Origin of the sequence: Bartonella sp. AP9QHHD (genome assembly GCF_042195625.1) — a bacterium.
Classification (GTDB): Bacteria; Pseudomonadota; Alphaproteobacteria; order Rhizobiales; family Rhizobiaceae; genus Bartonella.
The window spans coordinates 1-57,671 of sequence record NZ_JBHIOP010000090.1 but is presented as its reverse complement, the minus strand read 5'-3'; the positions used below and the strand labels follow the sequence as shown (position 1 = coordinate 57,671).

General features: G+C 36.5%; 46 protein-coding genes, 2 tRNA genes and 2 pseudogenes (1 of these 50 running past the window's edge). 34 read left to right on the top strand and 16 right to left on the bottom strand.

Translation table 11 applies throughout. The features are described from left to right. Positions 1 to 680 carry the 3' end of an ATP-dependent Clp protease ATP-binding subunit ClpA gene (gene clpA / locus ACFIK4_RS08060; protein ID WP_375675713.1) on the top strand. Its footprint begins 1,648 nt before the window's first position, so the window shows 680 of its 2,328 coding nt (coding positions 1,649-2,328); its start codon lies beyond the left edge, outside the window; its stop codon occupies positions 678 to 680. A gap of 28 nt (positions 681 to 708) precedes the next feature. Here the strand turns inward: clpA and ACFIK4_RS08055 are convergent, their stop codons facing one another. Both ACFIK4_RS08055 and ACFIK4_RS08050 read right to left on the bottom strand, forming a co-directional pair. Continuing rightward, positions 709 to 1,131 carry an HIT family protein gene (locus tag ACFIK4_RS08055; protein ID WP_375607220.1) on the bottom strand — a complete coding sequence of 141 codons (423 nt, stop codon included), beginning with the start codon at positions 1,129 to 1,131 and terminating at the stop codon, positions 709 to 711. Between the two features lie 134 nt (positions 1,132 to 1,265). After that, positions 1,266 to 1,727, bottom strand: a complete 462-nt coding sequence (locus ACFIK4_RS08050; protein ID WP_375607219.1) for a RidA family protein — start codon at positions 1,725 to 1,727, stop codon at positions 1,266 to 1,268. A gap of 145 nt (positions 1,728 to 1,872) precedes the next feature. On the opposite strand from ACFIK4_RS08050, the gene ACFIK4_RS08045 reads away from it, so the two are divergent. The 13 genes and pseudogenes from ACFIK4_RS08045 to lpxB all read left to right on the top strand — a co-directional run bounded on the left by ACFIK4_RS08045 (position 1,873) and on the right by lpxB (position 15,959). Continuing rightward, positions 1,873 to 2,709 (top strand): cell envelope integrity EipB family protein, encoded by an 837-nt coding sequence (locus ACFIK4_RS08045; RefSeq protein ID WP_375620783.1) that lies wholly within the window; start codon positions 1,873 to 1,875, stop codon positions 2,707 to 2,709. Between the two features lie 167 nt (positions 2,710 to 2,876). Next, positions 2,877 to 3,656 (top strand): 30S ribosomal protein S2, encoded by a 780-nt coding sequence (rpsB, locus tag ACFIK4_RS08040; RefSeq protein WP_273788135.1) that lies wholly within the window; start codon positions 2,877 to 2,879, stop codon positions 3,654 to 3,656. Positions 3,657 to 3,758: 102 nt separating this feature from the next. Then, the gene (tsf, locus tag ACFIK4_RS08035) at positions 3,759 to 4,682 is read left to right on the top strand and encodes a translation elongation factor Ts (protein WP_375612122.1); all 924 of its coding nucleotides are present in this window, start codon (positions 3,759 to 3,761) and stop codon (positions 4,680 to 4,682) included. 156 nt (positions 4,683 to 4,838) lie between these two features. Next, positions 4,839 to 5,558, top strand: coding sequence for a UMP kinase (gene pyrH, locus ACFIK4_RS08030; protein ID WP_273790666.1), 720 nt, complete (start codon positions 4,839 to 4,841; stop codon positions 5,556 to 5,558). A 37-nt stretch (positions 5,559 to 5,595) separates the two neighbouring features. Then, positions 5,596 to 6,156, top strand: a complete 561-nt coding sequence (frr, locus tag ACFIK4_RS08025) for a ribosome recycling factor (protein ID WP_273723405.1) — start codon at positions 5,596 to 5,598, stop codon at positions 6,154 to 6,156. A 731-nt stretch (positions 6,157 to 6,887) separates the two neighbouring features. Then, positions 6,888 to 7,703 carry a phosphatidate cytidylyltransferase gene (locus ACFIK4_RS08020; RefSeq protein ID WP_375613469.1) on the top strand — a complete coding sequence of 272 codons (816 nt, stop codon included), beginning with the start codon at positions 6,888 to 6,890 and terminating at the stop codon, positions 7,701 to 7,703. 15 nt (positions 7,704 to 7,718) lie between these two features. Continuing rightward, positions 7,719 to 8,867: an RIP metalloprotease gene (locus ACFIK4_RS08015; RefSeq protein ID WP_375613470.1), complete on the top strand. Its 1,149-nt coding sequence runs from the start codon at positions 7,719 to 7,721 to the stop codon at positions 8,865 to 8,867. A 202-nt stretch (positions 8,868 to 9,069) separates the two neighbouring features. After that, positions 9,070 to 11,466, top strand: coding sequence for an outer membrane protein assembly factor BamA (gene bamA / locus ACFIK4_RS08010; protein ID WP_375613471.1), 2,397 nt, complete (start codon positions 9,070 to 9,072; stop codon positions 11,464 to 11,466). Positions 11,467 to 11,531: 65 nt separating this feature from the next. After that, entirely contained in the window at positions 11,532 to 12,578 is a 1,047-nt protein-coding gene (lpxD, locus tag ACFIK4_RS08005; protein ID WP_375612127.1) for a UDP-3-O-(3-hydroxymyristoyl)glucosamine N-acyltransferase, read from the top strand. A 1-nt stretch (position 12,579) separates the two neighbouring features. Continuing rightward, positions 12,580 to 13,047, top strand: a complete 468-nt coding sequence (fabZ, locus tag ACFIK4_RS08000) for a 3-hydroxyacyl-ACP dehydratase FabZ (RefSeq protein WP_375629629.1) — start codon at positions 12,580 to 12,582, stop codon at positions 13,045 to 13,047. 24 nt (positions 13,048 to 13,071) lie between these two features. Further along, positions 13,072 to 13,896: an acyl-ACP--UDP-N-acetylglucosamine O-acyltransferase gene (gene lpxA / locus ACFIK4_RS07995; RefSeq protein WP_375609506.1), complete on the top strand. Its 825-nt coding sequence runs from the start codon at positions 13,072 to 13,074 to the stop codon at positions 13,894 to 13,896. 2 nt (positions 13,897 to 13,898) lie between these two features. Next, on the top strand, positions 13,899 to 14,771 hold the full coding sequence (locus tag ACFIK4_RS07990; protein WP_375675708.1) for an LpxI family protein: 873 nt from the start codon (positions 13,899 to 13,901) through the stop codon (positions 14,769 to 14,771). Then, positions 14,764 to 15,959, top strand: a pseudogene (lpxB, locus tag ACFIK4_RS07985) (lipid-A-disaccharide synthase). Before ACFIK4_RS07990 ends, lpxB begins: the two are co-directional and overlap by 8 nt. Positions 15,960 to 15,979: 20 nt before the next feature. Here the strand turns inward: lpxB and ACFIK4_RS07980 are convergent. The 7 genes from ACFIK4_RS07980 to gltX (ACFIK4_RS07950) all read right to left on the bottom strand — a co-directional run bounded on the left by ACFIK4_RS07980 (position 15,980) and on the right by gltX (ACFIK4_RS07950) (position 24,003). Next, a complete protein-coding gene (locus tag ACFIK4_RS07980; RefSeq protein ID WP_375612131.1) occupies positions 15,980 to 16,753 on the bottom strand; it encodes an amino acid ABC transporter ATP-binding protein in 774 nt (257 codons plus the stop codon). A 79-nt stretch (positions 16,754 to 16,832) separates the two neighbouring features. Beyond that, entirely contained in the window at positions 16,833 to 17,540 is a 708-nt protein-coding gene (locus ACFIK4_RS07975) for an ABC transporter permease (RefSeq protein ID WP_375612132.1), read from the bottom strand. Continuing rightward, the gene (locus ACFIK4_RS07970) at positions 17,537 to 18,259 is read right to left on the bottom strand and encodes an ABC transporter permease (protein WP_375612133.1); all 723 of its coding nucleotides are present in this window, start codon (positions 18,257 to 18,259) and stop codon (positions 17,537 to 17,539) included. The genes ACFIK4_RS07975 and ACFIK4_RS07970 overlap by 4 nt, the downstream gene beginning before the upstream one ends. 79 nt (positions 18,260 to 18,338) lie before the next feature. After that, on the bottom strand, positions 18,339 to 19,091 hold the full coding sequence (locus ACFIK4_RS07965) for a transporter substrate-binding domain-containing protein (RefSeq protein WP_375612134.1): 753 nt from the start codon (positions 19,089 to 19,091) through the stop codon (positions 18,339 to 18,341). A gap of 464 nt (positions 19,092 to 19,555) precedes the next feature. Beyond that, positions 19,556 to 20,308: a transporter substrate-binding domain-containing protein gene (locus tag ACFIK4_RS07960; RefSeq protein ID WP_375612135.1), complete on the bottom strand. Its 753-nt coding sequence runs from the start codon at positions 20,306 to 20,308 to the stop codon at positions 19,556 to 19,558. 707 nt (positions 20,309 to 21,015) lie between these two features. Beyond that, the gene (gene gltA / locus ACFIK4_RS07955; RefSeq protein ID WP_375675704.1) at positions 21,016 to 22,311 is read right to left on the bottom strand and encodes a citrate synthase; all 1,296 of its coding nucleotides are present in this window, start codon (positions 22,309 to 22,311) and stop codon (positions 21,016 to 21,018) included. 261 nt (positions 22,312 to 22,572) lie between these two features. Then, positions 22,573 to 24,003: a glutamate--tRNA ligase gene (gene gltX, locus ACFIK4_RS07950; RefSeq protein ID WP_375613476.1), complete on the bottom strand. Its 1,431-nt coding sequence runs from the start codon at positions 24,001 to 24,003 to the stop codon at positions 22,573 to 22,575. A gap of 111 nt (positions 24,004 to 24,114) precedes the next feature. Here gltX (ACFIK4_RS07950) and ACFIK4_RS07945 point away from each other — a divergent pair, with 111 nt between their 5' ends. From ACFIK4_RS07945 to gltX (ACFIK4_RS07915), 7 genes are all read left to right on the top strand, one after another. After that, positions 24,115 to 26,373, top strand: coding sequence for a ComEC/Rec2 family competence protein (locus tag ACFIK4_RS07945; protein ID WP_375613477.1), 2,259 nt, complete (start codon positions 24,115 to 24,117; stop codon positions 26,371 to 26,373). Positions 26,374 to 26,855: 482 nt separating this feature from the next. Continuing rightward, positions 26,856 to 27,560: a ribose-5-phosphate isomerase RpiA gene (gene rpiA / locus ACFIK4_RS07940; RefSeq protein WP_375613478.1), complete on the top strand. Its 705-nt coding sequence runs from the start codon at positions 26,856 to 26,858 to the stop codon at positions 27,558 to 27,560. A 106-nt stretch (positions 27,561 to 27,666) separates the two neighbouring features. After that, on the top strand, positions 27,667 to 28,236 hold the full coding sequence (locus ACFIK4_RS07935; RefSeq protein ID WP_375612140.1) for a DUF2059 domain-containing protein: 570 nt from the start codon (positions 27,667 to 27,669) through the stop codon (positions 28,234 to 28,236). A 203-nt stretch (positions 28,237 to 28,439) separates the two neighbouring features. Continuing rightward, positions 28,440 to 29,831 carry a glutathione-disulfide reductase gene (gene gor / locus ACFIK4_RS07930; RefSeq protein WP_375620794.1) on the top strand — a complete coding sequence of 464 codons (1,392 nt, stop codon included), beginning with the start codon at positions 28,440 to 28,442 and terminating at the stop codon, positions 29,829 to 29,831. Between the two features lie 68 nt (positions 29,832 to 29,899). Beyond that, entirely contained in the window at positions 29,900 to 31,279 is a 1,380-nt protein-coding gene (locus ACFIK4_RS07925) for a class II 3-deoxy-7-phosphoheptulonate synthase (protein ID WP_375620795.1), read from the top strand. A 119-nt stretch (positions 31,280 to 31,398) separates the two neighbouring features. Further along, positions 31,399 to 33,060, top strand: coding sequence for an NAD+ synthase (locus ACFIK4_RS07920; RefSeq protein WP_375638425.1), 1,662 nt, complete (start codon positions 31,399 to 31,401; stop codon positions 33,058 to 33,060). Positions 33,061 to 33,070: 10 nt separating this feature from the next. Continuing rightward, entirely contained in the window at positions 33,071 to 34,444 is a 1,374-nt protein-coding gene (gene gltX / locus ACFIK4_RS07915) for a glutamate--tRNA ligase (RefSeq protein ID WP_273790689.1), read from the top strand. A 59-nt stretch (positions 34,445 to 34,503) separates the two neighbouring features. Here the strand turns inward: gltX (ACFIK4_RS07915) and ACFIK4_RS07910 are convergent, their stop codons facing one another. After that, on the bottom strand, positions 34,504 to 35,907 hold the full coding sequence (locus ACFIK4_RS07910) for a DEAD/DEAH box helicase (RefSeq protein WP_375620798.1): 1,404 nt from the start codon (positions 35,905 to 35,907) through the stop codon (positions 34,504 to 34,506). A 145-nt stretch (positions 35,908 to 36,052) separates the two neighbouring features. Then, complete coding sequence (locus tag ACFIK4_RS07905) at positions 36,053 to 36,826, bottom strand: NAD kinase (protein WP_375612145.1); 774 nt, start codon at positions 36,824 to 36,826, stop codon at positions 36,053 to 36,055. A 263-nt stretch (positions 36,827 to 37,089) separates the two neighbouring features. On the opposite strand from ACFIK4_RS07905, the gene ACFIK4_RS07900 reads away from it, so the two are divergent. From ACFIK4_RS07900 to ACFIK4_RS10175, 7 genes are all read left to right on the top strand, one after another. Beyond that, a tRNA-Arg gene (locus tag ACFIK4_RS07900) sits at positions 37,090 to 37,166 on the top strand. 530 nt (positions 37,167 to 37,696) lie between these two features. After that, entirely contained in the window at positions 37,697 to 37,864 is a 168-nt protein-coding gene (locus ACFIK4_RS07895; protein ID WP_375629647.1) for a hypothetical protein, read from the top strand. Positions 37,865 to 37,980: 116 nt separating this feature from the next. Beyond that, positions 37,981 to 38,121 (top strand): YbfB/YjiJ family MFS transporter, encoded by a 141-nt coding sequence (locus ACFIK4_RS07890; RefSeq protein ID WP_375630051.1) that lies wholly within the window; start codon positions 37,981 to 37,983, stop codon positions 38,119 to 38,121. Between the two features lie 130 nt (positions 38,122 to 38,251). Next, positions 38,252 to 38,551 carry a hypothetical protein gene (locus ACFIK4_RS07885; protein ID WP_375629649.1) on the top strand — a complete coding sequence of 100 codons (300 nt, stop codon included), beginning with the start codon at positions 38,252 to 38,254 and terminating at the stop codon, positions 38,549 to 38,551. Positions 38,552 to 38,579: 28 nt separating this feature from the next. Continuing rightward, the gene (locus ACFIK4_RS07880; RefSeq protein ID WP_375629652.1) at positions 38,580 to 38,726 is read left to right on the top strand and encodes a hypothetical protein; all 147 of its coding nucleotides are present in this window, start codon (positions 38,580 to 38,582) and stop codon (positions 38,724 to 38,726) included. A 1,728-nt stretch (positions 38,727 to 40,454) separates the two neighbouring features. Further along, complete coding sequence (locus ACFIK4_RS07875) at positions 40,455 to 40,586, top strand: hypothetical protein (protein WP_375638427.1); 132 nt, start codon at positions 40,455 to 40,457, stop codon at positions 40,584 to 40,586. A gap of 316 nt (positions 40,587 to 40,902) precedes the next feature. Beyond that, complete coding sequence (locus tag ACFIK4_RS10175; RefSeq protein WP_404977256.1) at positions 40,903 to 41,013, top strand: hypothetical protein; 111 nt, start codon at positions 40,903 to 40,905, stop codon at positions 41,011 to 41,013. Between the two features lie 621 nt (positions 41,014 to 41,634). Here ACFIK4_RS10175 and ACFIK4_RS07865 read toward each other — a convergent pair. Continuing rightward, positions 41,635 to 43,203, bottom strand: coding sequence for a TerC family protein (locus ACFIK4_RS07865; protein WP_375612149.1), 1,569 nt, complete (start codon positions 43,201 to 43,203; stop codon positions 41,635 to 41,637). Positions 43,204 to 43,639: 436 nt separating this feature from the next. Here ACFIK4_RS07865 and ACFIK4_RS07860 point away from each other — a divergent pair. Continuing rightward, a tRNA-Lys gene (locus ACFIK4_RS07860) sits at positions 43,640 to 43,715 on the top strand. Positions 43,716 to 44,816: 1,101 nt separating this feature from the next. Here the strand turns inward: ACFIK4_RS07860 and ACFIK4_RS07855 are convergent. The 4 genes from ACFIK4_RS07855 to ACFIK4_RS07840 form a co-directional block, all read right to left on the bottom strand. After that, a complete protein-coding gene (locus ACFIK4_RS07855) occupies positions 44,817 to 45,770 on the bottom strand; it encodes a YbhN family protein (RefSeq protein ID WP_375613484.1) in 954 nt (317 codons plus the stop codon). 15 nt (positions 45,771 to 45,785) lie between these two features. Then, complete coding sequence (gene ybaL, locus ACFIK4_RS07850; RefSeq protein ID WP_375613485.1) at positions 45,786 to 47,537, bottom strand: YbaL family putative K(+) efflux transporter; 1,752 nt, start codon at positions 47,535 to 47,537, stop codon at positions 45,786 to 45,788. 99 nt (positions 47,538 to 47,636) lie between these two features. Then, on the bottom strand, positions 47,637 to 50,150 hold the full coding sequence (gene secD / locus ACFIK4_RS07845) for a protein translocase subunit SecD (RefSeq protein WP_375675697.1): 2,514 nt from the start codon (positions 50,148 to 50,150) through the stop codon (positions 47,637 to 47,639). Between the two features lie 91 nt (positions 50,151 to 50,241). Continuing rightward, positions 50,242 to 50,619 carry a hypothetical protein gene (locus tag ACFIK4_RS07840; protein WP_375613487.1) on the bottom strand — a complete coding sequence of 126 codons (378 nt, stop codon included), beginning with the start codon at positions 50,617 to 50,619 and terminating at the stop codon, positions 50,242 to 50,244. Between the two features lie 180 nt (positions 50,620 to 50,799). On the opposite strand from ACFIK4_RS07840, the gene ACFIK4_RS07835 reads away from it, so the two are divergent. The 5 genes and pseudogenes from ACFIK4_RS07835 to ACFIK4_RS07815 all read left to right on the top strand — a co-directional run bounded on the left by ACFIK4_RS07835 (position 50,800) and on the right by ACFIK4_RS07815 (position 57,468). After that, positions 50,800 to 53,175 carry a mechanosensitive ion channel domain-containing protein gene (locus ACFIK4_RS07835; RefSeq protein WP_375675694.1) on the top strand — a complete coding sequence of 792 codons (2,376 nt, stop codon included), beginning with the start codon at positions 50,800 to 50,802 and terminating at the stop codon, positions 53,173 to 53,175. Continuing rightward, entirely contained in the window at positions 53,169 to 53,441 is a 273-nt protein-coding gene (locus ACFIK4_RS07830; RefSeq protein WP_375675692.1) for a hypothetical protein, read from the top strand. Before ACFIK4_RS07835 ends, ACFIK4_RS07830 begins: the two co-directional genes overlap by 7 nt. 558 nt (positions 53,442 to 53,999) lie before the next feature. After that, positions 54,000 to 54,947 carry an outer membrane protein gene (locus ACFIK4_RS07825; protein WP_375629670.1) on the top strand — a complete coding sequence of 316 codons (948 nt, stop codon included), beginning with the start codon at positions 54,000 to 54,002 and terminating at the stop codon, positions 54,945 to 54,947. Positions 54,948 to 55,516: 569 nt separating this feature from the next. Next, a pseudogene (locus ACFIK4_RS07820) lies at positions 55,517 to 56,606 on the top strand (tyrosine-type recombinase/integrase). A gap of 271 nt (positions 56,607 to 56,877) precedes the next feature. After that, positions 56,878 to 57,468, top strand: coding sequence for an antA/AntB antirepressor family protein (locus ACFIK4_RS07815; protein WP_375675690.1), 591 nt, complete (start codon positions 56,878 to 56,880; stop codon positions 57,466 to 57,468). Positions 57,469 to 57,671: the final 203 nt, after the last annotated feature.

Here is a 57,671-nt window from a genome sequence, read left to right as displayed (position 1 = left end):
AAGGAGGTCTCCTTACAGATGCCGTTGATCAGAAACCTCACGCAGTTCTATTGCTAGATGAGATTGAGAAAGCGCATCCAGAGTTATTTAATATTTTATTGCAGGTAATGGATTATGGTAGATTAACAGACCATAATGGTAAGAAAATTGATTTCCGCAATGTTATTTTGATTATGACAACCAATGCTGGTGCTTCAGATATGGCAAAATCAGCTATTGGATTTGGGAAAGTACATCGTGATGGTGAGGATATAGAAGCAATCAATCGGTTATTTACACCAGAATTTCGTAATCGGTTAGATGCAATTATTCCGTTTGCACCTTTATCTCATTTAATCATCAATCAGATAGTGCAAAAATTTATTTTTCAGCTTGAAGCACAATTAGCTGATCGGGGAATTTGTTTTGAATTAAGCCCTTCTGCAACTTTATGGCTTTCTAATAAAGGATATGATTCTCAGATGGGAGCACGCCCATTAGGGCGTGTTATACAAGAATATATTAAAAAGCCATTAGCTGATGAAATTTTATTTGGAAAGTTACGCAATGGTGGTACCGTTCGCGTATTGACACAAAAATCAAATGGTAAAAAAGAAAGCTTACAGTTAGAAATTTCATCTTCCGATATATCTGTAAGTTCAAAGAAAAGTAAAATGGAAAACTTTACAAAAAACGTGTAGGAAAAAAGCACAACAACTTAAGAGTGTGTTATAAAGCTGCACGAATTTTTTTTGCATTCTCTTCAAGTATTTCTGGAGGCGTTACCATATCATTATGAGGGGTAAGCTCTATTCCCTCCATACGTGGTATAATATGAAAATGAAGGTGATAGACGGTTTGTTGACTAGCTGCTTCATTAAATTGCATGACAGTTATGCCATCTGCTTGAAAGGCTTTTTTGACAGCATTTGCAATTTTTTGAACAGCTTTAATAACAGGAAATAATGTTTCAGGATCTGCATCAAGTAAGTTTCTAGAGCCTTTTTTAGGAATGACCAGCGTATGACCTGGTGCCTGTGGCATGATATCCATAAATCCAATAACATCATCATCTTCGTAGACCCGAACAGAAGGGATTTCATTGCGAATCAATTTAGCAAAAATATTGTTATTGTCATAAGCTTGTTTCATACAAATATTTCCTTTTATCGTAAGTTTAAGATTCTAATTTAAAAACGAAAAAATGCAAGGTTTATCAGAGTGTAAGACAAAGAAGTATTTTGACTTCAGTTATATTTAGGATAATGCACTGTCTTAATGAAGGTTTAGATTTCTATGATGGCTTCAACTTCTACAGGAACATCCATAGGAAGAGAGGCAACACCAATAGCAGAACGGGCGTGTTTTCCAATTTCACCAAGGATATTGACGAATAAATTAGAAGCTCCATTGGCAACAAAAGGAATATCGGTAAAATGAGAATCTACAGCCACAAAAACAGTAATTTTGACCACACGTTTTATTTTATTTAAGTCACCCAGAGTTGCCTTGAGTTGCGCGAGAATATTGAGAGCGCAAGCTTCAGATGCTTTTTGGGCTTGTTCGGTATTCACAGTTGCACCAACTTTACCGATGGCTATTGGTTTTCCATTAATAAGAGGGAGTTGTCCAGAAATAAAGAGTTGATTGCCACTTTGTGAAGTGGTGATGTAATTGGCAAGGGGGGAGATTACTTCAGGAAGAGTGATTCCGAATTTTTCTAAGTTTTTTTCAATCATATTGGTCATAATTTTAACTCCATAGCTGCTTTATAATATATTCATTGCATAATCTATTTTTTGATTTAAGAAAATGTGTGGTTAATTGAGAAATTAGCCTTTTTTGCCTTATTGTATGATGTTATGCAACGGGGATAAAGTTCGGAAGTTGGGAATGATTAGATCATTATTTATAATAATTTTATATATTGTTTTTTTATGTACTGCGAGAGCTGAAGAGCCCATTTTTATTGTGCCTCATCGAGCAATTTATGATTTTCATCTCGATAGTGTTTCTCATGAAATGACAATTTCTGCGATGTCAGGACGAATGGTTTACGAGCTCACTGGTTCGGCATGCCAGGGCTATAGCACACGTTTTCGTTTTATTAGCCGTGTTCACATTGAAGATATGCCAGTACGTTTGACGGATCAACAGACGACGAGTTATGAAACAGGAGACAGCCGTACATTTCGTTTTAATATTACAGATCAAGAGGGAGAAGAGGTTGTGCATCGTGCCGAGGGGGTTGCGGAGCGTACGCAAGATGGTATCACAGTTACCTTAAAAAAGCCAAAGGAAAAAGAGTATAAGCTTGCAATGGCTGAATTTCCAATGATGCAACTAAAAAATATTATCCGCCATGCAAAAGCAGGAGATCATTTTTACAATGTTACTGTATTTGATGGGACAAATAAAGCAGATAAAGTTATAAAAGAAAGTATCGTCATAGGGGAAAAGAAGACGCTTTTATCTGATAGCGAAACGGAAAAAGTAAGAAAATTGGATGAAGAAGAATATTGGCCTGTTACAATTTCTTATTTTGATGATGGAGAAAATAAAGATGGTTTGCCGGTTTATCGTAGCAGTTTTCTCTTACATGAGAATGGTGTCATGCGTGATCTTCATATAGATTATGGAACTTTTTCAGTGCGTGCAAAATTGAACAGTCTCGAATTCTTGGAACTTGGAAAAGATCTTAATCAATGTGAAAATGCAAATATTAAATGATTAAAGAAAATAACTTGAAAAAGAATCAAATATTAGTATGTTTGCGCTATTCCACACGCGGAGTCTGGGTGTTTGCAAATGATCTGTGAGAAACTTCTAGCAAGCATCCGCCGGTAGCAGGTCTTCCTGCTTTTTCCGCGGAGGTTGAACCGGAAAGGATAAGATTTATGGCACTACCCGATTTTACTATGCACCAGCTTTTAGAAGCCGGTGTGCATTTTGGTCACCAGACTCATCGCTGGAATCCCAAAATGACTCCCTATATTTATGGCCAGCGTAATAATATCCATATTATTGACCTTGCTCAGACCGTTCCACTTTTACACCAAGCACTTAAACTTGTTTCAGATACTGTAGCGCGTGGTGGTCGTATTCTCTTTGTTGGTACGAAACGGCAAGCATCTGACATTATCGCAGATGCGGCGAATCGTTCCGCTCAGTATTACGTTAATGCACGTTGGCTTGGCGGCATGCTCACAAACTGGAAAACGATTTCCAATTCGATCCATCGTTTGCGGAAGCTTGACAAAATTCTTGCTGCTGAAGCGCAAGGCTTTACTAAAAAGGAACGTTTAAATCTTGAACGTGATCGTGAAAAGCTTAATCGTGCGCTTGGTGGTATTAAAGATATGGGTTCTGTTCCAGATCTTATCTTTGTTATCGATACGAATAAAGAAAATATTGCACTCCAAGAAGCAAAGCGTTTAGGTATTCCAGTGATTGCTATTATTGATACCAATTGTGATCCCGATGACGTAACACATCCAATACCAGGTAATGACGATGCTTCACGTGCAATTTCTCTTTATTGCGATCTTTTTGCCCGTGCTGCTCTTGATGGTATTGCACGCCAGCAAGGAGCAATGGGTATCGATTTAGGAGCTCAAGTTGATGCACCTGTGGAGCCTATTTTGGAAGAAAATGCAGTTTCAGAAGTTTCTGAATAATATAAAATGCCTAATTAAGGTACTTTTATTGTCTAAAGAAGAAGTTATAGGCGTGCAGAGGGATTTTGCACGCTTTCACTGTTATAAAATAAAGAGGCAAATATGAGCATTACTGCTGCACAAGTAAAAGAACTTCGAGAACTATCTGGCGCTGGTATGATGGACTGTAAAGCCGCCCTAGCAGAGACCAATGGTGATATGGAAGCTGCTGTTGATTGGCTTCGTAAAAAAGGAATAGCTAAAGCAGATAAAAAGGCTGGTCGTACAGCAGCTGAGGGATTAATCGGAGTCGTATCAAAAGATTCACATGCAGTTTTGGTTGAGATTAATTCTGAAACAGATTTTGTTGCGCGCAATGATGGATTCCAAGACATCGTGCGTAAAGTAGCAACTGCTGCCTTAGATACGCTAGGGGATGTTGAATCTGTTTCTGTTTCTCTTTATCCAGGTTCTGAGAAGACTGTAGAGCTTACGATTAAAGATGCAATTGGTACAATTGGCGAAAATATGACATTTCGTCGTTCCGCTAAATTGTCTGTTGAGAATGGTGTTGTTGCGACTTATATACACAATAGTGTGGCTGATGGGCTTGGAAAACTTGGTGTTTTGGTTGCGATTGAAACAACAGGAAATAAAGAGGCTGCTCTTGCTTTTGGTCGGCAGGTCGCGATGCATATTGCGGCAACCAATCCATTAGCACTTACAGCACAAGATGTTGATGCTGCTGCTGTTGAGCGAGAAAAAGAAATTTTTTCAGATCAAGCACGTCAGTCTGGAAAACCTGAAAATATCATTGAAAAAATGGTAGAAGGACGTATGCGTAAGTTTTTTGAAGAGGTTGTTTTGCTTTCTCAAGCTTTTGTTATGAATCCTGATATAACTGTTGAGGCCGCTTTAAAGGATGCTGAGAAATCAATTGGTGCTCCAGCAAAAATTACAGGCTTTATTCGTTTTGCATTAGGTGAAGGTGTGGAAAAAGAGGAGTCTGATTTTGCTGCAGAGGTTGCTGCTGCTGTAAAAGGCTAGTTATTGCAAACTCTTGAACAGAGATTTAAAGTCATATCGTTGGTTGTAGAATCTCTGAGGGGAACAATATAATTGTTGAGAGGGCGTCACGTGAAAAAAGTGGTGCCCTTCGTGGTGTCAAAAGCGAAAATAAATGTGCTTTTGGGGAGATTATGAATGGCATTAGCACTTCCGTATAAACGTATTCTTTTAAAGGCTTCTGGTGAAGCTCTTATGGGAGGGCAGAATTTTGGCATTGATGTTTCTGTTGTAGACCGTATTGCCGCTGATATTGCAGAAGTGCGCACAATGGGGATAGAAGTTGCGGTTGTTATCGGTGGGGGAAATATTTTTCGTGGCGTTGCTGTTGCTTCGCATGGTGGGGACCGAGTGACAGGTGATCATATGGGAATGCTTGCAACTGCTATTAACTCTTTAGCATTGCGAACATCTTTGACAAAATTAGGGGTTGAAACTGTTGTACTCTCTGCGATTGCTATGCCACAAATTTGTGAAAGCTTCTCGCAACGTAAAGCAATAGCTTATATGAATCAGGGAAAAGTTGTTATTTTTGCAGGTGGTACAGGAAATCCATTTTTTACCACTGATTCTGCTGCTACTTTACGTGCAGCAGAAATTGGTGCGGATGTCCTTCTTAAAGGAACACAAGTTGATGGTATTTATTCAGCAGATCCAAAAATAGACCCTACGGCTAAGCGTTTTGACCAATTAACACATGTTGAAGTTTTGCAATGGGGATTATCTGTTATGGATTCAACGGCGGTCACTTTAGCACGTGAGAACAATGTACCGATTATTGTGTATTCCATTCATGAAAAAGGCGGTTTGGCTAAGGTCTTGAATGGAACAGGACGCTTTACAATAGTATCGGAATAAGGGTAAGCTTCAAAGGACAATTGAAGGAGACAGAAATATGAATGTTACATCAATTATGGATGATCTGAAACGTCGCATGGATGGTGCCATTACGGCTTTTAAACATGAATTAGGTGGTTTGCGGACTGGACGTGCATCGGCCAGTTTATTAGAACCGTTGACCGTTGAATCTTATGGTTCTGTTGTGCATATAAATCAGGTTGCTAATATTTCTGTTCCCGAACCTCGGATGCTTTCTGTTTCTGTATGGGATAAAACGATGGTCGGAGCTGTAGAGCGCGCTATTCGCGATTCTGGTCTTGGTTTAAATCCCATAACTGATGGTACGAATCTACGTATTCCTTTGCCTGAATTGAATGAAGAGCGCCGTAAAGAACTTGTAAAAATTGCGCATCACTATGCAGAGCAAGCGCGTGTTGCTACACGTCATGTTCGTCGGGATGGTCTGGACAATTTGAAAAAGTTAGAAAAAAATGGTGAAATTGGACAAGATGAAGCCCATAGTTTGTCTGAAAAAGTTCAAAAACTCACGGATGAAACTATTGCTGATATTGATAAAATTTTAGCCGTAAAAGAATCTGAAATTATGCACGTTTAAGACGATTTTGTCACTAGAAAAAGGATATTTACTCCCAGCCTGTAAATTGTTTCTAGGGATAATTGTGGGGAGTGGTGTGCTCTGTGGTAGCAAGGTGTGATGCAGGAAGGTGTTCTATCATTTTGATATGGGAGAGACTGATTTGAAAGGGCAGATGTTTTAATTTTTTAGTCTGCGTGATAAATCATGCCCTTTGCTGGGAGACACTATTTAACAGCATGGTGCGGGTTTTTAGTTGAGCACGTCTTTGTTAAAATGCATAATGAAAGCATTATTAGAAATTATTCAAATATTCTAAGATGAAGGTTGAGGAAAGAATATAATGCAAAAAAACAAGTCTAACCTTTCTCTTATTTCTCATTATAAAACATGTGAGTATAATTGATCAAGCAGATGTTATGTGGCGTAATTCATTTTTTAATGACGAATAGTTGATAGAAAAGTGTTTTTATACGAAACCTATATTAGTTAATTTGTATGGGGCAGAGGTAACTGCTTTTTCATTTTATATTGAGAAAATATTAAAAAAATATTTTATAATTTTGACGGAGATTTTTGAAGCTGTTTTCATTGATTATTAGTTTCATAAGCGCTATCTTAGTAGACTGAATTATTTATGATAAATTATAAGAGAAATTATACAGGTATGAGATAAAAATACTGCGTAGGGGAGTTTTTCTTGCGTTAATTTTAGAGCTTGTATTTTCTATTTTTATTGTTTGGATGTTGTTTTGTCTAATTTGGTTTATCGTATTCTGACAGCTTTTGTTTTTGGCATTATTGCGTTGTATCTAACATGGTTGGGAGGAAACTTCTTTTTTTTATTTGTATGGTGTATTGGCGGTTTTGTTCTTTATGAGTGGATGAGTATTACTAAAGAGAAATGGTGTATTTTACAAAAAATATTAGCAAGTATCTTTTATTTAATCTTTGGCTTTTTTTTAGTATTGAGTGTATCTGCTTCATTGATTTTTTGTGTTTTAATCGTTTTAGCTACAGTGTTAGCTATTATATCTATAAAAAAGAGTGGTTGGGTTTTTTGTGGTTTTTTATATGCATCTTTTCCTGTTGTTGCTTTATGCTTTCTACGGGATCATGAAATGTTGGGGTTCCAAGTTGTTATTTTCTTATTTACGATAGTGTGGGGAACAGATATCGGTGGTTATTTTATCGGACGTGCATTAGGGGGCCCTAAATTAGCACCACAATTTTCTCCTAATAAAACATGGTCAGGAGCACTTGGTGGTACATTTGTCGGAGTTTTCGGTGGTATATGGGTTGCTTTTGGATTTTTTGATATAAATTTAGCCAGTTTTTTTGTGCCACTCCTTACACTTGTTTTGTCAATTGTTTCACAATTGAGTGATTTAGGGCAATCATGGCTCAAAAGACGGTTTTCTGTTAAAGATTCTAGTTCTTTATTGCCTGGACATGGTGGTTTTATGGATCGTATAGATGGATTGGTAGGGGCAGCTTTTCTTCTTTATTTAATTGGTTCATTTATGTCTGATATGGATGCGCCTTTTAATCTTTTTAGTATGATCTAATTGGGAGAAGATAGTTTGGAACTTTTAAATCATATCGTCACTATGGGTGATTTTCTTTTAAGAAGTTTGAGTATTCTTTTCATCATTATGATTATCATTTTTGTGCACGAATTTGGGCACTATCTCATTGGTCGGTGGTGTGGTATTAAGGCGTTAATTTTTTCGCTTGGATTTGGACCAGAAATAGCGAGTTATACAGATAAGCATGGCACGAAGTGGCGTTTAGCACTTATCCCCTTAGGAGGTTATGTAAAATTTGTTGGGGATGAGGAAAAAATCGATACGGAATCATCCCAATCATCTCTGATTGTCGATGGTTCATTTGCTAGTGCGCATGCTTGGAAAAAAGCAGCAACTGTTTTTGCCGGTCCTTTCTTCAATGCCCTTTTTACTGTTGTTATTCTAACATTTTTTTTCTTTATCTATGGTCGTGTAGCCATTGAGCCCGTTGTTGGTTCTTTGGTAAAAGATAGCCCTGCTCTTCAATCCGGTTTGGAATTAGGTGATCGTTTTGTTGAAATGGATGGACGACGGGTTGAAAGCTTTGAAGATTTGATGAATTATGTAGCTTTTCACGGAAGAGAACCCATAGAGTTTAAAATAGAACGCATGGGGCGAGTCTTTACAACGATGATTACCCCGAAAGTCGTTGAGCGAGATGATGGATTTGGTAATCGAACACGAAGTGCTATGATAGGTGTAGGTGTTCCTGTTGATTTAAATAATCCTGCACGTTTAGATCCAACTTATATAAAACATATTCGCTATGGTTTTGTAACAGCTGTAAGAAAAGCGTCAGACCGTACTGTGTTTATCGCCACTCAAACCGTTCTTTTTATGAGTCGTTTAATAGGAGGCAAAGAGGATCGTTGTCGGCTAAGTGGACCTTCTAAAACCGTTAAAATTGCTTGGAAAGTGAGCGAGACAGGTTTTATCTCTTTGTTGAATTTGGCAGCTTTTCTTTCAATAAGTGTTGGGCTTATTAACCTTTTTCCGATTCTACCGCTTGACGGTGGGCATCTTTTATTGCATGTCATTGAGGTCATTACTGGGAGGAAAATATCTGCTAAAATTCAGGGAATCGTTTTTCGTTTAGGTTTTTCCATTCTTCTCCTTTTTATGATCTTTGTCTTTTTTAATGATTATTTTTGTTGGTTTAGCTAATTAAATTATGGAAAACGCTTTATAAATTAAGTAATAATAGCAAAAACAAATTGAAGGTTGTTTACCATGTCTACAAAATGTTGTGGCGTTGTACATTATAATGAGTAATTAAGGAATGAAAAGTCTCGCTGTAAAAAGGTTGTTATGGCAGTTAGCTTTTAAGGCATCATGTCCAAGGAACGAGAGTAAGGTAAAAAAGCCAATGACTACGAATTCAAAGTTTTTAAATGCAGCATCTGTATTGGTGTTAAAGATGGGGATGTTTGCCCCAGCAACGGTTTTTATGTCAATTGCTGCGGTCGGAGAAATACAAGCGTCTGTAGTCCGCTCTATTGAGGTTCGTGGGAATAAGTTTGTAAGTTCTCAGGCGATTCGAGACAATATGGGGATTAAGGTTGGGCAAGGTGTTTCCAGTGGTGATGTTGATAGTGCTGTGAAGAACCTTTTCGAATTGGGTTTATTTTATGATGTTAAAATAAATCCGGTGGGTGATAAATTGGTTGTATTCGTAAAAGAATATGAGGTTGTCAATCAAATATTGTTTCAAGGAAATAAATCTTTTAAAGACCCAGATCTTAAGCGGTTTATTTCTTTAAAACCGAATGAGCCTTTTAATTCTGCTAAGCTTTCTGCTGATATAAATACAATTCGTGAGGCTTATAAAACTCTTGGTCGTAATAATATCACTGTTAACGTTCAAACGATTAACCTTGGAAAAGGGCGGGTTAATGTGGTATTTAATGTCGTTGAAGGGAAAAAAACAAAGATTGGTGATATCACTTTTAAGGGAAATAATGTCTTTGGAAGTCGTCGTTTGCGTGATGTGATTTCAACAAAAACTTCAGGAATTTTTTCGAAGTTGTTGGGAGGTGATGTTTACAGTGAAGAGCGCCTCGCTGTTGATGAAGAAGCTTTACGTCGCTTTTATTATAACCGTGGTTATGCAGATTTTCGTGTAGTCTCTTCTAAAGCAACTTTTGATGCAGCAAGCAATACGTATAAAATTTCTTTCGTTCTTGATGAGGGTGCGCTCTATAAAATTAGCGATATTCAGGTTGAAAGTGATGTTGATGGAATTGACGTTCAATCTGTGAAAAGGATGCTTAAAACCCAGCCAGGTAATGTTTATAGTGCAGAAGATATTGAACAGTCTGTTGCAACTATTAATAACAAAGTTGCTGATTCGGGATATGCTTTTGCTAAAGTTGAACCGCGGGGAAATCGTAATTTAGCAAATCATACAATTTCAATTTTATATAATATTGAACGGGGTACACGTGCTTATATTCAACGTATTGATATACGTGGCAATGAGAAAACGCGTGATTACGTCATTCGCCGTGAGATTGATTTAAACGAAGGAGATGCTTACAATCAAACTTTATTACAGCGGGCAAAACGTCGTCTAGAAAGTTTAGGTTTCTTCAAAGCCGTTAATATTTCAATGGTTCCTACAGATCAATCTGACCAAGTTGTTTTGGTAATAGATGTCGTTGAAGCTTCAACAGGAGATCTTTCTCTTTCTGGAGGGTATACAACAGGGGGAACAAGTCCTGGTATGTCACTTGAAGTTTCTGTTACTGAACGTAATCTTGGGGGACGTGGTCAATATGTTCGTTTAGGATTAGGTGCGGGGCAAGAAAAATCTCGTAATTATAATTTATCATTTGTTGATCCTTATTTCTTAGGGTATCGTTTATCTGCTGGTGTTGATGTTTTTCGTAGTACTTATCGTGCTGATAAAGCCTATGATGTACGGCAGACAGGTGGATCGCTGCGGTTTTCGTTACCTATTAATAATCAATTATCTGCTAATGTAGCTTATTCTTATGTGCAGGAAGAATATGATTTTGGCGGAGAGTATGATTTTGACAAAGAGAGTGATATAATAGAATTATATGGGAAATATTCTGGTGCGATTGTTCAAGCTGCAAAACACAGCCCTTGGAAACGTTCATCAATTAGTTATGGTTTCACCTATAATACGATTGATGATATGAGATCCCCCCATGATGGGTGGTACGTGCATCTGCTTCAGGAATATGCAGGGCTTGGTGGGAGTGCAAAGTTCTTGAAGACCACGGGTAAGGCGATGATGTACAAGACTCTTTCTGACCAGAAGGATATCGTTGGTTTGCTTTCCTTTGGGGGTGGTTATATCCACGGAATGGGCCGAGATGGTGTTCGTATTTTCGATATGTTTAAAGTAAATTCTGATATGATTCGAGGGTTCAAATATAATGGAATAGGTCCGCGTCAGGTTTCCAGTAAGGGTGAGGTTTATTTCTTGGGGGGAACGACATATATGAATGCGACTGCTGAAGTACAGTTCCCTATCCCTGTCGTGCCTGAAGGATTTGGGTTGCGCGGTGCTTTATTTGCGGATATTGCCACGCTTTATGGCAATAATTATAAAGCCGTTTTTAAGGGTGAACCGTCTGTTACCAATACCAAAAGTGCTTGGCGTTCATCTGCAGGTGTGAGTTTGATGTGGGATTCTCCGTTTGGTCCTTTGCGTTTTGATTATGCTTGGCCAATAACGAAGCAGGAAGGTGATCGTTTGCAACAATTGAACTTTGGTATTTCTACGAAGTTCTGATTTGAGCGATTTTAAGAAGGAAAAACTTGAAGAGAATAGCTTAAGCTGGGAGAGAAAGTGTTTTGATGGCGGATACATTTTTTTTTACGCCGTCCCGACGATTGACAGTTGCAAATGCTGCTGAGTTGACGGGTGCAAAGCTTCTTAATCCAGAGTTTTCTCATAAAGTTATCAATACTCTTTCTTCACTTGAGAGTGCTGTGGAAGGTTCGCTTGTTTTTGTAGAGCATCGGAAGTTTTCTGATGCTTTACTGGACAGTTCTGCTGTTGCTGTTTTGTGTACGAATGAGATTGTTTTTAAAGTTCCCGAAACTATGGCAATTTTGGTGACATCCACACCACAGCGTGACTTTGCTCAGATTGGTCGTATTTTGTTTCCAGATTCTGTCAAGCCAATGCCTTGGTTGGGGCAGAAGGGGATTTCATCGCATGCGCATATTCATCCAACGGCTAAGTTGGCACATGATGTGTGTATTGAAGCGGGAGCTGTTATTGGTAAAAATGTTGAGATTGGTGCAGGAACTCTTATTTCATCCACAGCTGTTATCGGTGAAAATTGCCGTATTGGATGTGACTGCTATATTGCTCCTAAGGTAACAGTTCAGTGTTCTATAATAGGTGATAAGGTTCAGCTTTATCCTGGTGTTTGCATTGGGCAAGATGGTTTTGGTTATGTTGGGGGCGTTTCTGGAATCGAGAAAATTCCACAGCTTGGTCGCGTTATTATTGAGGATGGTGTAGAAGTTGGTGCGAACACGACAATTGATCGTGGAACATTTCAAGATACTGTTATTGGTGAAGGAAGCAAGATTGATAATCTTGTACAAATTGCCCACAATGTCAAAATTGGACGCTATTGTCTTATTGCCGCTCAATGTGGCATTGCGGGAAGTACATCTATAGGGGATATGTCTCAGCTTGGCGGAAGTGTGGGAGTAGCGGATCACATCATAATAGGTAAATCTGTTCAGATTGCTGCTCGTAGTGGTGTTATGAATGACATTCCGGATGGCGAAAAATGGGGAGGTAGTCCAGCGCGACCATTTAAACAATGGTTTCGTGAAGTAGCGGCATTGCGCAGTATGGGAAAAGTTAAAAAGGAGAAACGCTGATATGATCAGCAGTGAAAAAACTAAAAACTTAGAGGCTGTCGATATTGAAAAACTATTATCAATATTACCGCACCGTTATCCATTTTTATTAATTGATCGTATCGTTGATATTGATGGTGAACAAGAAGCGATTGGTATTAAAAATATAACGATTAACGAGCCACATTTTATGGGACATTTTCCCTCAAAGCCTGTTATGCCTGGAGTTTTGATTTTAGAAGCTATGGCACAAACGGCAGGAGCAATAGCACTTTTAAATTTAGGCAATAAGCAAACAAATTTAGTTTACCTTATGACGGTTGATAATGCGAAATTTCGTAAGCCGGTTATGCCTGGTGATCAGCTCAAGATTCATGTTCAGCTTTTGAAAAAAAGATCTGGTATGAGACGTTTTTCATGTGTTGCAAAAGTAGAAGATGTCCGCGTCGCTGAAGCAGAAATTGCTGCGATGATTGTTGAAAAAGAATAAACGATATTTGATGGGGATTTAAAAATGTCCGGTACGAAAATCCATCCAACTGCTCTTGTGGAGAAGGGAGCGCAGCTTGGTGAGAATGTACGCGTTGGACCATTTTGCCATATTAGTTCAGAGGCTGTTATTGGTGATGAATGTAGTTTGACAAGTCATGTTGTAATAATGGGAAAGACAACGTTAGGAGCCAAGAGTAAAGTATTTTCTCATGCCGTTTTGGGGGCAGATCCGCAAAATAATAAACATAAAGGAGGGGCTACAACTCTTTTTATTGGTAAGAATTGTACGATTCGTGAAGGTGTAACAATGCATAGGGGGTCCGATTCGAGTGTAGGAATGACAGTTGTTGGTGATAATTGCCAATTTTTTTGTTATGCGCATATCGCTCACGATTGTTATGTAGGCAATCATGTAACATTTGCCAATAACGCAATGATTGCTGGTCATGTTACTATTGGTGATTATGTGATTATTGGTGGTGGTGCTGCTGTTCATCAATTTGTTCGTGTTGGACATCATGCATTTATCGGCGGCGTATCTGCACTGGTTGGTGATCTGATACCTTATGGAACAGCTGTTGGTGTGCAGGCAAAACTTGCTGGACTCAATATTATTGGCATGAAGCGTGCAGGACTTGAGCGTCAAGATATTCATGCACTCCGTCATGCGGTTGCTATGCTTTTTGATCATAGCAAACCATTTAAAGAGCGTGTCAGTGATGTTGCTTCTTTCTATTCTTCTTCTCAGTCTGTTTCTGAAGTTGTTAATTTTATTAAAGAAGAAGGAAAGCGTTTTTATTGCACACCAAAATTTGAAGGTGTTAGAATAAAAGAACATAAGGATTAAAAATGCCTATTTGGGGAGCCAGAAGTTTTCTTTCCGGCCGTACTGCTATTATAGCAGGAAATGGTGTTCTACCGATTACTGTTGCGCAGACTCTTGAGAAGAATGGAGAAAATCCTTTTCTTGTACTTTTGCATGGTGAGGCAGATTCTGTTCTTTATCGCTATGAGCATTGCGAGCTATCAATTGTAGAGTTAGCACGACTCGTTAAAATTTTAAAAGAGGCTGGTGTATATAATGTTGTTTTGGCAGGTGGTGTGAAAAAGCGTCCACTTCTTAAACAATTGCGACTGGACTGGACAACATTTTTAGCTCTTCCTAAGTTAATCGGAGCTTTGAAGAGGGGAGATGATGCGTTATTAAAAGCTTTTATACAGGTTATTGAAGCACACGGTTTTTGTGTTATTGGTGCTCACGAAATAGTCCCAGATCTTTTAGCTCCCATAGAATTTAATTTAACAGTACGGCGCGCTACTCCAAAAGAGAAAAAAGATATTTTTTTAGCAGTAGAAGCAGCAAAGCTTTTAGGTCAATTAGATATCGGGCAAGCCGTTGTCGTTGTCCAAGGAAGGGTGGTTGCTCTAGAGGGCGCTGAGGGAACTGATAATATGTTGTGGCGTATTTGTGAAATGCGAGAAAGAGGGCAAATTCCCCTTAAAGGTGGCATTCTTGTAAAATGCGCAAAACCACAACAGGATAATCGCGTTGATTTGCCATCAATTGGGCCCGCGACAATAATGAATATTGCAAAGAGTGGTTTATCTGGTGTTGCGGTGGAGGCAAATAGAAGTCTAATATTATCAGTGAAAACAACAATAGAAAAAGCCAACAAATATTCTTTATTTATAGAGACATTTGAAAAGTTTGGTCATGAATAATTGTTTCTTAAAGATTGCAGTGGTTTCAGGTGAGGAATCTGGTGATTTACTTGGGGCCGATCTAATTTCTTGTTTATCACAACAGATAGGATGCAATATTCATTTGATTGGTGTTGGGGGGAGCCATTTAAAGGCATTAGGCTTAAAAAGCTTTTTTGATTCCCATGATATTGCTTTAATAGGTTTAAAGGAGGTGTTGAAAAAACTACCATTGTTGTTGCTACATATTCGCAATTTATCCAAATTTATTGCACAAGAACAACCTGATTGTTTAATTATTATTGATAGTCCTGATTTCACGCATCGTATTGCAAAAAAGGTACGTGCTTTAGCGCCTTCTATTCCTATCATTAAATATATTGCACCAACCGTTTGGGCATGGAGGCCAGAGCGTGCAAAAGCTATGTGTGGATTTGTTGATCATGTTTTAGCGGTTTTTCCTTTTGAAGAAAAGATTATGCAAGATTTGGGAGGCCCTGCCACGACTTATGTTGGACATCGTCTTTTGACATATCCTCCCCTTTTGAGAGTTCAGTCAGAAAAAAAAGCCAATTAGAACAAAGAAATTTGATCGATACACAAACATTATCGCCTACATTAGTTATTTTGCCAGGATCACGCAATTCAGAAATTCGTTCCTTAATGCCTATTTTTCGAGAAACAGTAGAGATTCTTGTACAACGTATTCCTCATTTACGTATTATTTTACCAACCTTACCTCATTTGGTAGATAGAATCCGGGACTTTGTGCAGGGCTGGAAAAGCAAGATAGAAATTGTAGTTGGTGAAGATGAAAAATGGCGTGCTTTTGCACAAGCAAATGTTGCTCTTGCTGCACATGGAACTGTTTCACTTGAATTAGCCTTAGCAAAAGTTCCTATGGTTCTTTGCTATAAACTTGATTTCTTTTCTAAATTATTTATTTTTCCTAAAATGATGTTATGGAGTGCTGCTCTTCCAAATATTATTGCTGATAAGCCTATTGTTTCGGAATATTTGAATGAATTAATCCGTCCTGGCATGTTAGCAAGACAGGTAGAACAACTTTTGGCTAATCCTTTATTGCGACAGGCACAACTTGATTCCTTTGAGATGGTAGAACAGAAAATGAAAACTGAAGTACCATCGGGGGTTGTTGGCGCACAAACAATTATCACTCTTTTAAAAAGCAGGAATAAAATTGTATAAATAAAGCAATATTTTAATGATTAATATTTAATTTTAGCAAGAAAATTACAAGCACGTTGGCTTTTAGGATTGGTAAAAAATTCTTCAGAGGCTGCATCTTCAACAATTTTTCCATTTTCTAGAAAGAGTATTCTTTCTGAGACTTTACGTGCGAAGCCCATTTCATGGGTAACACAAAGCATTGTGATCCCTGTATCGGCTAATCGAGCCATCACTTCCAAAACTTCTCCCACACTTTCTGGATCAAGAGCAGAGGTTGGTTCATCAAAAAGCATGACTTCGGGTTCCATACAAAGTGCACGGGCAATCGCAACACGTTGTTGTTGCCCACCAGAAAGTTGTAAAGGATATTTTTCACAGTGTTTTTCAATACCAACATGCGTTAAGTAACGAATTGCCCGTTCTTGTGCTTGTTGTTTGGAAAGCCCTTGAACGGTCATAGGTGCTAAAATACAATTTTGTATAACGCTCATGTGGGGAAATAAATTAAAGTTCTGAAAGACCATTCCTATCTTACGAAGAACATTTTTTTGCTGTTGTATAGGTGCAGTATGGATATCAACGTTATGGATACAGATTGAACCTTTTTGTGCTTGTTCTAATTGATTAATACAACGAATTAACGTTGATTTTCCTGATCCGGATGGTCCACAAATAACGATATGTTCACCAGCTTGAACATTAAAGTTGATATCATGTAGGACCTGAAAGTTTCCATACCATTTATTTAGATTTTGGATAGAGATCACAGGGTTTTTACTGGGAGAGATCGATTTATTATTTTTCAAATTCATCTTATTTTATTCTTTCATTGATGAAGAACTTGATTAATTCAACATTTTGGTTTGGTAAAGTTTTTTATGATCATTTTATTTACCGTAAATATCGAGTGAGGCGCTGCTCGATAAAAACAATAAAACGATGAATGAGTTCAACGATAAAGAGATAGATAAGAGCAGCCCAAACGTAAACTTGAAAATCGAAAGTCCGTGAATAAGCGAGTTTAGCAACCCCCATTAAATCATAAACAGTAATAAGTGAGGCAACAGCACTGGATTTAATCATTAAAATCAACTCATTTCCTAGGGGGCGTAATGCTACAATCATTGCTTGTGGAAGAATAACTCTAAAAAATGTGACAGAGTTGCTTAAACCTAAAGCTTTTGATGCTTCGCGTTGTCCAGTTGTTACGGATAGAAAACTTCCTTTAAAGATCTCAGATTGATAGGCAGCAGAATTGAGTGTAAAAATAAAAAGACAACAATACCACGCGTTTTGAAAAAACCACCATAGCCCCACTTGTTGCCAAAAACTGTTCATTGAACCAAGCCCATAATAAAAAAGAAAGAGTTGAGCTAATAAAGGAGAGCCACGGAAAAAATAGACATAAGCATTTGCAAAATATTGTAAAAATGTATTCTCTGATAGACGTGCAAAAGCGATAATCATACCAAGAAAAAGGCCTAGAGAACAAGAAATAGAAACAAGTTCAACAGTAACAATAAAGCCATTAATAAATTTGGGTCCATAATGACTTAAAAGATCAGGATTAAAAAGAAAATAAAGCCACTCAGGAATCATTGACTTAGCACCTTTTTATAGCCTATTTGAGTGTATGTTTCCAAATGGCGTAAGATTGCAGTAAAAACCGCTGAAAATAACAAATAGAGTAAGCATGCTACAAAATAAAATAGCATGGGTTTATTGGTAGCAGCGACAGCTAGATTCGTTTGTCGCATGAGGTCAACAAGCGCGATGGTAGAAACAAGGGATGTATCTTTCAGTAAAGTAAGCCAATTATTAGAAAGTCCTGGCAAGGCATTTCGGATGAGCTGAGGGAAGACAATACGAAAAAATGTGGTTGACCGTGAAAGTCCTAAAGCTTTAGCTGCTTCATATTGACCTTTATCAAAAATATTAAATGCTCCAAGCCAAACTTCACAAGAAAAAGCTGCAAGAACCATACTAAGGGCAAGAACACCAGCAACAAAAGCATTGATACTGAACATGATTTCAAAACTAAAATAGTCAAATAAATTTTGAATAAGGCTTTGTAATCCGTAGTAAACTAAAAACAAAGTTAAAAGCTCTGGCAGCCCACGAAATATCGTTGAAAAAAGGCGTGCCATAGCTTTGGCCATCTTAATATTGGATCGAATCATCACTGCATTGAGAAGCCCTAGAGGAAATCCTAGAAGTCCACAACATAATGCCAATGACAAAGTCATTCCTGCACTGGAAAGTATAACTGCTCCCCATCCACCATTGCTAAATGATAGCAATGCTAAATTTTCAATCATTCTTGTATTCCTCATGAAAGAGTTAGATAATATTTTTTAGCAATAACCAACGGGTTTCATTAAAATATCATATTGATATTTAATAAACATCACTTGTAAAATATTTTCTCATAATTTTTTCATAAGTTCCATCCAAACGGATTTCTTTTATAGCTTCATTGAACTTATTTTTAAGATCATTATTATTTTGACGGACTGCAATTGCAACAGGAAATCTTGTTTCTTCTAGAGTTCCCAAGAGGAGACAACAATCTTTTCCTTCATTTTTAAGCCAATTTAATGCTTGTAATTTATCAACAATGATCACATCAAGTCGATGATTTAAAAGATCACGATTCACTTCTATTGTGGAAGGATAGAGTTTTATTTTCACCTCTTCAGAGGCAAAATGATCTTCTGCATAGAAAGCTTGTGTTGTATTTGATTGCACACCAAGATTTTTACCTCTAAAGTCTTTTGTCGAGATTTCTTTAATTCCCGAAGCTTTGGTAACAATAACAGCCAGTGCTGTATCGTAGTAAGGATCTGTAAAGTCAATTTTTTGTAAACGCTCTTGTGTGAGAGAGAGGGAAGCAATGATAGCATCATATTTTTTTGCAATAAGTCCAGGGATCATTCCCTCGAAGTCTTGTGTAACAATAGTACACTCAACATTCATTTTTTTACAAAGTGCATAAGATATATCAATATCAAGTCCCTGCAATTTATTATTTGAGTCAATATAACTGAAGGGAGGATAGGTGCCTTCACTCGCAATTTTTAATGTTTTCGCATCAGCCAATTGGGTGAATAGTGCGGCGCTTATTATAAGAGCTCCTGCTAATAGTTTCATGATGTTCTCCTATTGGATAAGCGGGCAATATGAAATCATTATGTTTTTATAATCTGTAAGCTTTTTGGGAGCAATTCAAAAATTTATTGATGTTTATTTTAGATCATTATGTTGGGCATTATTGATAAAAAAAGAATAAATATCTTATTGCTTGTATGATAGCTTAATTTTCACGAAATGATTGATTTGAATCATTTCATGAGTAAAAACTGAGGATTTTTCTTGAAAATAAGGCTATTAAATTTGAACATAAAAAAATTAGATTTTGATACGGTAAAAATACAACCTTATTGTTGTCATTAGATTCTACAAAATGTTTAGATCTCAAGGAGCAATTAAAAGTTATTTTGATAAATGTAAATTTTCTTATAAAAATGCCGAATTTCCAATTATACCTGCATGTTCAATAAAGAGTTAAAGATACCCCTTAAATATACAGATTGAGTTTTAATTCATAGTACTATCTAATTGATATCGAAAGTAAAATATTTTCTCATAATTTTCTCATAGGTTCCATCGGCGCGGATTTCTTCTATTGCTTTATTAAAACTGTTTTTAAGATCATTATTATTTTGACGGAGTGCAATTGCAATAGGAAAATTTGTTTCTTCTAGAGTTCCCAAGAGGAGACAGCAGTCTTTTCCTTCATTTTCAAGCCAATTTAATGCTTTTAATTTATCAAAGATGATGATATCAAGCCGATGGCTTAAAAGATCACGATTAACTTCTGTTGCTGTAGGATAAAGTTTGATATTAACTCCTTCAGAGGCATAATGATCTTCCGCATATGCAGCTTGTGTTGTATTTGATTGTACACCAAGGTTTTTACCTCTAAAGGCTTGTGTTGAGATTTCTTTAATTTCCGAATTTTTGGTAACGATAACAGCGAGTGCTGTGTTGTAGTAAGGATCTGTAAAATCAATTTTTTGTAAGCGCTCTTTTGTAGGAGAAAGGGAAGAAACGATAGCATCATATTTTTTGGCAAGAAGACCGGGAATCATCCCCTCAAAGTCTTGTGTGACAATAGTACATTCAACATTCATTTTTTTACAAAGCGCATAAGATATATCAATATCAAACCCTTGCAGTTTGTTATTTGAGTCAATATAACTAAATGGCGGATAAGAAGCATCGCTTGCAATTTTCAGCGTTTGAGAATTGGCCGATAGGGTAAACAGTGTCGCGCTTATTATAAGAGCTCCTGCTAATAATTTCATTATGTTCTCCTATTAGATAAGCTGGCAAATATGAAACCATCATGAATTTTTATAATCTGTAAGCTCTTTTGGAGCAATGTAAAAAATTTATCTATGTTCATTTTGCTATCATTATGCTGAATATCATTATCAAAAAAATAATTTCTTTTTATCAAGTATGGGAATAAAAAATACAGGAAAGAAAGTCACCTCTTATTGATTATAGGGTAATTTTTAATAATTTTATTTAAAAATCAATAATTTATCTTTAAAAGAAAAACTATCAACTTAAATACAAAGAAAATTTCAGCTTTTAACAGAACAAAATGTAAAAGTGTTTTTATTCTAATTAGAGAAGCACTTAATGTAAGCTTTTTGCAATTTTATCTGAAGAAGATAGAAAGAAAAATTCTGACATTGCTAGATTTTAATATGTAATAAGGCTTTTAAACATGGGGGAATGATAGGGAATACATTTCCATTAAAGATAATGAGGATTATAAGGTAAAATTTTCAATTTCTTTTTGCTAAATATTTGGCTAATTTGCAGAAGAGTATTCTCAATTTCTTTACAGAGCTAAAACTTAGAATTTTTTAGTAAATTTTTATGATGATGTTATCTCTGTAGAAAGAGTTTTAAAATCACGTTTTATAAAAATTTTTAAAGGATGTTTTTTGATTACTCTCAATAAAGCTTCAGTAAATTGAAGCTTTATTGATTTCTTTTTTTAATTTGCACGTTCATCTATAGGAACATAGTCACGCATAGCATAGCCTGTGTAGAGTTGTCGAGGACGACCAATTTTTTGTGCAGGGTCTTCAATCATTTCTTTCCATTGTGCCACCCACCCGACACTGCGCGCCAATGCAAAAAGGACAGTAAACATTTCAGTTGGAAAACCTAGAGCTTTTAATGTAATGCCGGAATAGAAATCAACATTGGGATAAAGCTTTTTCTCAATAAAATATTCATCACTTAAGGCAATTCTTTCAAGCTCTATTGCAATATCAAGAAGAGGGTCATCTTGAATGTTGAGTTCTTTTAAAACTTTATGACAGGTTTTTTGCATGATTTTTGCACGTGGATCATAATTTTTATAGACACGGTGCCCAAAGCCCATAAGGCGGAAAGGATCATTTTTATCTTTTGCACGTGCAATAAATTCAGGAATTCTTTTAATAGAACCTATTTCTTGTAGCATTTTTAGGCATGCTTCATTGGCACCACCATGTGCTGGTCCCCAAAGGCATGCAACACCTGCTGCAATACAGGCAAACGGATTAGCACCTGAGGATCCAGCAAGACGTACCGTAGATGTAGAAGCATTTTGTTCATGATCTGCATGAAGGGTAAATATTTGATCCACCGCCCGAGCAAGCACAGGGTTTGTTTTATATTCTTCACAAGGAACAGCAAAACACATATGGAGGAAATTTGCAGCATAACTAAGATCATTACGTGGATAAACAAATGCTTGTCCAATACTGTATTTATAGGCCATAGCAGCAAGCGTTGGAACTTTTGAGATAAGACGAACAGAAGCAATCATTCTCTGGTGAGGATCTGTAATATCAATAGAGTCGTGATAGAACGCAGACATAGCGCCAAGGCAGGCAACCATGACGGCCATAGGATGAGAATCACGACGGAAGCCATGGAAGAAGCGTGCAAATTGTTCGTGGACCATGGTATGCTGCATAATACATCGATCAAATTCATTTTTTTCTTGCTGTGTTGGGAGTTCACCATAAAGTAAAAGATAACAACTTTCGAGAAAGTCTCCTTTTTCAGCCAATTGATCAATAGGATAACCACGATAAAGCAATATGCCTTTATCACCATCGATATAAGTAATTTTTGATTCACAAGAAGCTGTTGAAGTAAAACCAGGATCATAAGTAAAAATATCGGTTTTTTTATAGAGAGAAGCAATTTCAATGACTTCAGGTCCACTCGTGCCTTTACGCAAGGGAAGCTCTACTTTTTTATCATTCACAATAATATATGCGTTATTCTCAGACATTCGGTATTCCTTTCAGATCCTTCACTTCTAAAAATTAAGACTCTGCTTCATCAGAGTGGGGGATGTATAACTGAAGCTTTTCTTACTTATTTAAGGGTAGATTGCCTCTAAAAGTGAGTACATGCAATCTAAAAATATTTCCTTATTGATCATTATTACTCAATAAGAAATGTATTTCAATGATATAACATAAAAAACTCTTTTAGGGCGCGTTGAGATATCTGTATAGATCCTTATTTGAGGAAATATACTCAGTGCACATCATGGGCATATTGTTGTGATAAGTTGGTCCTTGATGCGATGAAGGGATTCATTGCGTCCTAATAAAATAAGAATATCCAAAACACCTGGTGATGTTGCACATCCTGTAAGAGCTGCGCGAAGTGGTTGGGCGATAGATCCAAATTTGAGATTCTGTGTTTGGACAAAAGAGCGAAGTGTTTCATCTAGAGTTTTTGTATCCCAAGAGGGGCACGCTTTCAGAGCAAGATAAAGATCGTTTAAAATGGTTCGTCCATTTTTATCTAAGAGCATTTGAGCTTTTTCATCAAGTTGTAAAGGTCGTTGCGTAAAAATGAAGGAGGCATTGTCAATCAGTTCGCACAGTGTTTTTGAACGTTCTTTCAAATGCGGGATTGCTTTTAAAAATTGAACACGGCGTTTTTCATCAAGTCTTTCAATAATTTGTGCTCCCCTATCGGTTTCTGGTAGAATATTAAGAGCGGCATCAAAAAGTTCTTGATCATTACTCATACGCATATAGTGTCCGTTGATGGAATCGAGCTTTTTGAGATCAAAACGAGCAGCACCTTTGTTAATATCCTCAATATCAAACCAAGAAATCATATCTTTAAGTGACATCAGTTCGTCATCACCATGACTCCAACCTAAACGGACAAGGTAATTGCGCAAAGCAGCAGGAAGATATCCCATTGTTCGGTAGGCATCAACACCGAGCGCACCATGTCGCTTTGATAATTTTGCACCGTTTTCACCATGGATAAGAGGAATATGGGCCATAACAGGAATGTCCCATCCCATTGCTTTAAAGATAATCGTTTGTCGGGCTGCGTTGGTAAGATGATCGTCACCACGTATAATATGTGTGATGCCCATATCATGATCATCAACGACAACAGCATGCATATAGGTAGGCGAACCATCAGAACGCAAAATAATGAAGTCATCGAGATCTTTATTAGGAAAACGGACATCACCTTGAACACGATCATGTACAATCGTTTCTCCATCTTGAGGGGCTTTGATGCGAATAACAGGCTTAACACCTTTAGGAGCTTCAGAACTATCACGGTCACGCCAACGTCCATCATAACGTGGTGGGCGCCCTTCTGAACGGGCTTTTTCACGCATTTCAGCTAACTCCTCAGGTGAAGCATAACAATAATATGCTTTGCCATTCTTGACCAACTGTTCAGCGATTTGGCGGTGACGTTCTGCACGTTCGAATTGCGAAATAGGGGCGCCATCATAACTAAGACCCATCCAGTGCAAGCCATCTATAATGGCTTTTACAGCTGCTTCGGTTGAACGCTCTCGGTCTGTATCTTCAATTCGTAAAAGCATTTTTCCACCGGTATGTTTTGCATAAAGCCAATTAAAAAGAGCAGTACGAGCACCACCAATGTGAAGGAAGCCAGTGGGTGAAGGGGCAAAACGAGTAATAACAGACACGAATATTTTCCTTTAAACTAAGATATTACTTATGGAATTTTATAGAAAAGTCATGTTAGCATAAGTGATGGGGCGTGCAATAGCCGTATTGCGAGTTAAAGTGGGGGACTGATGTTTTATAAAAGTAAAGAGGGTTTATCCGAAAAATCTGTTACAGAAAGAAAAAAGCCATGTCAGATAGGGCAGAGTGTTTTTTCTAGGTATGATGATGCAAAGAACAGTAGCTATAATCAACAAAAACTTTTTTTATTGACACTCTTAAAAGAAGTAATCATTTTTTTTCGCAAATGGTTAGAAGATTGTATTAATAAAGAAGTTTCTTTTGGTATCCTTTTTTCGCTGATTTTAGTCTTTTTTGCCCTAGGAATCATTTTCTATTTTCATTTAGAGTGGGAACCAAGTTGGGGACAATTGGGGGCGTTGGTCAGTATTTTTCTGGGAATATTCTATGTAGCACGTTTTTATCGAAAAATATCGATTCCCGTGGGGTTTCTGTTTTGTATTATATTGGGTGCTTTAGCGGCAAAAATAGAAACGTGGCGTATTGCAACACCCATGCTAAGCAGTGACATTGTCACTACATTGACGGGAAGAATTGTTTCTATTGAGTCAGGTGCCAAAGGAGGATTTCGTTTAGTTTTGGATATTTTGAATACAGAAAATCCCGTATTACGCCATAGTCTTCATCGTGTTCGTTTATCGGCAAGATATTTGCCATCTGGCTTAGCGATTGGTGATGGATTGCATGGAAAAGTTAAGATTCGTGCATTCTCTGGGCCGGTGCGTCCAGGAGGCTACGATTTTAGTTTTCATAATTATTTTAAAAGAATTGGAGCACAAGGCGTTTATTTAGGAAAACCAAGAAAAATATCCGTTTCGCAGCCTGATGGAATATTCGCTATCATTCTACAGAAAATTGAAAATTTACGCACGAAGATGACACAAAGAATCCGTATAGCCCTTGAAGGAGAAAAGGGGAGTGTTGCAGCTGCCCTCATAACAGGGCAGCGTGCTGGTATTTCAAATGAGACAAATGAAGCATTACGTACAGCTGGATTAGCTCATATTTTATCAATATCAGGTTTACATATGGCGTTGTTAAGCGGCATAGTTCTTTTGAGTATCCGTAGTTTTTTAGCATTTTTTCCAGTTTTTTCTTCCTATTATTCCAGTAAAAAATTTGCTGCTATCGTTGCTTTTATGATAACAGCTTTTTATTTGTTATTGTCGGGCTTAGCAATATCAGCGCAAAGAAGTTTTGTGATGATTGCTGTTATGTTGGTTGCTATATTGTGTAATCGCTCTGCTATAACAATGCGTAATTTTTCCATTGCAGGGTTGATAACTCTGGCGATGACACCCCATGAAATATTAGGTCCTAGCTTTCAAATGTCCTTTTCTGCGACTGCTGCTTTGATCGCTTTTTTTGATTGGTGGAGTGGAAGATCATTTTTTCGTAAAAGAAAAACAACTCCCTCTTATGTTGGAGGGGGAGTGATAAATTTTGTTTTCTTATCGATTCTTTCAACATGTGCTTCTTCCTTTGTTGCAGGGAGTGCAAGTGGAATTTATGCTGCTTATCATTTTTCTAATATGGCATCTTTGAGCATTATCAGTAATGCCTTTGCTTTGCCTGTCATCTCAATTTTTGTCATTCCCTTTGGATTAATCGCAGTTCTTGCAATGTTAGGAGGATTCGAATGGCTTCCTCTTCAAATTATGGGTTTTGGAGTTGATCTTGTAATAAAGATTGCACATGCTATCAAGGCTATTTCTCCTGATTTGAATCCTGGTTTTATGCCGTTATCAGCGTTAGTTTTATTGAGCATAGGCTTGGTTGGACTGACTTTTTGCAAAACACCCATCCGGCTCTTTTTTAGTTTGTTTATTTTGGCAGGTGTTTCTATTTGTGTATTGCATTCACCTGTACAACTGATTATAGCAGATAATATGCGCCTCGTGGGCGTTATTCATGATAAAAAATTATATATTGATCGTTACCATATTTCTAAGTTCACGACATCCATATGGAAAAAGTCATTTCGTGTGAATGAAACGATTAAACCAACAAAATATGGTCCTTCGTTACACGGACAATTTATTTGTGATTATCATGTATGTACATCTTTATTGGATAATGGATTAAAAGTGATCGTTTTACAGAGAGAAACAGATCAATGTGTAGAGGCAGATATTCTCATTCAGACATTTGTGATGCATAATCCAACTTGTTACAAGAAGGCAAAAATAGTATTTATACCTCAACAATTGTTATCACGAGGAAGCGTTATGATGACCAAAGGTGGAGATATTATTTGGTCTTCGCTAGGGTTTCATAGACCATGGAATATGCACAGACAGCATTCATAAAAACATATAATCAGTCATATTTTGCTTCACATTTGGATAATGACAAAACAAAAAATAACAGAAGACTTTTCTCATAATATTTTACGGTATTTAAATTGGTAAGTTTATCAACGTTATTGAAATGAGATAATAATCTACAGTTTTCTAGAAATAGATGATTTTTTATATCTGATCATTTTAATTTTTTCAAAAAAATTGATATGTGCATCTTTGTGCATCCTATTGATAGCACAAAATAAATCAAAAATTCTTATTGAATGAGAAAAATGCTAACAAATATTCTCAAAGAAATAAAAAAGATAATTGTTGATTATTCTATTTTATTCTTATCATATATTTCTATAACGAGTAACATCTCTTCAAGCAAGAGATGATGGTCAATTTAAATAGATTGCGTCAAGAGGTTATCTTTTATTATCATTATTATCGGTGGTAATAGGGGTGATAAATGCTGCTTATACGGATAGAAGGCAAAGTCATTCATGAATGTTCAGCAGTTAAAAAAAATGGCAGCTATTAAAGCGCTTGAGTTTGTTGAAGATGGTATGCGGCTTGGTATCGGATCTGGTTCGACAGTCAATGAATTTATTCATCTTCTAGGTGAGCGTGTTGCGGATGGTTTGCGGGTGACTGGTGTTGCTACTTCAAAATATTCTGAACAACTCTGTCATAAGTTTGGAGTGCCTGTTAGCACTTTAGAACAAATACCTGAGCTGGATCTTGATATTGACGGAGCAGATGAAATTGGTCCTGAGATGATGCTCATTAAAGGGGGAGGGGGAGCATTGTTGTATGAAAAAATTGTAGCGTCGGCATCTCGTGCAATGCTTGTCATTGCGGATGAAACAAAGGTGGTAAAAAGACTTGGTGCTTTTGCACTACCAATTGAAGTTAATCCATTTGGTATCCACACAACATGCAGAGCCATTGAAAAAGTCGCTGATGATTTAGGGCTTTCTGGAAAAATTGCATTGCGAATGAATGGAAAAAATCCTTTTGAAACAGATGGTGGCCATTTTATTCTTGATGCATTTTGGGGCTGCATTTTGCAACCAAAACCATTATCGGATGCACTTCTTGCTATTCCTGGTGTTGTTGAGCATGGCCTTTTTTTGGGGTTGGCTTCACGTGCAATTGTCGCTATGGCTGATGGTCAAATAAAAGTTTTAGAACCGTTTGATTTTTAGAAAAGGCATTTACATGATGATATGTTAGCACAGTAAAAAAGGGTCTTAAAGATTTTAGGTAGAATAACGAATTAAAATTATAATTAGCGATCGGGGTAATCATTAAATGAAAATAATATTTTCTTTTCAGCGTTTTGTCGTATATTTTAGTGCAATTGCTATTTTTGTTGTGAATGTTGGCATGGCTTATGCACAAGGTGTGAGTGATCAACATTTAGATTCAGCGCGAAAGGCAATCAGAGCTATTCATGCAACGGATCAATTTGATAGCTTTTTACCAAATGCGGTCCATGATTTCAAAAATGAACTGATTAGCGATGATCCGAATTTGGCAACAGCTATTTCTGATATTGTTGATAAGCAGGCGCTTGCTTTAATTAAAAGGCGCTCTGATCTAGAAAAAGAGATTGCTCACGTATATGCAAAATATTTTACTCAAAAAGAGCTTGATGCGATAACAACATTTTATAATTCTGATACCGGTAAAAAGTTTTTGACAGAAGTCCCCAATATTGCACGTGATTCTTATTCAGCATTTGATATATGGCGTACTGCTCTTATGCGGGATCTTGTAGAAAATGTGAAAAAAGAGATGTCTGAAACACTTAATTTGAATAATTCTACTATGCCTACAAATATGCCTATAAAATCAGAATCTTCAGAAAATAAAAAATAGCTTGATCGATATCATGACAACAATGGGCAATTTCTGATTTTTTTAATAGCGGCGGTTTTCCCGCCGTTTTAAATATTTTAATGAGAATAAGTCTTTTTAGAATACTGCTTTATAAAAAAGGCTTCTTCAAAAGAAAAAAAGACTTTCATTTGATAATAAAAGATCTTAGCCTACTCTTGCAGATGTATAAGAAGGAATAATTCGTGGGCTCTTTTGACTTTGATTTATTTGTTATTGGAAGTGGTTCTGGTGGAGTGCGTGCAGCACGGCTTGCTGGAGGTCTTGGCAAGCGGGTCGCTATAGCAGAGGAATATCGTATAGGGGGCACTTGTGTTATTCGTGGTTGCGTTCCCAAAAAACTTTATGTTTATGCATCACAATATGTAAAAGAATTTAAGAAAAGTGTTGGTTTTGGGTGGGAATATGCGGATCCAATTTTTAGCTGGGAAAAGTTGGTTGCAGCTAAAAATAAAGAAATATCAAGGTTAGAAGGGTTGTATCGTAAGGGATTAGAAAATAACAATGTGCATATTTATGAAAGTCGTGCTACTTTTATAGATGATCACACATTAGAGCTTTCTGCCACGGGTGAGCGGGTAAGTGCAGAAAAAATTTTGATTGCAACAGGGGCAAAACTTGCACCAAATACGTCCATAGAAGGCGGTGAATTTTGCCTTACTTCTAATGAGATTTTTGACCTTAATCAACTCCCAAAATCAATAGTGATTGTTGGTGGAGGGTATATTGGTGTTGAATTTGCTAATATTTTTCATGAATTAGGTGTAAAAACAACACTCCTTCATCGTGGTGATTTAATCCTTCGTAATTTTGATCATGATTTGCGGCAATTGCTCAGCGATGCAATGATTGAAAAAGGGATTTCTATTCTTTATGGCATAACAATTTCTAAAGTGCAGGCTGCAGAAAATTGTTATGAAGTTGTTTTATCAAATGGGAAAATAATCAGAGCCGATCAGATTATGTTGGCTACGGGGCGTGTACCAAATACAACGGGTTTAAGACTTGAGCGGGCAGGTGTTAAGGTGAATGAATTTGGTGCAGTTGTTGTTGATGAGAAAATGACAACAAATATCCCCCATATTTGGGCTGTTGGTGATGTAACAGGTCATATTCAATTAACACCCGTTGCGATTCATGATGCAATGTGTTTTGTTAAGACAGCATTTGAAAATATTCCAACAACACCTGATTATGATTTAATTACAACAGCAGTTTTTTCACAGCCAGAGATTGGAACGGTTGGTCTTTCAGAAGAGGAGGCGGTAAAGCGTTATAAGCGTCTTGAAATTTATCGTACAGTTTTTCGTCCTATGCGTAATGTTCTTTCTGGTAGTTCAGAGAAAATGCTTATGAAACTCATTGTTGATGGTGAAAGCCGTATTGTTGTGGGCGCTCATATTTTAGGGGAAAATGCTGGTGAGATGGCTCAGCTTATAGGGATATCTCTCAAGGGTAAGCTGACGAAGGATATCTTTGATGAGACGATGGCAGTGCATCCAACGATGGCAGAAGAATTGGTAACGATGTATAAACCAAGTTATATATATGAAAATGGGAAGAAAATAGAAAGTTAAACAGCATATATTGCGGTAAAAAGCTTTTGATATGCTAATCTGTAAGATTAATCTTTAGAGAGAGTGTAATGATAAAAGAATGGGCGCCTGACACTTGGAGAACAAGGCCAATTAAACAAGTTCCGACTTATCCGGATAAGTCTATGTTAGAAGATGTTGAGCGAAAACTGAGAAGGTATCCTCCTTTAGTTTTTGCCGGTGAAGCACGTGATTTAAAAAATGAATTAGCAGCCGTTGCGAAAGGCCAAGCTTTTTTATTGCAAGGTGGTGATTGTGCCGAAAGCTTTGCAGAACATGAAGCTGATAATATTCGTGATTTTTTTCGTGTATTTTTGCAAATGGCGATTGTTTTGACCTTTGGTAGTTCTAAACCGGTTGTTAAAATTGGTCGTATTGCTGGTCAATTTGCAAAGCCTCGCTCTTTTGATATTGAAAGAAAAGAGGGAGTTGAATTTCCTGCTTATCGTGGGGATATTATTAATGGCATTGAATTTGAAGCCGGTTCTCGTATTCCAGATCCGCAACGGATGTCTATGGCTTATCGCCAATCTGCGGCAACACTTAATCTATTGCGTGCTTTTTCACAAGGTGGCTATGCTAATTTAGAAAATGTTCACACATGGATGTTGAGTTTTGTTTCTAACAGTCCGCAGGGAGAACGTTATGAATTATTGGCAGAGCGTATTTCTGAAGCAATTGATTTTATGCGTTCTATAGGGATTACATCCAAAACACATTCTTCATTGCGTGAAACATCTTTTTATACCAGTCATGAAGCACTGTTGCTTGGTTATGAAGAGGCTTTGACTCGGATTGATTCAACTTCAGGAAATTGGTATGCAACATCTGGTCATATGCTATGGATTGGTGACCGTACGCGTCAGATTGACCATGCTCACGTTGAATATTGTCGCGGCATTAAGAATCCTATAGGATTAAAATGTGGTCCTTCCATTGAGCCTGATGAGCTTTTAAAATTAATTGATATTTTAAATCCTGAAAACGAGTTGGGGCGGCTTACTCTCATTACGCGCTTTGGTTATGATAAAGTTGAAAGTTATCTGCCTAAACTCATCCGTGCTGTTGAACGCGAGAAGCGTGCGGTTATATGGTCATGTGATCCAATGCATGGCAATACAATTACTGCCAATGGTTATAAGACGCGTCCTTTTGATTATGTTTTAAAAGAAGTAGAGAATTTTTTTGCAGTGCATCGTGGAGAGGGAACTTATCCAGGAGGCATTCATATTGAGATGACAGGTCGTGATGTTACTGAATGTACAGGAGGGGCGCACGCCATTTCTGTGGACGATTTATCTGATCGTTATCATACGCAATGTGATCCACGGTTAAATGCAGATCAAGCGTTAGAATTGGCTTTTCTTGTTGCTGAACTCCTTAAAAAAAATCGCGTGACTGAATCGTTAGCAATTGCTGCTGGGGGGTAGGCAAAAATTTGCCTAATATTTTTAGGTCATTATGGCAGAAAAGAATTTTAAAAAATGATGTTTCCGATGATGAAGAATAAAGTTGTGGTTGCTAAACTGATGAAATGATACAAAGGCTTATGAAAAATGATTTTCGGGTATCAATTGCCCAATTAAATCCTATTGTCGGTGATATTGAGGGGAATTTTTCTTTAGCTGTCATGGCGCATCAAAAGGCCAAAGAAGAGGGGGCTGATCTTGTTTTATTCACGGAACTTTTTATAAGTGCTTATCCGCCGGAAGATCTTGTTCTAAAACCTGCTTTTACAAAAACATGTGAAGAGACTGTTGAGAAATTAGCAAAGATAACCGTAGGCGGACCAGGAATTGTCATTGGTCTTCCATTAAGGCGCAATGGTAATATTTACAACGCTGTCATGGTTCTTGATGAAGGGAGAGTCATTGCCGAATGTTTGAAGTTTGATTTACCTAATTATGCTGAATTTGATGAAAAGCGTTTATTTTCTTCAGGTCCACGTCCTCAGCCTATTGTCTATCATGGAATTAAATTAGGAATAGTCATTTGTGAGGATCTTTGGAATGATTCCTCTCTTAGTACAGAGCTTAAAGATAAAGGAGCGGAAATTATTCTTGTCCTTAACGGATCTCCTTATTATCGTAATAAAACATTAAAACGTATAGACGTTGTTCATACACAGGCTCTACAATCTGGAGTGCCAATTATCTACGCTAATCAAGTAGGTGGTCAAGATGAGCTCGTTTTTGATGGTGGGTCTTTTGCCTTGAATGGACAAGGCAAAAAGATATTTCAAATGAAACACTTTGATAGCCATATTGCTTTAAGCCATTGGCAAAAAACAACGACGGGATGGCACTGTATTTCAGGTCCTAATGAAAGTCTTCTCAATGGATTAGCGGCTGATTATCAAGCTTGTGTTTTGGGGTTGAAAGATTACGTTAATAAAAACGGCTTTAAGGATGTTATTCTTGGTCTTTCAGGAGGAATTGATTCAGCCCTGTGTACGGCAATGGCGGTGGATGCTCTTGGTGCTGAGAGGGTTCGCACCATTATGATGCCCTATCATTATACTTCGCAAGAATCATTAAAAGATGCCAAAGAATGTGCTGATCTTTTGGGATGTCGTTATGAAATCATACCGATTGCACAACCTGTTGAGGCTTTTTTAAAGACAATGGCACCTGTTTTTTCAGGGTTACCCTCTGACGTCACAGAGGAAAATCTTCAAAGTCGTATACGCGGTACACTTTTAATGGCGCTTTCAAATAAATTCGGCTCAATGGTGGTAACGACAGGCAATAAGTCAGAAATGGCTGTGGGATATGCAACACTGTATGGGGATATGAATGGCGGGTTTAATCCTCTTAAAGATATTTATAAAATGCAGGTTTATGCATTAGCGGAGTGGCGCAATAAAAATCACTTGCACAATTTGAGAGGACCAGAAGGAATGATCATTCCATCCAATATTATAGAAAAAGCACCCTCTGCAGAGCTGCGGGAAAATCAAAAAGATGAAGATTCTCTTCCGCCTTATCCTATTTTAGATGATATATTACAATATCTTGTAGAAAATGACATGAGTATTTGTGATATTGTTAAACGTGGACATTCACGAGAAACTGTTGCGAAAGTTGAACAGCTTCTTTATGGTGCCGAATATAAAAGGCGTCAATCTGCGCCTGGTGTAAAAATCAGTTACAAAAATTTCGGACGCGATCGTCGCTATCCTATAGTCAATCATTTTCGCGATAAAAATTGAGTATTATTTTATGGTTAAAGTTCGTTTTGCTCCCTCTCCAACAGGTTATATTCATATTGGCAATATCCGTATTGCGCTTTTCAACTGGCTTTATGCGCAAGCGTATAAGGGAGAATTTATTTTACGCTATGATGATACAGATATTGAACGTTCTAAACAAGAATATATCGATGCTATTGCTGTTGACCTTGAATGGCTTGGTATTCAACCAGATGCAATTTATTACCAATCCAAGCGATTTAATCGATATGATGAAGTGGCAGAAATTCTCAAACAACGTGGCCTTCTTTATCCTTGTTATGAGACAACAGAGGAATTAGAGCGGCGTCGTAAAATCCAGCTTTCACGCAAATTGCCTCCTGTTTATGACCGTGCAGCATTGAAGTTGACAACAGAAGAGAGAAAAAACTTTGAATCACAAGGTCGTAAACCCCATTGGCGTTTTCTTCTTCCTAATTTTGAAAGTGATCCTTTACACACAAAGCGAACAGAAGTTTGCTGGAATGATGCAATAAAGGGAAAGCAGACGATTGATTTAGCTTCTCTTTCAGATCCTGTTCTTATTCGTGAAGATGGAACCTATCTTTATACATTGCCGTCTATTGTTGATGATGTAGATATGGCTATTACGCATATTATTCGTGGGGATGATCATATTACAAATACAGGCGCTCAAATTGCTCTTTTTAAAGCTCTTAATGCAGAATTACCGGTTTTTGCTCATACCAATTTATTGGCGACAGTTTTAGGAAAAGGATTTTCAAAACGTAATAATGATCTTTCTATTCGTTCTCTACGGGAAGAAGGATTTGAATCTATAGCTGTTCAATGCCTTGCCGTTTTGATTGGGACATCGCAAAATGTGCATCCCTATCCCAATCAAGCTGCGCTTTTAGAGCATTTTAATCTCCAAGATACGTCAAGATCCGTTGCAAAATTTGATATTGCTGATCTTCTTGCTTTGAATAGTCATCTTGTCCATGAGTTAACCTATGAGGAAGTAAAAATGCGCCTTAAAAAACTTTCTATTGAGGGAGATAAGGCGGAATATTTCTGGAACGCGATAAGAAGCAATATTAATAAAGTCAATGATGCTGTTTTTTGGTGGAAAATCATTCATGATGAACAGAATTTTGATACAGTAGCACTAGAGGATCGTGCTTTTGTGCACCAATCACTCGATTTCTTACCTGAAGGTGCTTTGAATGAGGAAAGTTGGAAAATTTGGACAACAGCATTAAAAGAAAAAACAGGTCGAAAAGGAAAAGCTTTATTTATGCCATTACGTCAGGCACTTACGGGCATGGATCATGGACCTGAAATGGGAAAAATTTTGCAGCTTTTAGGGCGTGAAAAGGTAACGGAAAGGCTCTCTAGGAAATAAGAGCGGATTTTTTAAAAGTATTTCGTTCATTTCACTCTAAAAGAGAGTAGAGAACGGGTTTATTTACACGTTTTTATAAGCATGAAAGCAGGAATATCATCACCAAATCCAATAGGTGTGTAATTCTTATTTTTTCGTGAGCGTTGTTGCTCAGATGGCTTCTCCTTATTATTTGCATTTTTGATATATTCTGTTTTATTCTCTTCTACAGATTTTTTAGTGTGAGCAACAGTCTCTTTTGGAGCAGTTTTCTTTGATGGTTTTGAAGATTTTTTCTTTACAACAATATCTTCTGTTTGATCATCGGCTATTAAAGTTGAGAGATCTCCATTGAGCCATTCAATTTTTTCATTACTCATTTCCTCGATGGCATTGATATATTTTTGATCAGCTTTTGTAACGATTGTAAAGGCTTTTCCGCTACGATTTGCACGCCCTGTACGACCAATTCGATGGATATAGTCTTCAGCATGTGTAGGAACATCATAGTTAAATACATGACTTACAGCTGGAATATCGAGTCCACGGGCAGCAACATCAGAAGCAACAAGAAGTGTAAGTTTATTATTTTTAAAATCAGCTAGGGTGTTCATGCGCGAATATTGGTCCATATCTCCATGAAGTGCCCCTACATTAAAGTTATGTTTGATAAGCGATCTAAAAAGTTCAGAGATATCTCTCTTTCGATTACAGAAAATGATTGCATTTTGAAGCTCTGCACCTTCATTTTGGATAAGCTCTCGTAAAACCGCTCTTTTATCCCATGATTTATTTCCAGATTTGACAAGCCGTTGTGTAATTGTGGTAGCTGTTGAGGAAGCTTTTGTAACTTCAACAGATACAGGAGAATGTAAAAATTGTTTCGTTAGCTTTGTAATTTCTGGCGCCATTGTTGCAGAAAAGAACAAAGTTTGACGCGTAAAAGGGGTTAGTTTACAGATGCGTTCAATATCAGGAATAAAGCCCATATCCAACATGCGATCAGCTTCATCAATCACAAGGATTTCAACGCCCATCAGGAGCAGTTTACCGCGCTCGCAATGATCAAGAAGGCGCCCTGGTGTTGCTATAAGAACATCAGCTCCCCGTTCAAGTTTGCGATCTTGGAGTTCAAAAGAAACGCCACCAATCAAAAGAGCAACATTTAAACGATGATTTATGCCGTATTTATCGAAATTTTCTTCAACTTGAGCTGCAATTTCTCTTGTTGGTTCTAAGATAAGCGTACGGGGCATTCGTGCTCTTGCACGACCTTTTTCAAGGAGAGTGAGCATAGGCAATACGAAAGAGGCGGTTTTACCTGTTCCCGTTTGGGCGATTCCTAAAACGTCTTTTCTTTGAAGGACATGCGGAATTGTTTCACTTTGAATAGGTGTCGGAGCTGTATACCCCGCTGATTTCACCGCATTAATAACCTTTGCGGAAAGACCTAAATCATCAAAACTGTTTAAAGATGGTATCATTTTTTTATCAACTGCTCTGTGATTTTAACTGCGCTATCTAATGATGATTATAACCAATATTCTACACTCTTTAAAAGTGTTAAGATGTTTTCACAAAAAAACTAACTATAACAATCATATACATATAAAACGCATAATACAATCATTAATAGCGAAATTGTTCTGATAAAATGCGCTCATCCCATGAATGATTTGAGTCAAAAAGGATTGAAGCTGTTACTTCTGTTGCCATTGAAATAGTAACTGAATGGACAGATTTAACTTCAATATTATCTGCAGCAGCGTTTACAGGGCGTTTGTCAGGTTCAAGCATATCAAAGCGCACTGTTACTGTATCGGGAAGCAAAGCTCCATGCCAACGCCGAGGGCGAAAAGGGCTAACGGGAGTGAGGGCCATAAGGGGAGCCATAAGAGGTAAGATAGGTCCTTGTGCTGATAAATTATAGGCGGTTGATCCAGCTGGTGTAGCGACGAGGACACCATCACAACTTAATTGTTCCATGCGTACGTTGTTATCAATGGTGATGCGAATTTTTGCCGCTTGATAAGATTGCCGAAAGAGGGATACTTCATTAATTGCAAGCGCCTCGATAGAATCTTGACATTCAGATTTTGCAATCATGCGCAGGGGATGGATTTCTTTTTTATGTGCGGCAGCAATACGATTGGGCAATTTTTTTTCATGAAATTCATTCATAAGAAATCCTACAGAACCTTGATTCATACCATAAATAGGTTTGCCTGTGTTCATGACATCTCGTACGGTTTGTAACATTGTCCCATCACCACCGATTGCAACAACAATATCAGTTTCTTCCAGAGAAGAATGACCATAAACGGAAATTAATTTATGGGTAGCTTTGATAGCCTCCTCAGTTTCTGCGGAAATAAAATGAAAGCGACTTGGTAATGTAGCCATTTAAAAATTATCCTGATACTTATAATTTATGTTGTAACTTATTTTTGAGAGTTTTGAAGTTGTAATAAAAGCTCTTTTTATAATAAAAAGAGCATTGAATAAAGAGAAGTTATTTCAAGGTAAAGTATCATTAAACAGTAAAAGGAATGCGTCGTTAGATAAATTACAAACGAGTAATTTTTTTATTAGAATGATAATTTAGCATTGAAGCTAAGAGTATGATTAGTTAAAAGACCATAACTGATTTTAATAATCAGTGTGAAGCACCCGTAGCTCAGCTGGATAGAGCGCTGCCCTCCGAAGGCAGAGGTCACAGATTCGAATTCTGTCGGGTGCACCAAATTCTTCAACTTCATATCATCCTAAATAACAAGATTACCTAAAAAGAAGCCAATTTCCTCTTTTATGAAAATGGTTATTTGAGTTGTTTATTAAGTTTTGCAGCGAATAAGCAAATGATTTTAAGAGAAGTAAAATTTACGGCTGCGTATATAATTTTTCGGTTAGTCATTTTGAATATCGAGATAAAAAAGCAAGGTTATCTAAATATGCTTTCAATTTAACTATAAACATTTAAAAAGTACATTTAATTCAATATGTTATTGTACAACTGATCTGGCGATGTTGATAGTAGATCGCTAAATATATTGTTTTGAGCATTAAAATAGATAGCTAAATTTGCTTTTATTCTATTTTTGGAGTTAAAGGCTGTTATGGTGATATGGAACGCAGATGAGGAATATCACCAGTTAAAGGAATAATAAGGGGGAAAAAACAACCGTCAAGATTTGAATTGTTTCAAAATGCTGTATTCGATATGGTTTTGATATGGGTATCTGGTGATTTCTCTATACACCAATACTGCCAGTTATGTTGGATGAAGGATTGTTTAGCTTTAATCAACTTTCTTATATACCGAACACTAATTATGGTGGTTATTTAGTTGGGAGTATGTTCTTTACGTTTGGCAGTAATTGGGATTATATTTCTTGCTCCTCGCATACTATCTTGTGCAGCTATAGTGATGAGTGCACTTAATTATTTTCATGGCGTTAACACTTAGTCCTTTTGATCCGTTTTGCTGCTGGTGTTGCGAGTGTAGCAATGATGGTTTTGGGTTCTATTATAGTCATACAGCATAGCCATATGGGCGGATTATTGCTTCGCTTTATGCAGGTGTAGGAGTTGGTATTCTACTACTAGGTAATGAATATGTTATTATTAGTTTGAACAGAGCGCTTGATGCAACAAACATTTGGTTTGGAGCTGGCTTAATGTCTGTTCAAAACTTTTAAAAACATACAGGTTTAATTATGATAACTATATCAAAAAACACCTCCGTTATTTCTTTCATTGCAAATGAAACCGCTCCTGTTAATCAGAAAAAACCATCCAAAATATGAATAGATCAATCAAATGGATTTCGTGACTGGTCATGTATATATATATTATCGCATTCGTGCTTTAAACGATTTTGGTGATGTAAAAAAAGCGATCTGGATGGCTTTTATTGAAAATGAAAGCAATCTCTCTCATGATGGTAATTGCTGGGTTGCTGATAATGTCTGTGTTGTAAAATCTGGTTGTGTTTATGAAAATATAAGGGGCTATGGCAATGCTGCCATTGGTGGCTATGTGTATGGCAATACCCTTATATGTGATAAAACCCATGTGTATTTTGGTGTTCATGTTTATGACAATGCTCATCTTTCTTATAACGTTTGAGTTTATCATTAAGCGCGGGTTTATGGGAATGCAAAATTATCCGGTAGTGCACGTATTCATAGCAATGCCGCGGTTTATGATCATGCGGTTGTTAGGCAAGGTTTACGGCAATGCTAGCGTTGGGTGTCATACTAAGGTCTACGGCTCTGTTTATGGCTATGCCAAGATCTCCTGATTATATCGTGATTAGAAGTAATGTATATGGCAATGCAAGAATAAAAAGACATAGCGATTTATATTCGGTTCCCATAAATTGAGAGGTTTATGAAAGTGATGATGTTATCAAGATTGATAAACAGAATAAATGACAGACGTGGAGGGTGCTTCTTTGATGGTTATAAACGCATCATAAAAGAAAGCTGTGCCAATTGATATGACGCTGCTTTTAAATAGAGGTACTACAGATCATACAAAAGAAGTCAATAATGAATGCATGTATACAAAACGTATCATATTGCAAACGCTCTATTCTATTGATTAAAACTGATCAAAAGGAACGTAAATGACAGATATGATCTTTAATCACTCATTTGAATTACAGAACCTATAAACACTTTTTTATGGCTATAAAACGTATTAAGAATAACGCTCTCATTTTTGAGGTGGTCATTTGACACAAAGTACATTATCAAAATGTCTCAACGCTTGGTAGGTTCATATCAAGACTCTCAAGAGAAAATGCGTATTAAGTGAATATTTGTAACAAAACCCGTTGTTTACATTTACGAACATTGGTTTTTAAAAGCAGCTTTTCATAAGACAATAAACAACCGCTTTTTATAAAATCTAAGGCTTTTAAACTGTTATAAATCTAGGTTTTAAATGTATTTATAGAGATATCATTTTATGTCTCTAAACGTTTAAACGTTCATTTAGTGAGGTTCTCATAAGCGTATTTTCACTTTGCATTTAAACTTAATTTCTCTGCAAATAAGCCGGTCCATATTTGGGCTGGCAAAATTAACCAGCTCAAATTCGAGTTCGTTAACTTTAGAATAGAGCATTCTTTAAACATTGTCGCTTTTGACTCAAAATTGAGTAAAACACCATGCCTTTGTAATATGATTGCAATCCTTTTGAAATTTATCTACTTATCTTTGTCTTAATAAGTATCCTCAAATTTGAGGGGACTTCATTTGGTTTCGTATTTTAAAACTGTAACTTTTAAAACGTTTTTTGCTTGTTTTCCTGCATTATATCATTAAAAATCTTTTGATTTCTACGACATAACATTATCAATTTCATTACCTGTTGTGATGATAGTATCTATATAATGTCTGCTTATTATTGACTAACTTTTTAGTAAGCGGCGCTTTAAAATCGACTTGTCTTTAAATCCTTTTATGTGCCCTTAATGAATTAAAACCTATTCTATGATAGTTTCAAATGATTATTTCTTTTAAGGTTTAGCTCAAAAAAAGAGTAAACCCCATACCATTTTTTAAACGCATGCAATTTATGTTATCGATAATTTCAAACGATTACGTTTTTAATAATGCGATTTGTGTGTGATAAAAACGTATCATAAAATTTATGAACTGTTATGAATGATAGCTGCGTTCACTTCATTTGAATGTTTACATGCGTTTTATGGTCTATCCATACATGGTAATTGTTTATGAAAATGGTTAATTAAATCACGTATAAAAGTGTAGATTTTAAATGGGATTCATATAGAATAATTTCACGCAAACTATTGACTTTATTATATTTTTTATGAATAAGATTCCATCTCGTTTAGACGTTGCAAAAGAAATCACCAAAGACCTTATTGATAAGATTCTTCTCTTACACGGCATTATCACTTTTGTTTGCAAAAATCTGCTTCGCTTTTGACTTTTGATATGGATACAACCTCTTTTGAGGTAGAGCAAAGAATTTTTTAATCATGGAGAGTGCAACAGTGTTCTTCAAAAATCTTGATTGGTCTGTTGAAAAAATTAAAGAGTTAGATAATTATTCAGCACGTTATCAACTACCAGATTGTGAAGTACAAATTCTTTATAATGACGCAATTATCAAAGGTTATCCGTAATTTGATGTTGGAGTTTCGATTAGTACTGGTATTTTATCTGCAATTGATCCCTATCAATTCTCAGCACTTACAAGATCTACAACTTGATTTTTATAAAAAGGGTTGAGAGTTTGTGAAGAAGGAATATATGCAGATTGGTTGGAATTAAGCTTGATTATGTCTTGAAATAGGCGATAGAAAGAATTGATCTTCATAAATGCTTTTATTTCAGATATGGAGCACCATCTTGGCGAAAGAATGAAGTTGGAGGCACATAAAGGTTATCAAGGTATATGATGCAGATTATAGCTTACTTCATATTGGTGCACTGTCTTTATTGGGTGATGTTGCAACCTTACAATCTTATTATCAAAGTTTCAGTGCAGAGGATCATTTAGGCTTTGATGAAAATACCCAACAGATTCATCTGAACGTGCATTGGCTTTAGTCAAAGAAGTGGTGAAATCTAAGCAGCTCAGCTACGCTTTAATTAAAAAGTAGCAAAAATATGAGCTATCTAGAAGAAAAACAAAGTTCTTAATAAGAGCTTTCCAGAGAGGTGGAGTTTCATTCTTGCAAGGAAAAAAATAGCTAAATTTATCGAAACAAAAGCTAAGGAATAGCTCCTTAAGAAATATCAAGAAGATCTAAAAAGATTATAGGAGCCAGAGTCTGGTTTAAAGATGCCATCATCAGTTGAGTGAACTCAACAATGGTGGAGTTTTATCCATTGGCGGAAATCTGATGTTTGAAAGAGGCTTTCTTGATGTGAAGGTAATATTGTAATAAATAATTATTATAAATCAATATATTGTATATATTCATTGTTTTGAGATTAATGACCATTGACAAATAATTTTGCACCATTTTCTCTCTCCCAGCTTTTCGTCAATCATCAATGAAAATTTTTTATAATGGAAAGTTCATTGATAATATAACTTTTGTATGTCATTATTTTACGCTTAAAAAAATATAAAAATAATGAAATGCAATTGAGTTATCAACTGCTTATTCTTTTCAATTTTTAATCATAAAAAAATCTTTTTATTCATTTTGCTTGTAAAAAGAACTAGCTTTTTTCTGGTGATACAAGTGGAGAAATAAGGATTTTAGATATGTTTCTGCGTTCCATTTCAATCACTTTAAAGTGTAAACCATCAGTTTCAAAGCTTTCTCCCTCATTTGGTAAATGACCAAACTGCCAAAGCATAAAGCCTGCCAGAGTCGTATAACGATCTGCTTCATCCACAAGGTTACGCCCAAGATAACCACTTAAACGGCGGATATCAGCATATCCCTCAACAAGAAGACTGCCATTTTCAAGTTGTTCTGCGATCATGAGTTCTTCATCGTCATCAGGAAAGTCTCCTGCAATAGCTTCAAGAATATCGGTTGGTGTTGCAATTCCTTCAAAAGATCCATGCTCATCAACAATAATTGCAAGCTGAATCGAAGAATGACGTAATTGCTCCATCAATCGTAAAACACTTGTATTTTCATGAACAACGAGGGGTTCTCGCATAGCTTTTTTCCAATTAATCTTTTTCCCCTCAGCCAAATTCAAAAGAAGATCTTTTGTCAACGCAACGCCAACAAATTCATCCACTTTTTCACGCGCAAGAATTAAGCGGCTATGTTTAACCTTTTGTAATTCTTCACGCATTTCATTTTCATCAGCATTTAAATCTAACCACTCAATCTCATTACGCGGCGACATGATAGAGCGAACAGGGCGATCAGCTAAATCGAGAACACCACGAATCATCTCCTTTTCTTCTGGTCTAAACAACTCAGAAGCTGCGGCCTGTTCAGCAATAACATCTACAGTCTCAGCAAGGTGACTATCTTTGCTTCCTCCTCCTAAGAGCCTCAAAACAGCATCAGCTGTTCTACTGCGTAGATCATTCGTTTTAATCATTTTTTCACGGTTACGACGTCCAATTTGATTAAAAGCTTCGATGAGAACAGAAAAACCAATAGCAGCATACAAATACCCTTTTGGAATATGAAAACCAAATCCTTCAACAATGAGAGTAAAACCAATCATCATCAAAAAACCAAGACAAAGGATTACAATAGTGGGATGACGATTAATAAAACGCATAAGAGCACCAGATCCGCACATCATTACTCCCATAGCAGCTATGACTGCGATATACATAACTGCTGCCTGCTCTTTTGCAATCATACCTGTTGCGGTAATAATACTGTCTAGTGAAAAAACGGCATCCAGCACCACGACTTGGACGATTACTTGCCAAAAAACAGCATAACCAACGCCTGTTTTTCTTTCATGTGATACTCCTTCTAACCTTTCATGTAATTCTAGCGTTCCCTTTGCGAGCAAAAAGGCTCCACCACCGATTAAAATAAAGCTATGCCAACTAAATACAAAAGATGAAAGTGAAAGAATGACCCTATCGAGTCTCATAACCCATCCAATAACGGTAAGAAGGAAAAGCCGCATAATTAATGCTAAAGTAAGACCTATAAAGCGTGCGCGGTCACGCAAATGCAGTGGCAATTTTTCAGCTAAAATTGCAATAAAGATAAGGTTATCTATTCCTAAAACAATTTCGAGAAAAACCAGCGTGATCAAACCAAACCACGCATGGGGATCAGTGATCCATTCCATCATTCCTTACCTTTTAGAAGCTTAAAAGCGCGCGATTGACAAAAAAAATTCATAGTCTTTTATTCGTATATTGGATCATGAACATTGAATGTAAAAAACTTATATTCAAAGAAAAAAACAGCACAATATTGCTTGAATGCATGTGATTGTTGATAAAACAAAATGATGCCCCATCCCGCTTACAACCACAAGAAGGTTCCTCTAATTTTCGCTCGGGCATTATGCTCGATAATCCTCTAACTATAGGTTCTGTATAACAATCAGAACATTTATTTATAAAGCTTCTTATAATGGGTTTATTTTTATATAAGATCAAGTGGTGAATATCATATTTTTAACCTTACAGACAATGAGTTTATATAACAAACAACAAAATATCTGGACATCTATCCTTAGGAGCGTTATAGAAACGCTCATTCTCGTCTTTTGAGAAGCTTATGGGTGATTAGCTCAGTCGGTAGAGCAGCTGACTCTTAATCAGCGGGTCGTGGGTTCGATCCCCTCATCACCCACCATTTTATTTTATACCGTAAATAACTTATTGATTGCGTAATTTTTTTTAAGGTACGAGTTGCTAAATAAAATTGGGCAGTAGGATTTCCCCATATCTGTTTGTTTAAAAGTGAAGATTGTTGATATAGCTTAGTCATCGGTGTTTGTACTTTTTAGGGGACTCAAAGAACTTCCAAAGGACATTTAAAGATCTTTTAATGCGTATTGTTTCTTTTTTTAAGTTGCAATTGGTAAGGAGAAGCCTCTTACCGACAATTGTGTTATTTAAAGGGGTATAAAAATCAACAGTTTTCACTTCTTTTAATATAAATTGATTAAATTTTTTTTGGATTTTTAGCATATTGTTTAAAGACAGAAGAAACTTTACACTTTAGTTGTGTCAGCAGCGTGGATATTTTTTGATAACTCTCCCGCTTAAACAAAAAACTTCTGTAACAATCATCAGTATTCCAAGAGGGTAAATCAAGATAAAATAAAGTAGTTAGCTGGACATACAAGTAATAAAATTAGATCAGTTTAATTGTTTAAAGCTAATACCTGTTAAACGAAAGACAATAAACTTTAATGAGGCTTAAAGTTTTAAAATATTAAGCTGTGTGGTTACGCTATGCTGTCTTTCCGTTAGCTAAACCTCTAAAAATATAAATATTAAGAAAGCCACACAGATTCATTATAATATATTGATTTATAAAGAATTGATTATTCTTTATTTAAAAAAAACTTTACTATCATAAACTTCTTTTGTTTCAATCCCTCTTATAATGAATTAATTAAAATCATTCATTTTTGCATCATAAATGGGATTAACGTGTGGATAAAGACTATTGAAGAAAGGCATAAAAATAATTCTTATTAATGTTCTTAAGTGCTAAAAGTTATCATAACATTGGAAAAATAGTATAATGGCACAGGCTTGCTCTTTTATTAAGTATAAAGATGATGGTGCAACAATAGCTTTACTATTATACCATTTATGGGTATTGTTGTGTAATGGAGAAGAGCGTTGAAAGAGGTTTCTTAAAAAAGATATGTAAATTGGCAACACGATGGTGTTTTGTTCTTTTATAGGTACATAAAAAAAGAAGTCATTGATAGCCTTTTATTTATTCAGGTGGTGTTTTGGGGGCTCTTTTCCAATATTGTTGCGCCTCAAAAATGACGACCACAAATAATGAAAGGATGAGCGGTATAATCAAATAAAACATTCTAAAGACAATAAGTGCTGCAATAACATCGGTTGGATTTATATTGGGCATGCCTGTTATGAAAAGAGCTTCAAGAACTCCTACTCCTCCTGCTGGAGCATTAGAGAGAAGAGTTATCGTAAAAGACGCTAGGAAAACACCAAGAACAGAGATAAAATGAATATCTGCGTTATGTGGGAGAACAGCATATATAATTCCTGCTGCTCCTAAAAGCTCTAGAGGGCTAATGAGAAGCTGTTGAATAACAATTTTCAGTCGTGGATAGGAAAGTTGAATTTTCTTCCCCAAGCGTAAGGGCTTTAACTGAAGCCAGCTGCCAAACGTATAAAGTGCTATACAGCTGAGTAAAATTGCTCCAGCCGTTGTTCCGAGCCATTCAGGAAGTTCTTTATGAATGAGGGTGATAATTTCGGGTTGCAGCACCAAAACGATTCCCAAAAGTAAGATTGTGCCGATTACAAAAGTAAAAGAGCAAAAACCTACTAATATTGCGATTTCTGTTCCGTTTAATCCTTTCATTTTATAGGCGCGATAGCGTACAACGGCACCAGAAAAAACTGAAGCACCGATATTGTGTGAAAGAGCGTAGGTTGTAAATGAACATATAGCGATAAAAATCCAAGAAATTTTATGGCCTAGATGTTGCAAGGCAATTCGATCATATCCAGCAAGAGCAGCATAAGCTAGGAGAGAACATAAACAGGCTAATAACCAGTGCTGTGCATTTAAATTGCTCAAGCGCTCCAATACATCCCCAAATGAAATGGCAGAGAGCTTCATATAAAGAATTCGAATAGATACCAGCATTGCTAAGATACCAATCAATGGCCATATAAATTGCTTTATTTTCACGATTCTGTATCCATTTTATGTTTTCTGTAAATTTTCATGATTGAGCATATTCCTTACAGATCTTCGTTCTGTTATATACTCTATAATGCCATTGGCAATTTCTTCATCATCTGTTACTACAACATCAGCACCTAAATCAATGAGATATGTTGTTTCTGTGTCGGATAATGCATGTGTGATTATCTGGATATCTTTCTTCATATCACGGATATTCACGATACATTCTCCTACTTCAATGGTACTTCGCATTGTAATAACAACTTTATGTGCATTATTTATATTTGCTGCGTTCATTATTTCTTGTTGAATGATATTGCCGCAAATAGCCTCAAAGCCATCTGCAATCGCTTTATCAGAGAGGCGTTTTGATTCTTCTACGATCACTATAGGTTCACCTCTATTTATTAAAGATAATGCAACACACTTACCGATACGACTATAGCCAATAATTACGATATGGTTGTTTTTTAAGGTCATCGGTAAAAAATCTTGGTCAGGATCTTGTGGATCAATATCAATAATTGTTTGGGTATTTTGTGAAGATGCAGAATTTTTTTCTAGACGTTTTTTAATTTTATTACAGGCAATGAAAACAAGAGGATTGAGCAAAATAGAAAAAATTGCTCCTCCAAGAATTAAATCATGAGCGTCATTGTTTAAAAGTCCTAAGCTTAAACTTAAACCAGCAAGGATAAAGGAAAATTCTCCGATTTGGGCAAGGCTTGCAGAAATAGTCAAAGCTGTTGCATTAGAATAGCGAAAAGCTTTAACGATGAAAAAGGCAACAGCAGATTTTCCGATTACGATAATGAATAAGGTTGCTAAGAGAGGGAAAAAATGAGTTAAGAGTTTCTCGGGGTCAAATAACATGCCTACAGAAACAAAAAAGAGAACAGAAAAAGCATCGCGCAGTGGTAAAGATTCTTCCGCGGCACGGTGGCTTAATTCTGATTCGCTCATGACCATACCAGCAAAAAAAGCACCAAGAGAAAGAGAAACTCCAAATAAATGAGCGGCTCCGAAAGCTACTCCTAATGCAATAGCAAAGACGCTAAGACGAAATAATTCACGTGATCCCGATTGTGCGCTCATTTTTAAAAGCCATGGGATAACGCGTCGCCCAATGACGAGCATAAGTGCAATAAATACAATTACCTTCAGGATGGTGAGACCAAAAATACCCCAAATACTTAAATCCAACCATTGAACAAGAGGATCCAACGCTTCTTTTTTGGTATTGCTGAGGGCACTTGCCAAGGAAGGGATGAGGACAAGTATAAGGACCATTGCTAAATCCTCAATAATCAACCATCCAACGGCAATGCGTCCTTTTTCTGTTTCAATAAGATGACGCTCTTGCAAAGCACGTAGCAGGATAACGGTACTTGCTATGGATAAAGCAAGACCGAAAATCAAACTACCACTAAAGCCCCATCCCATAATCAGACCAAGGCACAAACCTAGAAAAGTAGAAAATGCCATTTGTGCAATAGCAGCGGGGACAGCAATAGCTTTGACAGATAAAAGGTCTTTTAATGAAAAGTGGAGCCCAACACCAAACATCAGCAAAATAATACCAATTTCAGCAAGTTGATTAATGATGACGGAATCTATTTTAAATCCGCCTGTATTGGGTCCCACAATAACACCAGCTAACAAATAGCCTACAAGGGGTGAAATACGTAAACGGCTAGCAATCATTCCCAAGAGAAATGCTAAACATAAGCCTGCAACAATAGTTGTGATAAGTGGTGTGTCGTGGAGCATGGATTATTTACTATTCTTGATCAAAAAGCGAATGAATGAAAACGACTATATTTCTATGAGAAGAGAGGCGAGATGTACCATACGCATTAAAGGGCATTTTTATTTCACTTTGATATTTGCACGATTATTTCGCTCACGCCACCAATTTCCTAGCAGGAGTAAAATAGGAGCAGCAATAAAGATAGAGGATGATGTTGCAATAATAATCCCAAAGACCATGGGTAATGCAAAATTATGAACAGCACTTCCACCCCATATCGCCATGGGGAGCATCGCAAGAATTGTTGTGGCTGATGTAAAAAAACAACGTACAAGAACCTGATTAATTGACAGATCAATCAGCTCGCGCAACGGCATTTTTTTATAAAGACGCATATTTTCGCGCATCCTATCATAGACGACAACTTTATCATTTATAGAATATCCAACAATTGTTAAGAGTGCGGCGATAGCCGTTAAATTAAAATCAAATTGAAACAAAGCAAAAAAGCCAATCATTTTTGTGGTGTCTAGAATGAGAGTGATAATTGCTCCAATGGCAAAGAACCACTCGAAGCGTAACCATATATAGAGAGACATGGCAATAGCCGCAAGAATAACAGCAGTAAAAGCAGCTGTGGCAAGCTCACCTGAAATTTTGGGACCAACAACTTCTATTTGATCGAATGTGGTATCGGGATAGATATTTTGTACAGCTGTTTTGACCTTATCAATGGCGGTGGTTTGTTGTGCTTCGCCACCGCTTTGTTTTTGCATGCGAATTAATACGGTATTTTCGTTATCAATATTTTGCAAGGTAACTTCACCAATATTAAGAGTAGAAAGCTTGGAACGCAGAGTTGCTAGATCTGCTGGTCCTTTCGTGGTAATACTCATTTGGCTTCCGCCAATGAAATCAATACCAAAATTCAATCCAGGCTTAAAAAAGAGAAAAACTGAAGCCATTGATAAAACAATTGAGACGCCAATACCAATGAAACGTGCTTTCATAAAGTGGAAAGTTGTGTTTTGTGGCATGATGTTGAAAGCAGAGTGAATATGCAACTTTTTAATTTTCCATTTACGAACGATCCAAATCATGATGATGCGTACAATGGTGATATTTGTAAACATGGAGATGATAATACCAAGCAACATTGTTACGGCAAAACCACGAACGGGACCGGTGCCGAACCAAAATAGTAAGACAGTCGCTATAATTGCCGTAACATTTGCATCAACAATGGTTGCAAAAGCGTGTTTAAATCCACGATCTAGGGCTGCAAAAGCACCCACACCTTTTCGACTTTCTTCACGGATACGTTCATTGATAAGGATATTAGCATCAACGGCAATACCGATGCCTAAAATAATACCAGCAATACCAGGCAGCGTAAGCGTAGCTCCCAAAAGACTCAGTGCAGCAAATGTTAAAATCGTGTGCAGAGCTAGTGCTATATTGGCAATTAATCCCCAAATACGGTAGAGAAGAAAAATAAAAATTGCAACAAGAATAAAGCCAATTATGCCGGTGTAAAGTCCCATTTGGATGGCATCAGCACCAAGATTTGGACCTACGGTTCTCTCTTCAATGACCGTGAGTGGTGCGGGGAGGGAACCAGCACGAAGCAGAGCAGCCAGAGTTGAGGCTTCTTTGGAGTCAAAGTTTCCTGTAATTTGACCTTGTCCATTGGGAATGACACTATTGATGGTCGGAGCGGTTAAAACTTTATTATCCAGAACAATGGCAAAAGGACGGTTAATATTTTGTCGTGTTATATCGGCAAATATTTTTGCGCCAGCGGAATCTAGCGTAAATGAAATAATGGAACGTCCTGGTATTTGGGGGTCAAAACCTGCACGGGCATCTTTCAGGACATTTCCATCTAAAGCAATTTGATCATAAATTGCATAGCGTTGCGTTTCATCAGTATATCCAGGAAGAATTGAAACACCTATCGGTGGATTATTGGGATCCACATTAGAAGGAACAAGATGAAAACTCATTTTGGCAGTTGTTCCTAAAAGATCACGTAATTGTTTTGGATCTTGTAAACCAGGCAATTGGACCATAATACGGTCATTTCCGACCTTTTGGATGGCTGGTTCTGAAACACCAACTTGATCTATACGGCGCCGGATGATTTCTAAGCTTTGTTCAATAGCATTGCTTATACGATCTTTTATACCAGCTTCCGTTAATGTGATACGAAACATTTCATTTTGAGCACTGATCGTGATGTTATGTTCTGTCGTGCCAAAGCTACTGTGTATGGGGATTATTAATGTTTTCAAAGCAGAGAGTGCTTTTTCAGTTTGTGAGGGATCAGAAATAAGCGCGACAACGCTATCTTCAACAATACGCACATTTGATGTACGGATTTGTTTTTCACGCAATACATTGCGCACATTGCTTAAAACGATGTGTAATTGATCGCGTTTTAACGTTTTGCTATCAACCTCGAGCAGGAGAGAAGAGCCTCCTTGAAGGTCAAGACCAAGTGCTACACGGGTGTCGGGTAAGAATTTCGAGTTTTTAACTTGTTCGTGTGAAAATAAATTGGGTAAGGCAACATAAATGCTGCTTAAAAGAATAAAACAATAAAGGGTAGTTAACCAACCAGGTGTACGCATGATATATTCCGTAAATAGGCAATCTAACAGTTATTCAAAGTTAAAAGCACAAGTAAAATAAGATGATCGTTTTTATATTCAAGGAAGAGAATTAAGTATGTTCATTGGGAGGAGCGCGTTTATTTGAGAAATATTGTGTTTTAACGTTACGAAATCGTGTGTCAACAGCTGGAATCTTTATTAAAAAGAAATCCAATGTTAGGATTTTTTGAAAGGTCCTCATAAAAATAGATTCTGTATGGAGTGTTACAAGTTTTTTGTTTTCAGTTGTGGTAACATTCACCTGATCACACTTATGATGTAAATCAAATCTATTCGTTTTAATGACATTATTGGTGTGTGATTGTTTGATTAAATAAGCACGTGTTTCTAGGTTGCTCGTCAAGAATACACCTAAACTGGATAGAAAAATCCAGGTTGTCAAAGGAAGAAAATCTTCTTTTTTGCAATAAAGGTGCAAAAAAAACATGCTAGAGTGCCTTCTTTAATCTTATTGAGTTCAGCTTATTTATCATTCTTTTATCTTATTACCAGTATTATAGGATAAGGGAAAGCTTTTATAAGATTATTCTATAAAAGTTGAAAATATCTACTTTATACCATATTTAAAAGAGAAAAATAAAATCCCTTTTGTGCTCATAAGGTAGATATGTATTCATTTTGTAGAAAAAACATCCACATACTTTTCCTTCTTTTGGGGATTATCTTTGTATTTAATTCTGGTGCATGGGGTAATAGGGGGGCACAAAATACAATTGTCGAACAAACGATAGCTTCTTATTCAGTTGATGAAATTATTCAGCAACAACAGTTGATTATTGAGACTCTTGAAGAAAATACTGAAACTTTAAAAAGAGATTTTGACAGAAAACCAGAAGATGAGCGTGCTTTAGAAGAATTACGGTTACGTGCACAAGATATCAGTGAACGTGCTATTGAGGCAGCATTTGTTTTGCGTCCTACTCTTAATGAAATTAATACACTTCTTGATCAATTAATGGAGCTCCATCGTGACGTGAAAAAACTGAAAAGCTCAGTGAAGGAATATTCCTACTTGATAGAGCAAAAAGCTAAAATTAACAGTATCATGCTTCGTTTTGAAGCAATTTTCTTAGCGGCAAATAGAATAGCTGAACTTTCTATTTCTCAATCTCGGGAGCTTTTTAAACGCACGCTTACGTATAGGCTTGAGTTTTCGATTCCGATGGTTAAACATCTCGTCCAAAAAACAAAAGAGGCTTCATCAGATTTTCTTGTGTTGTTAAATTCTTGGTGGAATTTTATATTTTACTTCAAGTTTTTACAACTATTTCTTTGCTTTTTAATTCCACTTTTTATTACTTTGGGACTTTCGTATTTTTCTCAAAAAGTTCTTGTTCATGTGTATTGCCACTTTACGAAGTCTAATGAGGAAATATCTTATTTACAACGCTTATTGATCGCCTTTATTTCAGTTCTCTTACCTTCACTTGTATGTATTCTTTGCGTTTATCTTGTGTTGTTTTTGTTTCGTAGTTTTAACTTAGATCCAGGTAAGCTTACAACAGTTTTTGATATGATAGGTTGTCAAATTATTTTATTATTTTTAATCAATCGATTAGCTGTTGTTCTTCTATCATCGAATAGGCCCCATGTAGGTCTTCTCAAGATTACATCATCGTCTGCTTATCAATTAGTGATTTTACTCACTTCTTTAGGGGGTATTTTGGCATTTGACGCTGTTCTTGATAGTATTTATCAAATCATTTCAGCGCCTCTATCTTTAACAATTGCTAAAAGTTTTATTGCTGTTTTTCTTGTAGCGATATTGCTATTTATAATATCATTTGTACCTTTGCGGTTTAGACGTAGGCGTGTTCAAGAAGAAAAAAAAGAGCCATACTTTTGGCCATTTTATATACGCATTCCTCTTATTGGCTTGGGGTTACTGCTCTTTGTATTGAATTTTTTAGGTTACGTTGGACTTGCGCGTTTTATTACGCAGCAAATTATGATTGATGGAGCATTTTTAGTTCTCATGTATTTAGGAATACAAAGCGCTCAAGCACTTGGAACTAAAGACCAATTTATGAAAACAACGGTTGGTCATCTTTTGATGCAGAGGTTTCATTTAGAAGAAAAAACGATGAATCAATTGGGAGTTTTTGTGAGCGTTTTTCTCAATTTATTTGTTGTTATATTTTGTGCAATGCCAATTGCTGTACAGTTTGGATTTTCCTATTCTGATTTAAAAGCAGTTTTGTGGCAATCGGTGACCGGTTTTCAGATTGGAAATATTAGTCTTTCTTTGATTTCTCTTGTAACAGGAATTATTTCTTTTTGTGTTTGCTGGTTTCTTATTCGCCGATTTATTGGTTGGTTAGATAATGTGGTGTTGGTTCATGGAGAGTTCGATTCTGGTATACGTAATTCTATCAAAACAGTGATAAGTTATGGAGGCGTTGTTGTATCTTCTTTGACCGGATTATCAATGGCAGGTTTGGATCTTAGAAATTTCGCTCTTATTGCTGGAGGACTTTCACTTGGTATAGGTTTTGGTTTACAGAATATTGTCCAAAACTTTGTCTCTGGACTTATTATTTTAGTTGGAAGACCATTTAAAATAGGGGACTATATAGAATCTGGATCAGTAGGGGGGGTTGTTAAGCGTATTAGTGTGCGTGCAACGGAACTTGAGACAATTCAGCGTAAGACGATTATTATTCCCAATTCAAGCCTTATTAATAACAACGTTAGTAATTGGACACGACGTAATAAAGTAGGACGAATTGATATACCAGTTACTGTATCATCTAAGGTTGCTCCAGAGCATGTTGCTGAAATTTTGTTAGAGATTGCTTCTGCGACAGAAGGCGTTTTAAAAAATCCTATCCCACAGGTGAGTTTTACAGCATTTGATCGTAAGAGTTTTTCCTTTAATTTGGCTATTTATGTGCCTAATATTACCTCATCTTCTCATGTAACCAATGCTCTTCAATTTAGCCTATATAAGCGTTTTGCTGAGGAAGGAATCTTAGAATGCTGAAATATACTTATATTTTGATTACAGTTATTCTATTAAGTATTTTTACCATAACAGCTTTTGCTGCAACAGTGAAGAATACTGATTTAAAGATGCAATCTCTTATTGTTGTTGAAGGAAGTATACCTTCAAAAATTTCTTTAAATACTCATCAAACAATTACAATTTGTATGAAGGGATGTTTTATAACTTTTCCTAATAAAGACCGTTTTGCAATAAAGGCAGATGATAATATAGAAATCAGTAGGGGAAGAGCAATTTTTAAATAAAATGATTGAGAATTTTTGTTTGGGGACAAGATTTAGAAGGATAATGATATTGTGTGTAATTAATAATCTCATCCTTTAGAAAATGGTAAAAAAAAGTATGATTTTAGTATAAAATAGATGCTTTTTTATACTATGTAGAATCTACAGTATGCATTTTGGATGTAAGAATATTGAGGTATTTATAATATTGTCAATAAACATCGATTCTCTAAAAATAATTACATCATTTTTAGATTTTTTTCATGAAAAAAGGCATAAAGTATACTATTTTGTGATTTTTTTGCGGTAATTTTAATACAAAATGTTTTATATTTCCTTCTTTTGACAAGATAATAGGTATTTTTATTAAATATTTATTATTTTAAGTAATCATTATTATAATATTTTAAAATTTATTTGATAATATTAAATTTTGATGTAATGATATATTAATATAGTAATAGATTTAAATGTAACTATAAAGGAGTACATGCGATTTTGCAGCATAAGATTTTATAAAACTTTGTTTTTCTAAATGTGATTTTTGATTATATAAATTTAGCAATGGGGTATAATTTTATGAATACAAAATTTATAACAGCATCTGTTTTTTCTTTGATTTCACCTTCTATAGTACAGGCTGCAGATGTGGTGGCTCACGAAGAGCCATTACATGTTGCCTCAGAAGTTGTTGCTTCTTCACCTTTTTCTTGGGCAGGTTTTTATTTCGGGGGGCAAGTTGGTGGCTTTTCAAGTAAGACTTCTGCAATAACGCGTGATGTTGATATTCCTCTCTATCCCGATGAGGAGAGTAAAAGTAAACCATGGGTGCCTGTCGAGAAGCAGTATATGCCTGAGCTTTCTGGATTTATAGGTGGTTTTTATGCGGGTGTTAATTTTGATCTCGGTAATAATTTTATTGTGGGGATTGATACGGATATGCTTTTAACGGAAAAAAAGGATACAAAAACAAGATTTCAGGCTGATGAAACGAGTGCAGGTGGTCCTGACACTGGTGGATCGGGCACTGAAGGATCGGGTACTGAAGGATCGGGTACTGATACTGAGGAATTAGGTACAGAAGGAAAAAGTCGAAAAAAGGCAAAACTTGTCAGAAGACAGGGTAGAGACTTTTCTCGCTCTTCTGCAGAGGATAAAGAAGAGAAAGACAGTTTAACGTTTAATCATACGTTAAAACAAAAATGGACAGGTGCTACACGGGTGCGTGTTGGGTTTTCTGCGGGGCATGTGATGCCTTATATTGCTGGTGGTGTTGCTTATGGACAGTTTCAAGATATTTTGTCGACAGTAATTACGGGAGGTGAGCCATTTAATAGGACATCGGATGTAACAAAAACGATGATTGGTTATACTCTCGGTGGTGGTGTTGATTTTGCAATGACAGACCATCTTGTTGTGCGTGCGGAATATCGTTACTCAGATTTTGGTAAAAGGAAATTTAAAGACGAGATTGAAGTTAAGTATAAGACGAATGATTTTCGCGCAGGAATAGCTTACAAATTCTAATTTTGTAGGATAAAGGAGCTTAAATTTAAGAGGTCCTATTTCTTTGATAGGGCCTTTATTTTTTAATTTTATGCATTGTAAACACTATTTTATGGTAAAAAAAAGGGGGCTTTGACTTTGAGTGAGAATGAGGAGGTAAGGAAGAGTTACTCAGATTCTTAATTGTTAAGAATAAAAAATTTTTAGTTCACGAGGTGTGGTTGAAACATTTATTGGCAAAGAAGGATTGCTTCGTCTTTCATATTATTACAGTTATCACTTTATAATACCGTTATAGAGTTGCAAACAGTAAACTTAAAGAGAGTTTTTACTATCTAAGTAATGAGAAAATAAAGAAAATTTACATAGAGTGGTGCGGACGGCGTGCACCTATTTTTTCTTTATTTAGAATTCTCTACGCTATCACCTGATTGCGCGTTTTACTTTTTTCTATATTTATAACTAACTGTTTTTATTTGATTTTATTTATAAAATTGCCTTTTGTATATAATCTTGCTATCAAATGAAATCGCTCCAAGTGCGATTCAAAAGGTGGTTCAGAAGGTGGTTTTTAAAAGGTGGTTCAGAAGGTGGTTAGCAGAACGAGAACACGTGATAGACTGTCTGTCTTATCTGTAAAAAATCTATCTAAAGGAAAATATGCTGATGGAGCTGGGCTATGGCTTATCAAAACAGCCCAAAATCAAGGGCGTTGGATTTTTCGATTTGATTTCAATAAAAAACGTCGTGAAATGGGATTAGGCTCTTGTAGCGTTGTATCTTTGAAAGAAGCGAGGCTTAAAGCTACAGCTTGCCGTGACCTTTTGCACCAAGGTATTGACCCGATTCGTAAAAGGAAAAATGAAAAATTACGGCAGGCAGTTGATAGTATTTCTTTACAAAAAATAGTTTTAAGTGCTTTTGAAGCCAAAAAAAGCGAATTGAAAAATGAAGGTAAAGCAGCAAGGTGGTTAGCACCTCTTACATTGCATGTTTTTCCTAAACTTGGGGATATAGCAATTACTGAATTAACGCAATTTGATATAAAAGAGTGTTTGTTGCCTATTTGGAAAACAAAAAATGAAACAGCGAGCAAGGCTTTATCACGTTTGAATATTGCTATAAAACATGCCGCAGCACGTGGTATAGATGTGGACATGCAATTGGTACCAAAAGCAAAAGCTTTATTGGGAAAATTTATTCAAAATGTTCANCTTGATTTTGACTGGAGTACGGTCGTATCCATTGCGCTATTTGCGCCTTGAACAAATTGATAAAAATATATGGACGATACCAAAAGAAAATATGAAGGGCATTGTAGGGAAAGTTTCAGACTTTCGCGTGCCACTAAGTGATGAAGCTTTGAGAGTTATTGAAAAAACTCTCCCCTTTGAAAAGAATGGTTTTCTCTTTTCTGGTCTTAGAGGCAACCCCATTTCGGATACCACCATGGCAAAGTATATGACAGTTTGCGGCTTAACTTATCGTCCCCATGGTTTTCGTTCAAGCTTACGGGATTGGATAGCAGAGACAACGTCAACACCATTTGAGATTGCCGAAACTGTTCTTGCACATACAGTTGGGAGTTCAGTGACAAAAGCCTACATGCGAACGGATTTTTTAGAACAGCGCCGTGTCCTCTTAGAACAATGGGCGTCTTTTATATCAGGAGAGGCTTGACAGGATTATAACAATGTGTCTATTGTCGAATCAGGTGCCTAGAAAACACCTTAAAACAACAAGCGGATTGGTTGCCGAAATAATCAGTCTTCCGCACATTAAAGATTTTGACTCATTATATGCTGTAGCATATAACGGTCTTGTCGGGTGTAGTTACGCTATACAATACCCTCATGGGGAAAGGCGTAACGACGGGCTTGTTGCCGTGTTTTCTAGCACCCGGCATCCTCTTAGGATGTCAATAGAAAGCCTAATCAACAAGGAGTTCATTATGAACACTCTTATTAAAATTACAGAACAAACGATCGATCAAGAAACAGTTCAAACCGTCAACGCACGCGAATTATATACATTTTTGGAAGTCAATTCTAATTTTAGAGATTGGATAAAAAACCGTATTAAAGAATACGGCTTCCTAGAAAATAAGGACTTTATAAGTTTCGCTAAAAATTTAGCGAAACCTAATACCTTTCAAGAAAATCAAGACTTTGTGAGTTTTACTCAAAAAAGAGTAAAACCTAAAGGCGGTCGTCCAAGCATAGAATATCACCTCACCTTAGACATGGCGAAAGAACTTTCCATGGTTGAACGCAATGAGAAAGGACGTCAAGCACGCCGTTACTTTATTGAATGTGAAAAGAAACTGAGAACCCAAGCTGTTGATTATGACCATGATACACGCTTTGATTTGCCAAGTTATTGGGAAGGTATGAACGCTGGTGAAAAAGTTTTATATCTTTTAGGTCCTATTCATATGCGTCTTCTTGATGCCTTCAGAGTAGATGAAGAGAACAGAAAATACAAAACTCTCATTAAAGAAGCAAAACAGGTCTTAGAAAAATCTGTTATGAAAGCCGCTTAGTTTAAAACACGATTCATCTCCCCATTTCAAAAGTGGGGAGGGGATAAAGCTTTCAGTTTGTGGTTAGCCACTATTTTAAATGTACAAAGACATTCTCTATCACCTCCATGAGACGAGCAAATTTAAGAAACCATTTTCTAAAGAATTTCGCGCGTCTCAGAGTATGTTTAGAGTCGGATATTTGGTTTTTGTGTAAAAATACT

Bases quoted from the DNA above. Each gene is read 5' to 3' on its own strand.
- ACFIK4_RS08055 (WP_375607220.1), bottom strand. From the start codon at position 1,131: ATGAAACAAGCTTATGACAATAACAATATTTTTGCTAAATTGATTCGC.
- ACFIK4_RS08050 (WP_375607219.1), bottom strand. From the start codon at position 1,727: ATGACCAATATGATTGAAAAAAACTTAGAAAAATTCGGAATCACTCTT.
- ACFIK4_RS08045 (WP_375620783.1), top strand. From the start codon at position 1,873: ATGATTAGATCATTATTTATAATAATTTTATATATTGTTTTTTTATGT.
- rpsB (WP_273788135.1), top strand. From the start codon at position 2,877: ATGGCACTACCCGATTTTACTATGCACCAGCTTTTAGAAGCCGGTGTG.
- tsf (WP_375612122.1), top strand. From the start codon at position 3,759: ATGAGCATTACTGCTGCACAAGTAAAAGAACTTCGAGAACTATCTGGC.
- pyrH (WP_273790666.1), top strand. From the start codon at position 4,839: ATGGCATTAGCACTTCCGTATAAACGTATTCTTTTAAAGGCTTCTGGT.
- frr (WP_273723405.1), top strand. From the start codon at position 5,596: ATGAATGTTACATCAATTATGGATGATCTGAAACGTCGCATGGATGGT.
- bamA (WP_375613471.1), top strand. From the start codon at position 9,070: ATGACTACGAATTCAAAGTTTTTAAATGCAGCATCTGTATTGGTGTTA.
- lpxD (WP_375612127.1), top strand. From the start codon at position 11,532: ATGGCGGATACATTTTTTTTTACGCCGTCCCGACGATTGACAGTTGCA.
- fabZ (WP_375629629.1), top strand. From the start codon at position 12,580: ATGATCAGCAGTGAAAAAACTAAAAACTTAGAGGCTGTCGATATTGAA.
- lpxA (WP_375609506.1), top strand. From the start codon at position 13,072: ATGTCCGGTACGAAAATCCATCCAACTGCTCTTGTGGAGAAGGGAGCG.
- ACFIK4_RS07990 (WP_375675708.1), top strand. From the start codon at position 13,899: ATGCCTATTTGGGGAGCCAGAAGTTTTCTTTCCGGCCGTACTGCTATT.
- ACFIK4_RS07980 (WP_375612131.1), bottom strand. From the start codon at position 16,753: ATGAATTTGAAAAATAATAAATCGATCTCTCCCAGTAAAAACCCTGTG.
- ACFIK4_RS07975 (WP_375612132.1), bottom strand. From the start codon at position 17,540: ATGATTCCTGAGTGGCTTTATTTTCTTTTTAATCCTGATCTTTTAAGT.
- ACFIK4_RS07970 (WP_375612133.1), bottom strand. From the start codon at position 18,259: ATGATTGAAAATTTAGCATTGCTATCATTTAGCAATGGTGGATGGGGA.
- ACFIK4_RS07965 (WP_375612134.1), bottom strand. From the start codon at position 19,091: ATGAAACTATTAGCAGGAGCTCTTATAATAAGCGCCGCACTATTCACC.
- ACFIK4_RS07960 (WP_375612135.1), bottom strand. From the start codon at position 20,308: ATGAAATTATTAGCAGGAGCTCTTATAATAAGCGCGACACTGTTTACC.
- gltA (WP_375675704.1), bottom strand. From the start codon at position 22,311: ATGTCTGAGAATAACGCATATATTATTGTGAATGATAAAAAAGTAGAG.
- ACFIK4_RS07945 (WP_375613477.1), top strand. From the start codon at position 24,115: ATGTTTTATAAAAGTAAAGAGGGTTTATCCGAAAAATCTGTTACAGAA.
- rpiA (WP_375613478.1), top strand. From the start codon at position 26,856: ATGAATGTTCAGCAGTTAAAAAAAATGGCAGCTATTAAAGCGCTTGAG.
- ACFIK4_RS07935 (WP_375612140.1), top strand. From the start codon at position 27,667: ATGAAAATAATATTTTCTTTTCAGCGTTTTGTCGTATATTTTAGTGCA.
- ACFIK4_RS07925 (WP_375620795.1), top strand. From the start codon at position 29,900: ATGATAAAAGAATGGGCGCCTGACACTTGGAGAACAAGGCCAATTAAA.
- ACFIK4_RS07920 (WP_375638425.1), top strand. From the start codon at position 31,399: ATGAAAAATGATTTTCGGGTATCAATTGCCCAATTAAATCCTATTGTC.
- gltX (WP_273790689.1), top strand. From the start codon at position 33,071: ATGGTTAAAGTTCGTTTTGCTCCCTCTCCAACAGGTTATATTCATATT.
- ACFIK4_RS07910 (WP_375620798.1), bottom strand. From the start codon at position 35,907: ATGATACCATCTTTAAACAGTTTTGATGATTTAGGTCTTTCCGCAAAG.
- ACFIK4_RS07905 (WP_375612145.1), bottom strand. From the start codon at position 36,826: ATGGCTACATTACCAAGTCGCTTTCATTTTATTTCCGCAGAAACTGAG.
- ACFIK4_RS07895 (WP_375629647.1), top strand. From the start codon at position 37,697: ATGTTGGATGAAGGATTGTTTAGCTTTAATCAACTTTCTTATATACCG.
- ACFIK4_RS07880 (WP_375629652.1), top strand. From the start codon at position 38,580: ATGCAAAATTATCCGGTAGTGCACGTATTCATAGCAATGCCGCGGTTT.
- ACFIK4_RS07865 (WP_375612149.1), bottom strand. From the start codon at position 43,203: ATGATGGAATGGATCACTGATCCCCATGCGTGGTTTGGTTTGATCACG.
- ybaL (WP_375613485.1), bottom strand. From the start codon at position 47,537: ATGCTCCACGACACACCACTTATCACAACTATTGTTGCAGGCTTATGT.
- secD (WP_375675697.1), bottom strand. From the start codon at position 50,150: ATGCGTACACCTGGTTGGTTAACTACCCTTTATTGTTTTATTCTTTTA.
- ACFIK4_RS07840 (WP_375613487.1), bottom strand. From the start codon at position 50,619: ATGTTTTTTTTGCACCTTTATTGCAAAAAAGAAGATTTTCTTCCTTTG.
- ACFIK4_RS07835 (WP_375675694.1), top strand. From the start codon at position 50,800: ATGTATTCATTTTGTAGAAAAAACATCCACATACTTTTCCTTCTTTTG.
- ACFIK4_RS07830 (WP_375675692.1), top strand. From the start codon at position 53,169: ATGCTGAAATATACTTATATTTTGATTACAGTTATTCTATTAAGTATT.
- ACFIK4_RS07825 (WP_375629670.1), top strand. From the start codon at position 54,000: ATGAATACAAAATTTATAACAGCATCTGTTTTTTCTTTGATTTCACCT.
- ACFIK4_RS07815 (WP_375675690.1), top strand. From the start codon at position 56,878: ATGAACACTCTTATTAAAATTACAGAACAAACGATCGATCAAGAAACA.